50 protein-coding genes, 4 tRNA genes and 1 rRNA gene (1 of these 55 only partly in view) are annotated in these 54,911 nt (G+C 73.5%); 25 read left to right on the forward strand and 30 right to left on the reverse strand.

The window, feature by feature from the left end; all coding sequences use genetic code 11:
* Positions 1-632 carry the 3' portion of an inositol monophosphatase family protein gene (locus tag MF605_RS04750; protein ID WP_044659015.1) on the forward strand. It extends 274 nt beyond the left edge of the window, so the window shows 632 of its 906 coding nt (coding positions 275-906); the start codon falls outside the window, past its left edge; it ends in the stop codon at positions 630-632.
* Between the two features lie 67 nt (positions 633-699).
* On the forward strand, positions 700-1,224 hold the full coding sequence (locus MF605_RS04755) for a pyridoxamine 5'-phosphate oxidase family protein (RefSeq protein WP_020621599.1): 525 nt from the start codon (positions 700-702) through the stop codon (positions 1,222-1,224).
* A 55-nt stretch (positions 1,225-1,279) separates the two neighbouring features.
* Here the strand turns inward: MF605_RS04755 and MF605_RS04760 are convergent, their stop codons facing one another.
* The 4 genes from MF605_RS04760 to MF605_RS04775 all read right to left on the reverse strand — a co-directional run bounded on the left by MF605_RS04760 (position 1,280) and on the right by MF605_RS04775 (position 5,961).
* Positions 1,280-2,314 (reverse strand): dioxygenase family protein, encoded by a 1,035-nt coding sequence (locus MF605_RS04760; protein WP_044659026.1) that lies wholly within the window; start codon positions 2,312-2,314, stop codon positions 1,280-1,282.
* A gap of 275 nt (positions 2,315-2,589) precedes the next feature.
* Positions 2,590-4,305, reverse strand: coding sequence for a thiamine pyrophosphate-binding protein (locus MF605_RS04765; protein ID WP_044659016.1), 1,716 nt, complete (start codon positions 4,303-4,305; stop codon positions 2,590-2,592).
* A complete protein-coding gene (gene speB / locus MF605_RS04770) occupies positions 4,302-5,318 on the reverse strand; it encodes an agmatinase (protein ID WP_044659017.1) in 1,017 nt (338 codons plus the stop codon). The genes MF605_RS04765 and speB overlap by 4 nt, the downstream gene beginning before the upstream one ends.
* A 73-nt stretch (positions 5,319-5,391) precedes the next feature.
* Positions 5,392-5,961 (reverse strand): type II toxin-antitoxin system RelB family anti-toxin, encoded by a 570-nt coding sequence (locus MF605_RS04775; protein ID WP_044659018.1) that lies wholly within the window; start codon positions 5,959-5,961, stop codon positions 5,392-5,394.
* A gap of 185 nt (positions 5,962-6,146) precedes the next feature.
* Here MF605_RS04775 and MF605_RS04780 point away from each other — a divergent pair, with 185 nt between their 5' ends.
* Positions 6,147-7,655, forward strand: coding sequence for a sodium:solute symporter family protein (locus MF605_RS04780; protein ID WP_063190202.1), 1,509 nt, complete (start codon positions 6,147-6,149; stop codon positions 7,653-7,655).
* Positions 7,656-7,861: 206 nt separating this feature from the next.
* Positions 7,862-9,055, forward strand: a complete 1,194-nt coding sequence (locus MF605_RS04785) for an alcohol dehydrogenase catalytic domain-containing protein (RefSeq protein ID WP_063190201.1) — start codon at positions 7,862-7,864, stop codon at positions 9,053-9,055.
* A gap of 75 nt (positions 9,056-9,130) precedes the next feature.
* Here MF605_RS04785 and MF605_RS04790 read toward each other — a convergent pair whose 3' ends face one another.
* Together MF605_RS04790 and MF605_RS04795 are read right to left on the reverse strand one after the other, a co-directional pair.
* Positions 9,131-9,454 (reverse strand): DUF202 domain-containing protein, encoded by a 324-nt coding sequence (locus MF605_RS04790; protein ID WP_063190200.1) that lies wholly within the window; start codon positions 9,452-9,454, stop codon positions 9,131-9,133.
* Positions 9,455-9,458: 4 nt separating this feature from the next.
* A complete protein-coding gene (locus MF605_RS04795; protein ID WP_049147149.1) occupies positions 9,459-9,878 on the reverse strand; it encodes a YidH family protein in 420 nt (139 codons plus the stop codon).
* A gap of 105 nt (positions 9,879-9,983) precedes the next feature.
* Between MF605_RS04795 and MF605_RS04800 the strand changes: the two genes are divergently transcribed.
* A complete protein-coding gene (locus tag MF605_RS04800; RefSeq protein ID WP_063190199.1) occupies positions 9,984-11,114 on the forward strand; it encodes a VIT1/CCC1 transporter family protein in 1,131 nt (376 codons plus the stop codon).
* Between the two features lie 179 nt (positions 11,115-11,293).
* Here the strand turns inward: MF605_RS04800 and MF605_RS04805 are convergent, their stop codons facing one another.
* Complete coding sequence (locus MF605_RS04805; RefSeq protein ID WP_060973830.1) at positions 11,294-12,001, reverse strand: ABC transporter permease; 708 nt, start codon at positions 11,999-12,001, stop codon at positions 11,294-11,296.
* A gap of 46 nt (positions 12,002-12,047) precedes the next feature.
* Entirely contained in the window at positions 12,048-12,968 is a 921-nt protein-coding gene (locus tag MF605_RS04810) for an ABC transporter ATP-binding protein (protein WP_063190198.1), read from the reverse strand.
* 211 nt (positions 12,969-13,179) lie between these two features.
* Here MF605_RS04810 and MF605_RS04815 point away from each other — a divergent pair, with 211 nt between their 5' ends.
* Genes MF605_RS04815 through MF605_RS04825 form a run of 3 tightly spaced genes read left to right on the forward strand, consistent with a single transcriptional unit; the run spans position 13,180 to position 15,183 of the window.
* Entirely contained in the window at positions 13,180-13,428 is a 249-nt protein-coding gene (locus MF605_RS04815; protein WP_060973828.1) for a hypothetical protein, read from the forward strand.
* A 40-nt stretch (positions 13,429-13,468) separates the two neighbouring features.
* Entirely contained in the window at positions 13,469-14,578 is a 1,110-nt protein-coding gene (locus MF605_RS04820; protein ID WP_060973827.1) for a sensor histidine kinase, read from the forward strand.
* Positions 14,548-15,183 (forward strand): response regulator transcription factor, encoded by a 636-nt coding sequence (locus tag MF605_RS04825; protein WP_060973826.1) that lies wholly within the window; start codon positions 14,548-14,550, stop codon positions 15,181-15,183. The genes MF605_RS04820 and MF605_RS04825 overlap by 31 nt, the downstream gene beginning before the upstream one ends.
* 118 nt (positions 15,184-15,301) lie before the next feature.
* On the opposite strand, the gene sucD is transcribed toward MF605_RS04825, so the two are convergent.
* The 3 genes from sucD to pcrA all read right to left on the reverse strand — a co-directional run bounded on the left by sucD (position 15,302) and on the right by pcrA (position 20,163).
* Complete coding sequence (gene sucD, locus MF605_RS04830) at positions 15,302-16,222, reverse strand: succinate--CoA ligase subunit alpha (RefSeq protein WP_063190197.1); 921 nt, start codon at positions 16,220-16,222, stop codon at positions 15,302-15,304.
* A gap of 27 nt (positions 16,223-16,249) precedes the next feature.
* Positions 16,250-17,419: an ADP-forming succinate--CoA ligase subunit beta gene (sucC, locus tag MF605_RS04835; RefSeq protein WP_063190196.1), complete on the reverse strand. Its 1,170-nt coding sequence runs from the start codon at positions 17,417-17,419 to the stop codon at positions 16,250-16,252.
* Positions 17,420-17,601: 182 nt separating this feature from the next.
* On the reverse strand, positions 17,602-20,163 hold the full coding sequence (gene pcrA, locus MF605_RS04840) for a DNA helicase PcrA (protein ID WP_134416266.1): 2,562 nt from the start codon (positions 20,161-20,163) through the stop codon (positions 17,602-17,604).
* Positions 20,164-20,424: 261 nt separating this feature from the next.
* On the opposite strand from pcrA, the gene MF605_RS04845 reads away from it, so the two are divergent.
* The 3 genes from MF605_RS04845 to MF605_RS04855 all read left to right on the forward strand — a co-directional run bounded on the left by MF605_RS04845 (position 20,425) and on the right by MF605_RS04855 (position 22,567).
* Positions 20,425-21,606 carry an acyltransferase family protein gene (locus tag MF605_RS04845; protein ID WP_095695352.1) on the forward strand — a complete coding sequence of 394 codons (1,182 nt, stop codon included), beginning with the start codon at positions 20,425-20,427 and terminating at the stop codon, positions 21,604-21,606.
* Between the two features lie 193 nt (positions 21,607-21,799).
* Entirely contained in the window at positions 21,800-22,450 is a 651-nt protein-coding gene (locus MF605_RS04850) for a hypothetical protein (RefSeq protein ID WP_095695351.1), read from the forward strand.
* A 43-nt stretch (positions 22,451-22,493) separates the two neighbouring features.
* Positions 22,494-22,567, forward strand: a tRNA-Arg gene (locus tag MF605_RS04855).
* Between the two features lie 26 nt (positions 22,568-22,593).
* Here the strand turns inward: MF605_RS04855 and MF605_RS04860 are convergent.
* The 3 genes from MF605_RS04860 to MF605_RS04870 form a co-directional block, all read right to left on the reverse strand.
* The gene (locus tag MF605_RS04860) at positions 22,594-24,462 is read right to left on the reverse strand and encodes an ABC transporter ATP-binding protein (RefSeq protein ID WP_208857713.1); all 1,869 of its coding nucleotides are present in this window, start codon (positions 24,460-24,462) and stop codon (positions 22,594-22,596) included.
* A 76-nt stretch (positions 24,463-24,538) separates the two neighbouring features.
* Positions 24,539-25,033 carry an HNH endonuclease gene (locus MF605_RS04865; protein ID WP_020628346.1) on the reverse strand — a complete coding sequence of 165 codons (495 nt, stop codon included), beginning with the start codon at positions 25,031-25,033 and terminating at the stop codon, positions 24,539-24,541.
* A gap of 159 nt (positions 25,034-25,192) precedes the next feature.
* Positions 25,193-25,915, reverse strand: coding sequence for a metal-dependent transcriptional regulator (locus MF605_RS04870; RefSeq protein ID WP_020628347.1), 723 nt, complete (start codon positions 25,913-25,915; stop codon positions 25,193-25,195).
* Positions 25,916-26,043: 128 nt separating this feature from the next.
* Here MF605_RS04870 and serC point away from each other — a divergent pair, with 128 nt between their 5' ends.
* Positions 26,044-27,171, forward strand: coding sequence for a phosphoserine transaminase (serC, locus tag MF605_RS04875; protein ID WP_044659024.1), 1,128 nt, complete (start codon positions 26,044-26,046; stop codon positions 27,169-27,171).
* A gap of 91 nt (positions 27,172-27,262) precedes the next feature.
* On the opposite strand, the gene MF605_RS04880 is transcribed toward serC, so the two are convergent.
* Both MF605_RS04880 and MF605_RS04885 read right to left on the reverse strand, forming a co-directional pair.
* Positions 27,263-27,748: a DUF3027 domain-containing protein gene (locus MF605_RS04880; protein ID WP_041103071.1), complete on the reverse strand. Its 486-nt coding sequence runs from the start codon at positions 27,746-27,748 to the stop codon at positions 27,263-27,265.
* Positions 27,749-27,751: 3 nt separating this feature from the next.
* Positions 27,752-28,135, reverse strand: a complete 384-nt coding sequence (locus MF605_RS04885) for a cold-shock protein (protein WP_020628350.1) — start codon at positions 28,133-28,135, stop codon at positions 27,752-27,754.
* A gap of 211 nt (positions 28,136-28,346) precedes the next feature.
* On the opposite strand from MF605_RS04885, the gene MF605_RS04890 reads away from it, so the two are divergent.
* From MF605_RS04890 to MF605_RS04910, 5 genes are all read left to right on the forward strand, one after another.
* On the forward strand, positions 28,347-28,610 hold the full coding sequence (locus tag MF605_RS04890) for a hypothetical protein (RefSeq protein WP_041103073.1): 264 nt from the start codon (positions 28,347-28,349) through the stop codon (positions 28,608-28,610).
* 77 nt (positions 28,611-28,687) lie between these two features.
* Positions 28,688-29,395, forward strand: coding sequence for a response regulator transcription factor (locus tag MF605_RS04895; RefSeq protein WP_113913968.1), 708 nt, complete (start codon positions 28,688-28,690; stop codon positions 29,393-29,395).
* Position 29,396: 1 nt separating this feature from the next.
* Positions 29,397-31,202, forward strand: coding sequence for a sensor histidine kinase (locus tag MF605_RS04900; protein WP_078025816.1), 1,806 nt, complete (start codon positions 29,397-29,399; stop codon positions 31,200-31,202).
* A 55-nt stretch (positions 31,203-31,257) separates the two neighbouring features.
* The gene (locus MF605_RS04905; RefSeq protein ID WP_010079419.1) at positions 31,258-31,548 is read left to right on the forward strand and encodes a WXG100 family type VII secretion target; all 291 of its coding nucleotides are present in this window, start codon (positions 31,258-31,260) and stop codon (positions 31,546-31,548) included.
* A 67-nt stretch (positions 31,549-31,615) separates the two neighbouring features.
* On the forward strand, positions 31,616-32,548 hold the full coding sequence (locus MF605_RS04910; protein WP_119217529.1) for a DUF4031 domain-containing protein: 933 nt from the start codon (positions 31,616-31,618) through the stop codon (positions 32,546-32,548).
* 110 nt (positions 32,549-32,658) lie between these two features.
* On the opposite strand, the gene groL is transcribed toward MF605_RS04910, so the two are convergent.
* The 3 genes from groL to MF605_RS04925 form a co-directional block, all read right to left on the reverse strand.
* Positions 32,659-34,290, reverse strand: a complete 1,632-nt coding sequence (groL, locus tag MF605_RS04915; protein WP_078025818.1) for a chaperonin GroEL — start codon at positions 34,288-34,290, stop codon at positions 32,659-32,661.
* 318 nt (positions 34,291-34,608) lie between these two features.
* The gene (locus tag MF605_RS04920) at positions 34,609-35,631 is read right to left on the reverse strand and encodes a LytR C-terminal domain-containing protein (protein WP_078025819.1); all 1,023 of its coding nucleotides are present in this window, start codon (positions 35,629-35,631) and stop codon (positions 34,609-34,611) included.
* Positions 35,632-35,634: 3 nt separating this feature from the next.
* On the reverse strand, positions 35,635-35,979 hold the full coding sequence (locus MF605_RS04925; protein WP_205805498.1) for a DUF3263 domain-containing protein: 345 nt from the start codon (positions 35,977-35,979) through the stop codon (positions 35,635-35,637).
* Positions 35,980-36,015: 36 nt separating this feature from the next.
* Here MF605_RS04925 and MF605_RS04930 point away from each other — a divergent pair, with 36 nt between their 5' ends.
* Positions 36,016-36,693 carry a uracil-DNA glycosylase gene (locus MF605_RS04930; protein WP_078025820.1) on the forward strand — a complete coding sequence of 226 codons (678 nt, stop codon included), beginning with the start codon at positions 36,016-36,018 and terminating at the stop codon, positions 36,691-36,693.
* Positions 36,694-36,706: 13 nt separating this feature from the next.
* On the opposite strand, the gene MF605_RS04935 is transcribed toward MF605_RS04930, so the two are convergent.
* The 5 genes from MF605_RS04935 to MF605_RS04955 form a co-directional block, all read right to left on the reverse strand.
* Complete coding sequence (locus MF605_RS04935) at positions 36,707-38,629, reverse strand: threonine/serine exporter family protein (protein ID WP_078025821.1); 1,923 nt, start codon at positions 38,627-38,629, stop codon at positions 36,707-36,709.
* A gap of 166 nt (positions 38,630-38,795) precedes the next feature.
* Positions 38,796-38,869 (reverse strand) — tRNA-Val (locus tag MF605_RS04940).
* Between the two features lie 199 nt (positions 38,870-39,068).
* Positions 39,069-40,520: a S8 family peptidase gene (locus MF605_RS12075; RefSeq protein WP_242821243.1), complete on the reverse strand. Its 1,452-nt coding sequence runs from the start codon at positions 40,518-40,520 to the stop codon at positions 39,069-39,071.
* Between the two features lie 275 nt (positions 40,521-40,795).
* Positions 40,796-40,872: transfer RNA gene (locus MF605_RS04950), tRNA-Thr, on the reverse strand.
* Positions 40,873-40,982: 110 nt separating this feature from the next.
* Positions 40,983-41,855, reverse strand: coding sequence for a DsbA family protein (locus MF605_RS04955; protein WP_134416262.1), 873 nt, complete (start codon positions 41,853-41,855; stop codon positions 40,983-40,985).
* A gap of 107 nt (positions 41,856-41,962) precedes the next feature.
* Between MF605_RS04955 and MF605_RS04960 the strand changes: the two genes are divergently transcribed.
* Positions 41,963-43,264, forward strand: a complete 1,302-nt coding sequence (locus MF605_RS04960) for a DUF4032 domain-containing protein (RefSeq protein WP_095695341.1) — start codon at positions 41,963-41,965, stop codon at positions 43,262-43,264.
* Between the two features lie 13 nt (positions 43,265-43,277).
* On the opposite strand, the gene treZ is transcribed toward MF605_RS04960, so the two are convergent.
* The 4 genes from treZ to MF605_RS04980 all read right to left on the reverse strand — a co-directional run bounded on the left by treZ (position 43,278) and on the right by MF605_RS04980 (position 49,374).
* Positions 43,278-45,269 (reverse strand): malto-oligosyltrehalose trehalohydrolase, encoded by a 1,992-nt coding sequence (treZ, locus tag MF605_RS04965; RefSeq protein WP_134416260.1) that lies wholly within the window; start codon positions 45,267-45,269, stop codon positions 43,278-43,280.
* Positions 45,266-47,746 carry a malto-oligosyltrehalose synthase gene (gene treY, locus MF605_RS04970; RefSeq protein ID WP_095695339.1) on the reverse strand — a complete coding sequence of 827 codons (2,481 nt, stop codon included), beginning with the start codon at positions 47,744-47,746 and terminating at the stop codon, positions 45,266-45,268. The genes treZ and treY overlap by 4 nt, the downstream gene beginning before the upstream one ends.
* Positions 47,747-47,808: 62 nt before the next feature.
* Positions 47,809-48,294, reverse strand: a complete 486-nt coding sequence (locus MF605_RS04975; protein WP_063190217.1) for a hypothetical protein — start codon at positions 48,292-48,294, stop codon at positions 47,809-47,811.
* A 36-nt stretch (positions 48,295-48,330) separates the two neighbouring features.
* Positions 48,331-49,374, reverse strand: coding sequence for an aldo/keto reductase (locus MF605_RS04980; protein WP_134416258.1), 1,044 nt, complete (start codon positions 49,372-49,374; stop codon positions 48,331-48,333).
* A 65-nt stretch (positions 49,375-49,439) separates the two neighbouring features.
* Between MF605_RS04980 and MF605_RS04985 the strand changes: the two genes are divergently transcribed.
* From MF605_RS04985 to MF605_RS05005, 5 genes are all read left to right on the forward strand, one after another.
* The gene (locus MF605_RS04985) at positions 49,440-50,342 is read left to right on the forward strand and encodes a fumarylacetoacetate hydrolase family protein (protein ID WP_002855103.1); all 903 of its coding nucleotides are present in this window, start codon (positions 49,440-49,442) and stop codon (positions 50,340-50,342) included.
* Positions 50,329-51,069, forward strand: a complete 741-nt coding sequence (locus MF605_RS04990; protein ID WP_134416256.1) for an NAD(P)-binding domain-containing protein — start codon at positions 50,329-50,331, stop codon at positions 51,067-51,069. Before MF605_RS04985 ends, MF605_RS04990 begins: the two co-directional genes overlap by 14 nt.
* A gap of 62 nt (positions 51,070-51,131) precedes the next feature.
* Positions 51,132-52,682, forward strand: coding sequence for a DUF5129 domain-containing protein (locus MF605_RS04995; RefSeq protein WP_095695337.1), 1,551 nt, complete (start codon positions 51,132-51,134; stop codon positions 52,680-52,682).
* Positions 52,683-52,775: 93 nt separating this feature from the next.
* Positions 52,776-53,273: a carboxymuconolactone decarboxylase family protein gene (locus MF605_RS05000; protein WP_126860880.1), complete on the forward strand. Its 498-nt coding sequence runs from the start codon at positions 52,776-52,778 to the stop codon at positions 53,271-53,273.
* Positions 53,274-53,331: 58 nt separating this feature from the next.
* Positions 53,332-53,694: a GNAT family N-acetyltransferase gene (locus MF605_RS05005; RefSeq protein WP_101965696.1), complete on the forward strand. Its 363-nt coding sequence runs from the start codon at positions 53,332-53,334 to the stop codon at positions 53,692-53,694.
* Positions 53,695-53,759: 65 nt separating this feature from the next.
* Here the strand turns inward: MF605_RS05005 and MF605_RS05010 are convergent.
* Positions 53,760-53,836: transfer RNA gene (locus MF605_RS05010), tRNA-Pro, on the reverse strand.
* A 131-nt stretch (positions 53,837-53,967) separates the two neighbouring features.
* On the opposite strand from MF605_RS05010, the gene MF605_RS05015 reads away from it, so the two are divergent.
* A complete protein-coding gene (locus MF605_RS05015) occupies positions 53,968-54,396 on the forward strand; it encodes a hypothetical protein (RefSeq protein WP_069941857.1) in 429 nt (142 codons plus the stop codon).
* Positions 54,397-54,524: 128 nt separating this feature from the next.
* On the opposite strand, the gene rrf is transcribed toward MF605_RS05015, so the two are convergent.
* Positions 54,525-54,641, reverse strand: a 5S ribosomal RNA gene (gene rrf, locus MF605_RS05020).
* Positions 54,642-54,911 lie beyond the last annotated feature (270 nt).

The raw sequence follows: 54,911 nt of genomic DNA on the forward strand, positions 1-54,911 counted from the left end.
TCGTCGACCCCATCGACGGCACCTCCAACTTCGCGCACGGCTTCGCGATGTTCTCGGTGTCCCTGGCCGCCGAGGTCGACGGCGAGGTGGTGGCCGGCGTCGTGCTGGACCCCGTGGGCCGGCTGGCGTTCTCCGCCGACGCGGACGGCGCCTACCTCACCCGCGGCGACGGGCCGGAGCGCCCGCTGGCCGAGGTCGGCCGGCCGGCGCCGGCCGGCGGCGAGCGCGCCCAGAACCTCGTGACCTCCTATCCGGCGGGCGAGGCGCTCGCGCGCGAGGGCGAGGACGCGCTGCGCCGCTTCGGACGTCTCGTGACCGCCCACGCGACCGTGCGCCGCACCGTCTCCGGCGCCCTCGAGCTCGCCCACACGGCGGCGGGCTGGGCCGACGCCGCGCTGTACGTGGACACCAAGCCCTGGGACGTCGCGGCGGGGCAGCTGATCCTGCGCCGCGCCGGGGGCAGGTGGCTCACGCCGGACCCGGCCGCGCCGTCGTCGGGCCGGCTCGTCGACGACGGCCCGCGCGCCCACACGTGCCCGTTCGCGCTCGCCGTCGCCCCGGGCCGCGAGGCGCCGACGACGGCGGCGGTGCTGGGTGACATCGTCGCCTCGCGGGCGACCGACCATGTATAGAGTGGATGTGAGCCCGATCTCAGCGCCGCGCCCGACGGCGCCCGTCCCGGCATGCCAGGAGGCCCCGATGACCCAGCAGCACCATGACACCGACGACGCCCCGTCGATGCAGCGCCCCGATCCGGTCGCGGAGCCCGGGGACCACCTGATGTTCGAGCACCCGGACGGCGAGGCCGTCCTGGTGCTGGACGAGGACCAGGTCTGGCGACTGCTGGGCCGCGTGGGCCACGCGCGCCTCGGGCTGGCCGTGGACGGGCGGCCGGACATCGTGCCGGTGAACGTGCGGGCCCACGACGGCGCCATCTACTTCCGCACCGCGCCCGGCTCGAAGCTCGCCGAGCTCACGGTGAACCCGCGCGTCGTGGTGCAGGCCGACGGGATCCTGGCCGACCAGGCCTGGTCCGTGCTCGTGCACGGCACCGCGCGCCGCCTGGACACGGAGGCGGAGATCGCGGAGGCCGAGTCCCTCGGCATCGAACCGTGGGTGCCGACGCTCAAGGACTTCTACGTCCGCGTGGACGTCCAGCGCGTGTCCGGCCGCCACTTCGTGTTCGGCCCGCACCCCGAGCGCAACGAGTCCCAGACCGACTGAGCCGCCGGCAGGACGCGTGGGCTGAGCCGGACGGCTCAGCCCACGTCCGCCGGGCTCAGGGCTGCGCCGGGGGCTGTCCGCCCTCGCCGCCCGCCGGGGGCTGGCCACCGCCGGGCCCGCCCATCCCGCCCTGCTCCTGCTCAGTGGTGGTGTCGATCGGGACGTCGATGGTGATGGCGAAGCCCTTCTCCACGGAGCCCGTGATCTGCGGCAGCTGCGTCTCGTAGCCGTCCGAGAAGACGTTGTCCGTCTCGAGGCTGACGTCGGCGAAGTTCTCCGTGGACCCGTCGTAGGCCGAGGTGGCGTAGACCTGCGCGGACTGCTCCTCGGGCATGGCGATCTGGGAGGTGAGGACGTTGTTCGTCGCGTCCGTGATGGACGCCTTGTCCGGGAACACCTCGAAGTGCAGGTGGGGCCACCGGCCGTCGTAGCAGCCGGGCCACACCGTGGTGAAGGTGACCGTGCCGTCGTCGCCCACCACCTGGACGCCGCGCAGGTAGGTCTCCTCCGTGATGCCGTCCGAGTACATCGAGTAGCGGCCCTGCGCGTCGGCGTGCCAGAGGTACACGGCGGCGCCGGTCATGGCGGCGTCGCCGTTGGCCATGTCGATCACGTTCATCGTCACCCTCAGCGGGACGCCCTCGGCGGCGGTGCCCGTGTCGATGCTCGTGGTCAGGTCGGAACGTTCGATGCCGGACGCGTCGAGCACGTCCGGGCCGTTGGAGCCGCCGCCCGGGTACGGGCGTGCGTTCTCGGTGACCATCTCGGTCAGGGTGGCGGACGGCGAGGCGCTCGCCGCCGACGAGGAGGAGGCCGCGGGTGACGAGGAGCCGGCGCTCGCCGACGTCGAGCCGGAGGAGGACGAGGCGCCCTCCTGGACACCGCACGCGGCGAGGACGAGGGCTCCCGCCCCCGCGCCGAAGATGCCCAGCGCGTTGCGGCGGGAGACGAGCGTGCCGACGTCGAAGGCGGCGCCCTGGTCCTCGACGTCCTCGGCCGGGCGGTGGAAGGCCCGGCCCTCGAAGGTGGGCGTGACGGCGGGGGCCTCGCCTCCCTCGGAGACCTGGGGGAAGGGACGGCGGGAGCGGATCGAGAGCCAGGGGCCATGGAGTTCCTCTCGTGGGGCGCCCGCCGGGTGGCGGACCGCGTCGAGAGGCCAGCATGGCAACGGATGCCGGACGTTTTCGTGAGATCGGCGGGATGGTTCCAGGACATCTCCTGGGCGGTTTCTGACACGGGCGGGACCGCCGGCGCCTCGGTCGACGTCTCAACTACCTGCCGGTCCAGCTCCGTTGCTGAAACATGCACCTGGAAAGGTGGCGCACACTCTCAGGGTCGAGTCAGCGATTCCGGCGCCGGGCCGCGTCAGACCTCCGGGGCCTCCCCCAGGTGGCTCGGCGCCCACATCGCCAGGCGGGTCTGCACCACGACGACGTTCGGCCCGTCCGCCTGGAACGCGCGCTCGAGCGCGCCGCGCACGTCCTCCACTCCCACCGTCTCGGCGGGCACGCCGAAGGAGGCGGCGAGGGCCTGGAAGTCCGGCCGGTCGAGCTCGGTGGCCGTGGCCTTGCCGAACGCGCCCTCCATGTACTCGCGCAGGATGCCGTACCCGCCGTCGTCGATGATCAGCCACGTCACCGCCGCACCGTGCTGCCGGGCGGCCGCGAGCTCGGCGAGGGAGTACATCGCCGAGCCGTCGCCGGCGACGGCGAGCACGCGCCCGTCGATCCCGGTGCGGCCCTGGTGTGCCAGGCCCACCGCGCCGCCGAACGCGGCCGGGAACCCGTAGCCGAGCCCCCCGGCGCCCTGCGCCGAGTGGAACTCGCCGTCCTGCGCGTCCCAGCAGTTCCACGCCCAGTAGGCGGCGATGGTCATGTCCCAGTACGTCTGCATGGTCGACGGGACGGCGGCGCGGATGTCCGCCAGGAGCCGGCGCTCCACGCCGAGGTCCTGGGCGTCGAGCCGGGCGGTGATGCGCGCGTTGACGTCGGCGACCACCTCGGCCGGGGTGCGGCCGTGCCAGACGGCGGCGTCCTGCGCCACCGAGCCCGACTCGCGCAGCGCCGCGGCGAGGGCGTCGAGCGCCTGGCCGGCGTCGGCGCGCACACCCAGCGTGGGGTGGTTGGTCTCCAGCACGCGCGGCTCCGCGTCCACCTGGATGAGGCGGCCGCGCGGCTCGAGCGTGAAGTAGTTCGAGGTGACCTCGCCGAGCGAGGAGCCCACCACGAGCAGCACCTCCGCGTCCTCGAGCAGGTCCGTGACGAGGCGGTCCTCCACCCAGCCGCCGAGGCTGAGCGGGTGCTCCCACGGGAAGGCGGTGTTGCCGCCCGGCGAGCAGACCACGGGCGCCTGGAGCAGCTCCGCGACCTCCTGCAGGCTCTCCATCGCGGCCCGGCCGGAGCGGCGCACACCGCCGCCGGCCACGATCGCCACCCGCCCGGCCCCGCGCAGCCAGCGCACGGACTCGGCCACGAGCTCGGCGCGCGGCGGATGGTCGTAGGGCACGGCCAGGGCGTCCTCGACCGGGGGCACCATCACCTCGCCGAGCAGCACGTCCTGCGGGATCTCGACCCACACCGGCCCCTGCGGCACGGTGACGGCCTCGGCCCACGCGTCCTGGATCGCGGACGGGATGCCCGAGGCGTGGTGCACCGTGAACTGGGCCTTGGTGACGTTGCGGGCCGAGGCCTTCTGGTCGTCCAGCTGGTGCAGCATGCCCTTGCGCCGGGCGCCGAGCCCGGACAACGGGATCTGCGAGGCGATCACCAGCATCGGCACGCCCGTGGCGTAGGCCTCCTGCAGGCCGGCCAGCGAGGTGAGCGCGCCGGGGCCGGTGGAGAGGAACAGCACCCCGACCTCGCCGGTGGCCCGGGCGTACCCGTCGGCGGCGAAGGCGGCGTTGTTCTCCACGCGGTTCGAGACGAACTCCAGCGGGGAGCGGGACAGGGCGTCGAAGAGGCCCAGGGCGTGCTGGCCCGGGATGCCGAAGACCGTCCGCGCGCCCAGGGCGTGGAGCGTCTCCACGGCCAGGTCGCCGCCGTTGCGCCGCGGGGCCGCCGTCGTCGTCTGCTCGTCGGTCATCGGCCCGGCTCCTCACCGGCGGCCGCGCGGGTGGCGCGGCGGTCGGCCATCAGGGAGATGAGGTCATAGGCCACATGGGAGGCGGCGACGCCGGTCAGCTCGGCGTGGTCGTAGGCCGGGGCCACCTCCACCAGGTCTGCGCCCACGATGTCGAGCCCGCGCAGCCCACGCAGGATCTCGAGCAGCTCGCGGCTCGTGATGCCGCCGGCCTCGGGGGTGCCGGTGCCCGGCGCGTGCGCGGGGTCGAGGACGTCGATGTCCACCGAGATGTAGAGCGGCCGACCCCCGATGCGCTGGCGCAGCTGGTCCACGATCTCGTCCACGCCCTGACGGAACACGTCCGAGGAGGTGACGATGCCGAAGCCCATGCGGTGGTCGTCGTCGAGGTCCTTCTTGCCGTAGAGCGGACCGCGCGTGCCCACATGCGAGATGGCCTCGGTGTCCAGGATCCCCTCCTCCACGGCGCGGCGGAACGGCGTGCCGTGGGTGTACTCGGCCCCGAAGTAGGTGTCCCACGTGTCCAGGTGGGCGTCGAAGTGCAGCAGGGCCACGGGCTCACCCGCACGGGCGGAGGCGGCGCGCAGCAGCGGCAGCGCGATGGTGTGGTCGCCGCCGATGGTCATGAGCGAGGAGCCGTCCTCGGTGAGGTCCATCGCGTCCTGCTGGATCGCCTCGATGGCCTCGCCGATGTCGAACGGGTTCACCGCCATGTCCCCGGCGTCCACCACCTGGGCCTGCGCGAAGGGCGAGGTGTCCGTGGCGGGGTTGTACGGGCGCAGCAGCCGCGAGGACTGCCGCACGTGGCCGGACCCGAAGCGTGCACCGGGGCGGTAGGAGACGCCGGCGTCGAACGGCACGCCGACCACCTTGATCTCCGGGGCGATGCCGGCCGCGGCCGCCTCGTCCAGGCGCGGCAGCAGCGCATAGGTGGGGGCGCCTCCGTAGCGGGGCACGAGGGCGGAGTTCACGGGGCCGAGGCGGCCGTTGTCCTCGACGCGGGGGATCTCGAGCATCTGGATGTCCTCTCTGGGCGGTTCGGTTCGGTTTGGTCGGTCTGGTCTGCCCGGCGCGGGCGTGCCGCACGGTTCACGCGTGGCCCACGAGGGTCCACAGCACGACGGCGGGGCGGTCGTCCGGATTGGCCCACGAGTGAGGCTCGCGGCCGGGGAAGGTGACGGTGTCCCCCTCCTCCAACAGGTGCACGGCCTCGGTGGTCCGCAGCTCGAGGCGGCCGGTGACCACGTGCACCGCCTCCACGCGACAGTCCACGGTGTACAGCTCCGTCTCCCCGCGGCCGTGCGGCGCGATGTCAGCGCGCAGGATCTGCAGGTCGCGACTGCCGCGCGGGGTGATCAGGCGCTCGCGGATGCCCTCGCCGCCGAGGCTGACCGCGGGGGCGTCGGCGAGGCGCACGACCGTCACCTCGGGCGCGTCCAGGACGTCGCCCGGGCTCGCGCCGAGCACCTGGCACAGGGTCACGAGCGTGCTCACGGACGGGCTCGTCAGGTCCCGCTCGAGGCGGGAGAGGAAGCCCTTGCTGACGCCGGCCGCCTCGGCCAGCTGGGCCACGGTGAGCCGCCGCGCCTCGCGCAGCGCGCGCAGCCGACGGCCGATCAGCGCCTGGCCCGGCGCGGTCTCGAGCGGGAGGGCCTTCATCGCGCTCCTCCCGACGTCGGCCAGGCGACATCGCCGACGTCACCCTGGACGACATGTTGTCTGATAAGCAACATGTGTTTACCGTAGACCCGGATCGTGTGATCGGCAACACGCCGATCACTCCTGTCCCGCCCGCGGCGCACCGCATCCCGGCGCCTCGGATCCCTTCGCTCCAAGGACCGCCCGTGACCCTCAACCTGACCATCGTCGCCGTCTACCTGGTCGGCATGCTCGCCTTCGGCTGGTGGGGCAAGACCCGCGCCGCCAGCTCGGAGGACTACCTCGTGGCGGGCCGCCGCCTCGGGCCGGTGCTGTTCACCGGCACCATGGCCGCCGTCGTGCTCGGCGGCGCCGCCACCGTGGGCGGCGTCGGCCTGGGCTACGAGTTCGGGCTGTCCGGCGCGTGGCTCGTGGCCGCCATCGGCGTCGGCGTGCTCATCCTGTCGGTGGCGTTCGCCCCGATCCTGGCCCGTCTGAAGATCTACACCGTCTCGCAGATGCTCCGCCTGCGGTACGGCCGTGGCGGGGCCTCCCACGCCTCCTCCTTCGTGATGCTCGCCTACACGCTCATGCTTGCCGCCACCTCCACGGGCGCCTACGCGTCGATCTTCGTGGTGCTCTTCGGCTGGGACCGCTGGCTGTCCGTCCTGGTGGGCGGCGGCATCGTGCTGGCCTACTCCGTGCTCGGCGGCATGTGGTCCATCACCCTTGCGGACATGGCCCAGTTCCTCATCATGACCATCGGCCTGTTCGCCCTCATGCTCCCCCTCTCCCTGGCCAACGCCGGCGGCTGGAGCGCCATGCAGGAGCGCCTGGGCGCCGAGTTCTTCAGCTGGGACGGGATCGGCGTGCAGTCGATCGTCACCTACTTCGTGATCTACACCCTCGGCCTGCTGATCGGCCAGGACGTCTGGCAGCGCGTGTTCACGGCCCGCTCCCCGCGCGTGGCCCAGATCGGCGGCGCCACCGCGGGGCTGTACTGCATCGGGTACGGCGTCGCCGGCGCCGTGATCGGCATGGCCGCGCGCACCGTGACCGCGGACATCGCCGCCACGGACGACGTGTTCGCGTGGGTCGCCCAGAACCTGCTGCCCGTCGGCGTCGGCGGCGTGGCCCTGGCGGCCGCCGTTGCGGCCATGATGTCCACCGCCTCGGGGGCGATCATCGCGGCCTCAACCGTGATGCGCACCGACATCCTCCCGATCCTCCGCGGCGAGGCCGCCGCGTCCGAGGACGGCGCCACCGCCGAGGACCAGGCTCCGGAGACCGCGGCGGAGCTCGCCTCGAACCGCGGCTGGGTGCTGCTGCTCGGCGCCGTCGTGCTGGGGCTGGCGATCGTCGTCCCGGACGTGGTGGCGGCCCTGACCATCGCGTACGACATCCTCGTGGGCGGCCTGTTCGTCGCGATCGTCGGCGGCCTCGTGTGGAAGCGCGGCACCGGCACGGCGGCCCTGTGGTCCATGGTGGCCGGGACGGTGGGCACCCTCGGCACCATGGGCTGGCTCGAGCTGAACGCGGCCGAGCCCTTCGAGGGTGTTTTCGCGAACGAGCCGATCTACGTCGGTCTGGCCGCCTCCGCCGTCGTGTACGTCCTCCTCAGCCTGATGACCCGGCCCACCGACCCCGCGGTCCTCGAGGCCTGGCGGGTGCGCTCCCGCCACGGCGTCGACCCCGCGGTCCGAGCGCAGGTCTGACCCACGCTCCCGGGGCCTGTGATCCTCCGACGCCCACACGATGGCCGAGGCCACGTGGTGCGGCGGGCGGCGGCGGGCGACCCTTCCCGCGGGCTCCCCCCGGCCCCTAGTGTCTCCGTACAGCCTGAGACCGGGACTCCCCCTCGGGTTCGCCCCGTCTCTCGCCCCACCTGGGGCCTCGCTGGAGACAGAAAGGCAACAGTTTCATGACCACCAAGAACCGCGCCGTGGCATTCCACGGCATCAAGGACGTGCGCGTCGACGAGCTGGACTTCCCCAAGCTGGAGATGCCCGACGGCTCCGCCGCCCCGCACGGTGTCATCCTCAAGATCATCGCGACCAACATCTGCGGCAGCGACCTGCACATCTACCGCGGGTCCTTCCCTGCCCCCGAGGGCATGGTGCTGGGTCACGAGATGACCGGCCAGGTGCTGGAGGTCGGCAGCGACGTCCAGTTCCTGCAGGAGGGCGACCTCGTCTCCGTGCCGTTCAACGTGGCCTGCGGCCGTTGCCGCAACTGCCGCGCCGGCCGGACCGAGATCTGCGAGACCGCCAACCCGGACCAGGCCTGCGCCGCCTACGGCTTCAATCTGGGCGGCTTCCAGGGCGGGCAGGCCGAGTACCTGTTCGTGCCGTACGCCGACTTCCAGCTGCTGCGCTTCCCGGACCAGGAGCAGGCGATGGAGAAGATCCTGGATCTCGCCGTGCTCTCGGACATCCTGCCCACGGCGTTCCACGGTCTCATGTCGGCCGGCGCCAAGCCCGGCTCCACCGTCTACATCGCCGGCGCCGGCCCTGTGGGCCGGTGCGCCGCGGCCGCCGCTCGGCTGCTGGGCGCCTCGTGCATCATCGTGGGCGACCAGGACGCCTCGCGGCTGGAACTGGTGCGCAAGCACGGCTGCGAGACCATCGACCTCTCCGCCACGGAGAACCTGCAGGACGCCGTGAACGACATCCTCGGCGAGCCGATGGTGGACTGCGCGGTGGACTGCGTCGGCTCCGAGGCCCACGGCCTGGGCTCCGCGTCCGATGAGATGCAGCCGATCGCCGCCGTGAACCAGGTCCTGGACATCACCCGTCCGGGCGGCGCCACGGGCATCATCGGCATCTACGGGCCGAACCCGATCGCGGAGACGAAGGCCGAGCAGGAGGGCACCTTCCCGGTGGACTTCGGCAAGGCCTGGATCAAGTCGCCCCACATCATCGGCGGCCAGGCGCCCATCATGCGCTACAACCGTCAGCTGATGATGTCGATCCTGTGGGACCGGATGCCGTACCTGACGGAGATGGTCAACCCGCGCGTGATCACCCTGGACGAGGCACCGCAGGCCTATGCGGAGTTCGACCAGGGGTCCCTGGAGAAGTTCGTCATCGACCCCCACGGCATGATCGCCCGCTGAGCGGTCCGCCCCCGGAGGCACGACGGCGCCCCTCACCTGCCCGCGCAGGTGAGGGGCGCCGTCGTCGTCCGCGGATCATGCCGCGTGCAGCAGCGTGGCGGTGATCCCGAGGCCCGCCAAGCCCACCACCAGCGCGACCATGCAGGCCACCGACGCCAGGGCCGGCCGGGCATGCTCCCGCGCGATTCCGTCCGCCTGCGCCACGTAGCGCCGGCGCTGCGTGGCCAGCACCGCCGCCCCGCCGACGGCCGCCACCACCGCGGGCCCGAACGCCCACGCGCCGACGGCCGGCCACCACCTCAGGAACGTGAGGCTGAGGACGCCCAGCGCCAGGACCGTGCGGCCCCAGCTCATCACGGTGCGCTCGGGCTGCAGCCCCGGGTCGTGATGCAGACGCATCGCCTCAGCCCCGCGGCAGGACGACGGCGGCCAGCAGCACCACGACCGCCAGTACGACGCCCCCCGCCAGGACCGGGACGATCAGCGGCAGCGGCAGCGGACGGCCGCGGCGCATCGCCCGCTCCACCCGGAGCCAGCGCACACCCGCGCCCAGGGCGAGCAGCGCCGCCAGGACGAGCAGCACCGTGCTCAGCACCACCCGGACCGGCGGCGCGAAGAGGGCGCCGGTGAACGCCTCCACCGCGACCCCGCCGGCCAGCAGCGCCAGCGCCGTCCGGACCCAGGCCAGGAACGTGCGCTCATTGGCAAGCGTGAACCGGGGGTCCGGCTCCACCCCGCCCGCCAGGAGGCGGTGCTGCCAGGCCGGCCGGCCGCCGTCGTGGGCGGCGGCCTCGGGGCCGTCGGGGGTCTCTGCTGCGTCCATGCGGCCATGGTAGCGACGGCGTAGACTGGCGGGTCGGGCGCGCGCCCGGCCGCCGTGGTCCGCGGCGGCGGCGCCCGTCTCCGCCTGCCCATCCGATGGAGCCCCATGAGCCCCGCCCACACCGCCACTCCTGCGGCACGCCCCGAGCCGACCCGCGAACAGGTCCGACGCTGGCGCCGCTACCTCGCCGACGAGATCGCCGAGGGTCAGATCTACCGCGACATCGCCGCCCGCAAGGACGGCGTGGAGCGCGACATCCTGCTCGGCCTCGCCGAGGCCGAGCGCCGCCACGAACAGCACTGGCGGGCCCTCCTGGGTGGGCACGCCGAGAACCCGCCGCGCCCCTCCCTGCACCGCATCCTGCTGCGCTGGCTCGCGCGGATCTTCGGCTCCGTGTTCGTGCTGGCCCTGGCCCAGCGCGCCGAGTCGGACACTCCCTACGCGGAGGACCAGGACGCCCCCGAGGGCATGGTGGCGGACGAGGCCATCCACGAGGAGGTCGTGCGCGGCCTCGCCGCCCGGGGTCGCGAGCAGCTGGCCGGCAACTTCCGTGCCGCCGTCTTCGGCATGAACGACGGGCTGGTCTCCAACCTGGCGCTCGTGATGGGCATCGGCGCGACGGGCGTGGCGCCGTCCGTCGTGCTGTTCACGGGCGTGGCCGGCCTGCTGGCGGGCGCGCTGTCCATGGCGGCCGGCGAGTACGTCTCGGTGCGGTCCCAGCGGGAGCTGCTCGAGGCATCCTCCCCCACCCAGATCACCCTCGAGGCGGCCCAGCACCTCGACCTGGACCACAACGAGCTCAAGCTCGTCTACCTGGCCCGCGGCATGACGCCCGAGGACGCCGAGCACCGCGCGCTCGAGCGCCTCGGTTATCTCACGTGCGACTGCAACCCGCGGTTCTCCGCCCGTCCCGACGGCTCCCAGGGACCCGTGGACCACTCGGACTCCTTCGCGGAGATCGGCTCGGCGTGGAGCGCCTCCCTGTCCAGCTTCGCGTTCTTCGCCTCCGGCGCGCTCATCCCGATCCTGCCGTACATCTTCGGCATGTCCGGGCCGTGGGCCCTGGGCCTGGCTGCGGCGATGGTGGGCGCGGCCCTGCTCTTCACCGGCGGTGTGGTCGGGCTGCTGTCCGGCTCCTCACCGCTGGCCCGGGGCCTGCGCCAGCTCGCGATCGGCTACGGCGCCGCCGCCGTGACGTACGTGCTCGGCCTGCTCTTCGGCGCGAACGTGGGCTGACGCGGGGAGGGCGGTCTGGCGCCCCGGCCAGGAGAAGAGGGTCCGGTCCTCTCCGTCCTCTCGGCGGCTCAGTTCCTCCAGAGCCCCGATGAGTGCACCGACAGCGGTGGGCCGGCCCGCTGTCGCAGTGTCGCTCTGCTCTGTGTCATGAGGAGCGGAAGGTGGTGACCATGCGGGCCTCAGGTGCGCGGTTCCCACCGGAAGGTGCTCTTTGCCATGGCGAACGCCGCCACGACGAAGGCGAGGCTCGGCAGCAGCAGGCTGACGGCCTCGTGGAGGGCCATGCCGCTCCATCCCTCGATGATCAGCTCGGTCACCGCACCGCCGGGGAGCAGGCGTTTGACTCCGGCAAGCTCCTCCGTGCCGGTCAGACCGACCCACATGGAGGCGCCGAGGGCGACGACGAACAGGGGCAGCGTGGTCACCTGCGCGTGGTCCGGGGAGTTGGTGAGACCCGCCGTCGCGATGGCCGCGCCCACGAACATCAACTCCAGGACGACGACGGCGGCCACGACGGCCACGACCCCCACCGGAGGGGTGCCGACGACCGACAGGATCGCGACGATGACCCCGGCCTGCACCAGGTTCACCAGCGCAATCGGCAGCACGAGACCGCTCAAGATGGAGGCGTCCTTCGCCGACGTGGAGCGCAGCCGCTTGAGGAACAGGTTCTGGCGGCGGGAGGCCAGGGTGGTCGTCGCCGTGATGTAGGTGCCCATGGCGGTCACGGTGACCAGGATCAGAGCGGCCGTCACCGGGGTGCCCCCGAAGTTCTCGCGGTTGAAGATCAGGACCGCGCTGAAGGCGAGGGGGATGAACAACGACGAGGCTGCGACGAGGCGGTTGCGGACGAGCTGTGTCATCTCGCTGCGGGCGATGGCGAACATTGCGGGCTCCTCTTGTGGTGGTCGAGTCGGTCGTGAGGACGTGTGATCAGGCGTTAAGGGCGCGGAAGAGGGATTCGAGCCCCTCGGCTCCGACGTTCAGGCCCTCGAGCTCCACATCGCGGGAGCGGGACCACACCAGGAGGCGGTACAGGTCCTCCTGGAGGTTCGTGGTGGGGATGGTGACCGCGCCGCCGGGTGCGATCGTCGCGTCCTCGAACGGGACGGTGGGCTCACCACTCAGCCGGAAGCTGATGGTCGAGGGGAAGGCCGAGGTGAGCTCGGCGACTGTCCCCTGCCGATGGATGCGGCCGCTGTGCATGAGCGCGATGCGGTCGGCCCGCTCCTGGGCCTCCTCGAGGTAGTGCGTGGTGAGCAGGATCGTCGCGCCCTCGTCACGCAGCCGGTCCACGACGTGCCAGAGTGCGTCGCGTGCCTCGATGTCCAACCCCGTGGTGGGCTCGTCAAGGAAGATCAGCTCCGGTGAGCCGAAGATCGCCGTGGCGAAGTCGAGGCGGCGCTTCTCGCCGCCAGAGAGCTGCCCGGTCCGGGTGTCCCGACGCCGGCGGAGGTCCACGAGGTCCAGGACACGGTCGACGTCGTCGTCCCGCCGCGTCAGACGACCGATCAGCGCGAGGGTCTCGCGTACGGTCAGGTCCGGGGCGAACCCGCTCTCCTGGAGCATGATCCCCACCCGACGACGCAGGGTGCGGTCGCTCGGGTCCTGCCCGAGGACCCGCACGGAGCCGGCGGTCGGGGCCCGGTGACCCTCCATGACCTCGATGGTGGTGGTCTTCCCGGCACCGTTGGTGCCGAGCAGGCCGAAGAACTCCCCACGTCGGATCTCGAGATCGATCCCGTCGACGGCAGTGAAGTCCCCGTAGTCGACCCTGAGGTCGTGGATCTCGACGATCGTCTGCGTGCAGGAGTCGACGGCGATGGGGGCCGGGAGAAGCGTCGTGTTCTGCATGTCCCCCACACAACCAACCGGGATCCGCCCCCGACAGTGAGGTCACGTCACTGCGCGGCATGACAGACTTGGTGCGCAAGCATGACGCTATGTCACTGGTGCGGGGCGGGCCGGTGACGGAAGGGTGGATGTCGTTCCGATCCCGCGGCACCCGCGGCGGATCGGGACCACCGAAGAGAACCAACCATCGACCTGGACACGGGAGGCTCCCATGAAGACCATCCGGACCATCGCATTCATCCTGTTTCTCTGTGCCACCGCGTTCGGCGTCATGTTGACGCTGCACTACCTGCCCATCCCCGAGATCCTGCCCTCTGAGATCACCTCCTGGGTCCCCGCACGGGACACCGCCGACGCCACCTGGCTGATCGTCGGCATGGTGGTCGCCGTCGTCGCGACCGCTGTGGGGTTCTCGGCCAGCCACAAGGCCGTCGAGCGAGAGACGCAGGTGACCTCCTGAGGGGCACCCGATCCACGCGCTGACTGAACATGGAGTGCCCATGACCTCCGAGCACACGTCGGAGACGCGAAGGCTGCGCAGCAGGACGAGCTTCGTCCTGCTCGCAGTCTTCGGTGTTGCCGCCATCGTCGCCCTCCTGACGTCCGCTGTGGAGCCGTGGCCCCCTCTCGTCCTGGCACCCGGCCTCATCGCCGGCCTCTGGCTGCTGTCCCAGTGGCACCGGGAGGTGGCTGCTCCGACGCGTTGGGCAGTGCTCGCCCTGGGCACTCTCACCTGGGCGCTCAGCGCCCTCTGGGATCTGACTCCCCTGGGCGCCCTGGCCTTCGCCCTCGCCGGTGCGCTCGAGGTCATGTGGAGCCGACACGCCAGGGCCGTCGTGACCCTGCTGGTGCTCACTGTCGGGTCGGCGGCCGGCGCTCTCGTGTTCGTCACCGATCCCCAGGCCTTGTGGGTCTATGTCGGCATGGGCGCCCTGCTGACGGGCGTCGCGTGCGTGACCATCCCCGTTTCCCGAATCTCCTTCGACCTCATGCGCCTGCAGGACCAGCGTGCGGAGCAGGAGCGGGCAGCCTCTCTCGATGCCGAGCGGCTGCGCTTCTCCCAGGACCTCCATGACATCCAAGGCCATGCGCTGCACGTGGTGAAGCTCAAGATCGCCGTCGCCCAGCGGATGCTTTCCACGGACACCGACGCGGCCCAGCGGGAACTCGATGAGGCTCAGCAGACCCTGCGCCAGACCATGGCCGAGACCAAGGCGCTGGCACAGGACGGGCACACCTTGACCCTGCGCGGTGAGCTCGCGAACTCCGTCGCGCTGCTCGAGGCCACAGGCATCACCGTCACCACCGACGACGACGGCGGCCCGCGAGGCGAAGAGTTCGAGCATGTGGCCGGCGTCGTGATCAGGGAGGGGACCACCAACATCCTGCGTCACTCCGACGCCCGCAGGGTCGAGATCAGCCTTGCCCCCGGGCACGTGGTGATCTCCAATGACGGTGCGGCCGGTGTCTCCGCCGAGGACCACACGGGAGGGCTGGACAACCTCCGGTCCCGCCTCGCGGGGGTCGGAGGCCGCCTGGACGTCTCCTGTGTCGACGGACGGTTCACCCTCGGGGCACGATGGGAAGCGGACGAGGAGGAGTCGGTGTGAATGACATCAGGATCGTCCTGGCGGACGACGAGAAGCTCCTGCGCACAGCACTGGCCACTCTGCTGGAGATAGAGGGCGGCATCCGCGTCGAGGAGGTGGCCGCCGACGGCCATGAGGCGGTCGAGGCAGTGCGCCGCATCGATCCCGACATGCTGGTGACGGACATGGAGATGCCCGGTCTGGACGGCGTCGCAGCCGTCGCGACGCTCCGCGAGACCCACCCCGACCTCCCGGTGGTGATGCTCACCCGCCACGCCCGTCCCGGGGTGCTCCGACGGGCGCTGAAGGCTGGCGTCACCGGGTTCGTCACCAAGTCTGCGGAGCCGGGGGAAATCGCCGATGTGATCCGCAGGGTGAACAGCGGGCAACGATGGATCGATCCGGACACCACGGCCCGGGCGATCTCGGACGACTGTCCCCTCACCGACCGGGAGCTCGACGCCCTGCGTGCCACGGGCGAGGGGTACTCCGTGGCCAGGATCGCGCAGCAGCTGCACCTTGCGGAGGGCACGGTCCGCAACTACCTCTCCAGCGCCATGCAGAAGACCCAGACGTCCACGCGCCATGACGCGGCGCGGTTCGCCCGCCGCCACGAGTGGCTCTGACTACGCGTCTCCCGTCACCTCACAGGACCTCACCACGACGACGGCCCCTCACCCTGGCGGGTGAGGGGCCGTTCGCTGTGGTCGCCGTGCCGTCAGGCCCGGCGGCCGAGGGTCGGGATCAGGCCTGGGCCTGCAGGATCTCCCGCATGAGCTGGGCGGTCTCGGACGGCGTCTTGCCGACCTTCACGCCCGCGGCCTCGAGGGCCTCCTTCTTGGCCTGCGCGGTGCCGGCGGAGCCGGAGACGATGGCGCCGGCGTGGCCCATGGTCTTGCCCTCCGGGGCGGTGAAGCCGGCCACGTAGCCGACGACCGGCTTGGTGACGTTGGCCTTGATGAACTCGGCCGCACGCTCCTCGGCGTCGCCGCCGATCTCACCGATCATCACGATGGCCTGGGTGTCCGGGTCGGCCTCGAAGGCCTCGAGGGCGTCGATGTGGGTGGTGCCGATGACCGGGTCGCCGCCGATGCCGATGGCGGTGGAGAAGCCGAAGTCACGCAGCTCGTACATCATCTGGTAGGTCAGCGTGCCGGACTTGGACACGAGGCCGATGGGGCCGGAGCCGGTGATGGTGGCCGGGGTGATGCCGGCCAGGGCCTCGCCCGGGGTGATGATGCCGGGGCAGTTCGGGCCGATGATGCGGGTCTTCGGCTTGCCGTCCTCGCCGGTCTTCGACTGCGACAGGGCGAAGAACTCCGCGGAGTCCTGCACCGGGATGCCCTCGGTGATGACCACGAGCAGCGGGATCTCGGCCTCGATGGCCTCGATGGCGGCGTCCTTGGCGAAGGCCGGCGGCACGAAGGCGACGGACACGTCCGCGCCGGTCTTCTCCATGGCCTCCGTGACGGTGCCGAAGACGGGCAGCTCGACGGCGTTGCCGTCCTTGTCCTCGTGGGACACGGTGGTGCCGGCCTTGCGGGCGTTCACGCCGCCCACGATGTTCGTGCCGGCCTTGAGCATGAGGCGGGTGTGCTTGGTGCCCTCACCGCCGGTGATGCCCTGGACGATGACCTTGGAGTCCTTGTTCAGGTAGATCGACATAGCTGTTTCCTCAGTCTTTCCGAACGGTCAGTTCGCGGAGTGGGCGAGCTCGGCGGCCTTGTCGGCGCCCTCGTCCATGGTGGCGGCCAGGGTGACGAGCGGGTGGTTCGCCTCCTGCAGGATGCGGCGGCCCTCCTCCACGGCGTTGCCGTCCAGGCGCACGACCAGCGGCTTGGTGGCGGTGTCGCCCAGGATCTCGAGGGCCTTGACGATGCCGTTCGCGACGGCGTCGCACGCGGTGATGCCGCCGAAGACGTTCACGAACACGGACTTGACCTGCTCGTCGCCCAGGATGACGTCGAGACCGTTGGCCATGACCTCGGCGTTGGCGCCGCCGCCGATGTCCAGGAAGTTGGCCGGCTTCACGCCGCCGTGCTGCTCGCCGGCGTACGCGACGACGTCGAGGGTGGACATCACGAGGCCGGCGCCGTTGCCGATCACGCCGACCTGGCCGTCCAGCTTCACGTAGTTGAGGCCGTTGGCCTTGGCCTTGGCCTCCAGCGGGTCCTCGGTGCGCTCGTCGACGAGGGCGGCGTGGCCCTCGTGGCGGAACGCCGCGTTGTCGTCGAGGGAGACCTTGCCGTCCAGGGCGAGGATCGTGCCGTCGCCGGTCTTCACCAGCGGGTTCACCTCGACGAGGGTGGCGTCCTCCTTCTCGAAGACCTCCCAGAGCTTCTGGATGACCTCGGCGACGTCGGCGCGCAGCTCCTCGGGGAAGCCCGCCTCGGTGACGATCTTCTGGGCGGTCTCGGCGTCGATGCCGGTCAGCGGGGAGACGGGCACCTTGGCGAGGGCCTCGGGGCGCTCCTCGGCGAGCTGCTCGATCTCCATGCCGCCCTCGACCGAGCACATGGCCAGGTAGGTGCGGTTGGCGCGGTCCAGCAGCACGGAGAAGTAGTACTCCTCGGCGATGTCGGCGCCCTGGGCGATCATGACCTGGTGCACGGTGTGGCCCTTGATGTCCATCCCCAGGATGGCCTTGGCGTGCTCGTAGGCCTCGTCGGCCGTCTTGGCGACCTTCACGCCGCCGGCCTTGCCACGGCCGCCGACCTTCACCTGCGCCTTGACGACGGTGACGCCGCCGATCTTCTCCGCGGCCGCCTTGGCCTCGTCCGGGGTCTGCGCAACGATGCCGGCCAGCACGGGGACGCCGTGCGCCTCGAACAGATCGCGCGCCTGGTACTCATACAGGTCCACGGTGGTATGTCCTTCTTGGTCGAAGACAGGGTCTGCCGGCCTCGCCCGCGGGCGCGGCCGACGTCGACGCCCCCTCCGTGGCCGGGCCGGGCACGGAGGCACGGCAGGGCGCCGGACGGCGGCGTTCCACGGCTCACTCTAGTCCACCCCCGGGGAGACCGGGGGCCTGCGGGCCGGTCCCGTCAGCCCTCGACCTTCGTCAGCGGGGCGTAGCGCAGCAGCAGCCGCTTCTGCGCCCCGGTGGCGTCGAAGGTGACGGTCGCGACGGTCTTGTCCCCCGCGCCCGCGACGGCGTCCACACGCCCCTCGCCGAAGGTCGCGTGGGAGACGCGGTCACCCGGGCTGAGCGCCACGATCTCCTTCTGCGGCTGCACCCGGCTCGGCGCCTTCCCGCGCACCACGGCGGAGGGCACCGTCAGGTCCGCCGGCTCGTCCCCGCGGGTGAGGCGCTGGGGCCGCGCGCCGTCGTCGTCCCGGGACCGCCAGGCCGGTCGCCCGCCGCCGAACCGCCCCGCGTAGCGCGAGGTGCCGGCGCCGGTCAGGCTCAACGAGCCGGCCGAGCGCGTGGTGCCCTCCCGCTCCCAGTCGATGAGCGCCTCCGGGATCTCCCCGAGGAACTGGCTGGGCGGGTTGAACTGGTGCTGGCCCCACAGCGAGCGTGCCTCGGCGCGCGTCAGGAACAGGCGACGGCGGGCGCGCGTCAGGCCCACGTAGGCCAGGCGACGCTCCTCCGCGAGCTCCTTCTCGTCCGTCATCGAGCGGGCGTGCGGGAACACCCCGTGCTCCATGCCCGTCAGGAACACCACGGGGAACTCGAGGCCCTTGGCGGTGTGCAGCGTCATGAGCGTGACCTGGCCCTGCTGCTCCGCGAGCGCCTCGCCCTCCACGTCCGGGGCCGTGGGCAGCTGGTCCGCGTCCGCCACGAGCGCGACCTGCTCGAGGAAGTCGGACAGGGTGCCGTCCGGGTGCGTCGTCTCGAAGGAGCGGACGACGGCGACGAGCTCACCGAGGTTGTCCGCGCGGGACTCGTCCTGCAGGTCCTCGGACTCGCGGAGGGCGGCCAGCATGCCGGACTGCTCGAGGACGGCCTCCAGGACGGTGGCCGGGCCGGCGGACTCGGCGACCTGGCCGAGGTCGTCCATCATCTGCACGAAGCCGCGGACGGCCTTGAGCGAGCGGGCGGCCATGCCGGGGGCGTTCTCGGCGTCGCGCAGGGCCGCGGAGAACGTGGAGCGGTTGCGCTCGGCCCACGCGGCGATGGCGCCCTCGGCCCGGTCCCCGATGCCCCGCTTGGGCTCGTTGAGGATGCGGCGCACGTTGACGTCGTCGTCGGGGTTGACGATCACCCGCAGGTAGGCGAGCGCGTCCTTGATCTCCTTGCGGTCGTAGAAGCGCGTGCCGCCGATGACGCGGTACGGGATGCCGCGCGTCACCAGCCGCTCCTCGAGTGCACGGGACTGCGCGTTGGTCCGGTAGAACACGGCGACGTCGGCCGGGCGGATCCCGTCCTCGTCCTGCAGCCGGTCGATGGCGGTGGCGATCCACTCCGCCTCGGCGGACTCGTTCTCCGCGGCGTAGCCGACGATCGCCGGGCCCTCCCCCTCGGCCGTCCACAGGCGCTTGGGACGGCGGCCCGGGTTGCGCTCGATCACCGCGTTGGCGGCGTCCAAGATGGTCTGCGTGGAGCGGTAGTTCTGCTCGAGCTTGATCGTGACGGCGTCCGTGAAGTCCTGCTCGAACTCGACGATGTTGCGGATGTCCGCGCCGCGGAACGCGTAGATGGACTGGTCCGAGTCGCCGACGACGGTCAGCTCGCCGCCGGGGGTCTCCACGCCCTCGGGGTCGCCCGCCGGGCCGGCGAGGAGCCGGATCAGGCGGTACTGGGCGTGGTTGGTGTCCTGGTACTCGTCCACGAGGACGTGGCGGAACCGGCGGCGGTAGTTGTCCAGCACGCGCGGGAACGCCTCGAACATGTGGACCGTCATGCCGATCAGGTCGTCGAAGTCCAGGGCGTTGGCCTGGCGCAGGCGGGCCGTGTAGTCCCGGTAGACGGCGGCGACGGCGCGGCCCCACGGGTCCCCCTCGGCCACGGTGGCGGCGTAGTCGTCCGCCTCCACGAGCTCGTTCTTCAGGGAGCTGATGCGGTTCAGCAGGGCCTTGGGCGCGAAGCGCTTCGGGTCCAGCTCGTGCTGCTTGGCGACGGTGGTGACCAGGCGCAGGCTGTCCGCCGAGTCGTAGATGGTGAACGTGGACTTCAGCCCGATGTTGGCGGCCTCGTTGCGCAGCAGCCGCACGGCGGAGGAATGGAACGTGGAGATCCACATCCGCTGGGCGGTGGGACCGATCAGCCCGGCCACGCGCTCGCGCATCTCCGCGGCGGCCTTGTTCGTGAAGGTGATGGCGAGGATCTCGTGCGGCCGCGCCCGGCCGGTGGCGAGCAGCCACGCGATGCGGTGGGTCAGCACCCGGGTCTTGCCCGAGCCGGCGCCCGCCACGATCAGCAGCGGCGCCCCCGTGTGGGTCACCGCGGCGGCCTGCTGCGGGTTGAGCCCCGCCACGAGCGACTCGGGAGTGTGCGCCGGAGCGGCCGGGCGGGCGTCCTCGCCCCAGGCCTCGGGGTCCGCGGCCGCGCGCGTGACGGCCGGGGGCACGAGCCCGGGCAGGGCGGTCTCCGGGTCCGCGGGGCGGCGGGTCCGGTCGAGGTTCAGGGGCGTGCGTCCGAGCGCGGAGAAGAGGTCAGCCATGGCGGACCCAGTCTAGGCGCGGCCCCGGACGCGACAGGGGGCGCCGTCGTCGCCATCCCCCACCGCGCCGCCCCGCCCCACCCCACCCGCACTTTCGAACGTGATGTGGGGCCTATCTCGCGTTCGAAAGTCCCCAAGACCCCGATTCCACGTTCGAAAACCGGCGGGAATCGAACGGCCCGCTATGGTCTTCTGGGCGTTCCGCGCGATGTGGCGGCGGAGCCTCCTTCCCCTGCCCCGCCACGTCACCCCGGAGCCGCCATGTCCACCACGCCGACCCCGCCCATGTCCCACGGGTCCACCCCCAGCCGGATGACCTGGATGGACGCGATGCGCGGATTCGCCGTGCTGCTGGTGATGTTCACCCACACCTACACGATGCCGCAGGGCCTCGACGCGACCTTCAGCTCCGTGGCGTTCGCGAACGTGGTGCAGGTGTTCCAGTCGTGGCGGATGCCGATGCTCGTGTTCCTGTCCGGCGTCCTGCTGCCCCGCTCCGTGTCCAAGCCGCTGGGCACGTACTACCGCGGCAAGGCGGAGCGGATCCTGTGGCCGTTCCTCGTCTGGATGGTCGTCCTGGCGCTGGCCACGGGCAGGCCCGGATCCCTGCTGTCCGTCGAGTTCTGGCGCGGCGGCGCGTGGCACCTGTGGTTCCTGTGGGTGCTCATGCTCTGCTACCTCATCGGCCCGGTGATCCGTCGCGTCCCGGCGCTGGTGGTCGCCGTCGTCCTGTTCGTCCTGCTCCTCGAGTTCGTCAGCGGCCCCCGCCACTGGGTGCGCCCGCTGTACTGGGGCGTGTACTTCTTCCTCGGTGCCGCCTCCGCGCGACTGCTCCCCCGGATCCGCACGGCGCCCGCCGCCCTGGGCGTGATCGCGGTGATCCTCATGGTGCTCACCGTGACGGCCACGCGCACCGGCGCGCTCGTGGTGGCGGAGCGCCAGCCCTGGTCCGTGTTCGCCGCGCTGCCGGGGATCCTCGTGGTGCTGTGGCTCGGCCCGCGCCTGCCCCGTCTGCCGTTCCTCGAGTTCTGCGGCCGCCGCTCGATGGTCCTCTACGTCGCCCACATGCCGGTGCTGATCCTGGCGGTGGCGGCCTTCCGCGACCTCGCCGCGGTCCGCCCGGTCGACTTCTACGTGGCCATCGCATCGTTCACGTTCCTCGTCCCCCTCGCCCTCGCGCTCGGCTACCGACGGGTGCGCTGGCTCTTCGAGTTCCCGACGGCGGGACGCGTCCGGGCGCGGCCACGCACCCGGGTCTCGGCCCGGGAGGCGGCGGACGCCGTGCCGGCACAGACCGCCGAGCCCGCCTCGACGACGGCGCCCCTGTCGGTCGTCGAGCCGGAGTCCGAGACGCAGCCCACCGCGGGGCCGGCCCCGGCCACCGAGCCGGCGGCCGACGCACCCGTCCGGGTCCCCCGCCCGCGGCCCCGCCACGCGGACTGAGCCGCCCCCGACTCGACCCCACCCCCCACCACACCCCACCCCACCCGCGCTTTCGAACGTGATGTGGGGCCTATCTCGCGTTCGAAAGTCCCCATGACGCCGATTTCACGTTCGAAAGTGGGTTGGACGGGCTGGACGGCGCGGGGCCGGGCCGGCTCGGCCGGTCTGGGAGGATGGACCGCGGAGGTGCCCCGTGTCCCAGAAGTCCCGCAAGTCCCGTCCGCGTCCGTCGCGGCCCGCCGCGCGCCCGGTCGCCGAGTCCCCGCGCTCCCGCCCCACGCTGCGGGACGTCAACGTCCGGGAGGACCTCGCCACGGCCGCTGAGCGCGAGGGCAGCCCCGCGATCCCGGTCAGCGCGCTGATCGTGACCACCCTGCTCGTGGGCGCGTACCTCCATCTGCTGGTGCTGCAGCAGATGACCCAGCTCAGCGGCGGCCTGGCGATGCCGGACTCCCTGCTGTTCTACGGGCAGGACCACATCCGCGCGCTCTCCGCGGTCATGGACGAGGACGCACGCGGCCAGCTGAACTGGGTGCACAAGACGGCCGGCGTGATCTTCCCGATCGCCGTGGCGCTGACGGTCACCGCGGTCGGCGCGTGGCGCCTGCGTCCCGCCGGGGCCAAGTGGGTCGTCTTCGGGCTGGGCGTGCTGTTCGCGGTCGTGGACATCTGCGAGAACATCGCGATCGAGCAGGCCATCGCCGCCGGCGGCCCGGGCACCGGCCTGGCCGCCGCCCTGACGCTGACCCGCTGGGTCCTGCTCGCGCTGCTCGCGCTGGCGGTGGCCGTGATGCTGTGGGCCGGGCGGCGCCGTCGTCGTGGTCCCGCCGCGCGGGAGGCCTGAAGGGCTCGGCTAGACTCGCTCACCGGACCGACGCACGGTCCGCGCCCCAGTAGCTCAGTTGGATAGAGCGACCCTCTCCTAAAGGGTAGGCCGTCGGTTCGATTCCGGCCTGGGGCACCTGGGCGGCCGGTCCGGTCGCCGCCTCATTCCGCGTCGGCGAACTGCGTGGTGTAGAGCTCCGCATACCGCCCGCCCGCCGCGAGCAGCGCGGCGTGCGTGCCGCGCTCCACGATCCGCCCGGCCTCGACCACGAGGATCTCGTCCGCGCTGCGCACGGTGGAGAGCCGGTGCGCGATCACGATCGCGGTCCGCCCGGCCAGCGCCTCCCCCAGCGCCTCCTGGATGGCGCGTTCGTTGGTGGAGTCCAGCGCCGCCGTCGCCTCGTCCAGCACCACGACGCGCGGAGCCGCCAGCAGCAGCCGCGCGATCGTCATGCGCTGCCGCTCGCCGCCGGAGAGGCGGTAGCCGCGCTCGCCGACCACGGTGTCCAGCCCGTCCGGCAGCGCCTCGACCACGGGGCGCAGGCGGGCCCGCTCGACGGCGTCCCACAGCTGCTCGTCCGTCGCGTCGGGGCGGGCCAGCGTCAGGTTTGCGCGCACGGTCTCGTGGAAGAGGTGGCCGTCCTGGGTCACCATGCCCACGGCCCGCTGCAGGTCCGCGAACGCGAGGTCCCGCACGTCCACGTCGCCGATCTCGACGGCGCCGGAGGTGACGTCGTGCAGGCGCGTGACGAGCGAGGCGATGGTGGACTTGCCCGCACCCGAAGAGCCCACGAGGGCCACGGTGGCCCCGGCGGGCACGGCCACGTCGATCCCGTGCAGCACCTCCTCGCCGCCGCGCGTGTCCAGCACGGCGACCTCCTCGAGGGAGGCCAGGGACACCTGCTCCGCGGTGGGGTAGGCGAAGCGCACGTCCCGCAGCCGCACGGACAGGGGCCCCTCCGGCAGGGCCGCGGGCCGCGCGGGCTCCGTGATGAGCGGCTCCAGGTCCAGGACCTCGAACACGCGCTCGAAGCTCACGAGCGCGCTCATGATCTCCACGCGGGCGTTCGCCAGCGCGGTCAGGGGGGCGTACAGGCGGGTCAGCAGCAGGGCGAGGGTGACGACGTCGCCGGCGTCGAGGGTGCCCGCGATCGCCTGGAGCCCGCCCACGCCGTACACGGCCGCGAGCGCGAGCGCGGAGACCAGGGTGAGCAGCGTGGTGAAGACGGCCTGGCGCACGGAGATGTCCACGCCGGTGGCGCGCACGCGGTCCGCGCGGCGGGCGAACTCGGCGGACTCGGCGGCGGGGCGGCCGAAGAGCTTGATGAGTGTGGCGCCGGGAGCGGAGAACCGCTCGGTCATCTGGTCGCCCATGGCCGCGTTGTGCCCGGCCCGTTCGCGGGACAGGTCCGCCAGCTTCGAGCCGACCGCCCGGGCCGGCACCAGGAACAGCGGCAGCATCACGAGGGACAGGACGGTGACCTGCCAGCTGGTGGCCACCATGACGCCCAGGGTCAGCGCCACGGACACCACGTTCGCGACGACGCCGGAGAGGGTCCGCGAGATCGCCGACTGCGCCCCGATCACGTCGTTGTTCAGGCGTGAGACGAGCGCGCCGGTGCGGGTGCGCTGGAAGAACGCCACCGGCATGCGCTGCACGTGGTCGAACACGGCGGTGCGCAGGTCGTAGATGACGCGTTCCCCCAGCCCGGCGGAGAGCCATTTGGTGAACACGGACAGCGCCGCGTCGAGCACGGCCACGAGGGCGATCAGCAGGGCCAGCCGCACCACGAGCCCGCGGTCCGCGCCGCCGGTGATCGCGTTGACGACGTCGCCGGCCAGCACGGGCGAGGCCACGCCGAGCACCGCGCCCACGATGGACGCCGCGACGAACACGATCAGGCGGGTGCGGTACCGGCCCGCGAACGCGATGGTCCGGCGCACCGTGCCGCGGGCGAGGCTCTGCTGGGCGTCGGACTGCCCGCGGGTCATCCGCATCATGGACATCCGTGCCGCCGACTCCATGCTCATGGGCCCCTCCGCTCTCTCGACCGTTGGAGAGTCTAGGAACCGCCGGGCACGGGCGGGCGCGATTCCGCTTCCGGCGTCAGGCCGCCAGGCGCAGGTAGTCCCGCCACGCTTCGGCGGGCCGCTCCAGCTCGCGGATCCGCCACTGGGCCCCGCGCGGGCGCACCGGCTCCACCCGCAGCCGCCAGCCCAGGGCCTCGAGCGAGCGGTCCGCCTTCGCCCCGTTGCAGCGCAGGCAGCAGGCCACGAGGTTCTCCCACGAGTTCTCGCCGCCCCGCGAGCGCGGCCGCACGTGGTCCACGGTGGTGGCGTGGGCGCCGCAGTAGGCGCAGCGGTGTCCGTCCCGGCGCAGCACGCCCTTGCGGGAGACCGGGGCCGCGTCCGTGTGGGGCACCCGGATGTACTGGTGCAGCAGGATCACGAGGGGCCGGCCCCACGCGCGGGTGGGGCTGCGCATCGGGTCACCGGCGTCCTCGAGCACGCTCGCCTTGCCGGTGGCCACGAGCAGCAGCGCCCGGCGGTCGGAGACGACCGAGAGGGGTTCGTAGCCGGCGTTGAGGACGAGTGTGCGCATCGGGGGCCTCGGAAGCGTGGGGACACAGGAGCGTCGTGTCCCCACGCTAGACGCGGGTGCATCGGCGCGCCGCGTGTCGCCTGCGGCGGCGGAAGAGGTTCACCGGCCCGTCACCGGGCCATCACGCCCCCGTCACGCACGACGACGGCGCGCCGCGCCTCAGCCGTCGAGACGCTCGACCCACACGTGCGCGGCCGTGGCCTCGGCCAGCTCGAGGGCCCCGCCGTCCGCGGCCGCGCCGTCCTCCGCCTCGCCCTCGACCCGGATGTACCCGGCGTCGCGGGCGGCCTCGGCACGCACCACACGGCCGGGGGTCACGCCGGCGCCGGCCAGCTGGGCCAGCAGCTCGGGGTCGGTCTGCACGCCCTCGGCCAGCCCGCGGACGCGGAACCGGCCGGCGGTGGCGGCCTCCTCGGAGAGCCGGGCGCCCGCCAGGCCCATGTCGCGGCTCCAGTCCTCGGCGGAGGCCTGCTCGGGCCGGGGCGGGATCGGGGTGCCGTAGGGGGTCTCGGTGGGGTTCTCCAGGAGCGTGAGCAGGCGGCGCTCCACCTGGTCGCTCATCACGTGCTCCCAGCGGCAGGCCTCCTCGTGGACGAGCTCCCACTCGAGGCCGATCACGTCCGCGAGCAGGCGCTCGGCCAGGCGGTGCTTGCGCAGCACGGACACGGCCCGCTCGCGGCCCGCCACGGTCAGCTCCAGCCGACGGTCCGCGCCCACGTGCACCAGCCCGTCCCGCTCCATGCGGGCCACGGTCTGGGAGACGGTGGGGCCGGAGTGCTCCAGACGCTCGACGATGCGGGCGCGCAGCGGGGGGATGCCCTCCTCCTCGAGCTCGAGGATCGTGCGCAGGTACATCTCGGTGGTGTCGATCAGATCCGTCATGGCACGTCCTCTTCCCTCGGGCTCTTCGTCCCGGACATCCTAGCGAGGCGTGAGTCACGTGGACGGCCGGTGGTCCCGGGCGCGGGAGAATGGGCGCGACCCGCGACCCCGAAGCGTCAGGAGCACGCATGACCTCCCCCGCCGAGATCACCATCCCCCAGGACCTGCTGCCGGCCGACGGCCGCTTCGGCGCCGGCCCCTCCAAGGTCCGCCCCGAGCAGCTGAGCGCGCTCCAGGACGCAGCCGGGCTGCTCGGCACGTCGCACCGTCAGAAGCCGGTCAAGGACCTGGTGGCGAGCGTCCGGTCGGGCGTCGCCGAGCTGTTCTCGGCGCCGGAGGGCTACGAGGTGATCCTCGGCGTCGGCGGCTCCACCGCGTTCTGGGACGCGGCCGCCTTCAGCCTGGTCCGCGAGCGCGCCCAGCATCTGAGCTTCGGCGAGTTCGGCTCGAAGTTCGCCAAGGCCACCGACCAGGCGCCGTTCCTGGCGCCGTCGGACATCCGCACCTCCGAGCCGGGCACCCGCCCCGAGCCGGAGGCCGTGGCCGGGGTCGACGTGTACGCGTGGCCGCACAACGAGACCTCCACCGGCGTGATGGCGCCCGTCGTCCGCCCCGCGGGCATCGACGAGGACGCGCTGGTCGTCGTCGACGCCACCTCGGCCGCGGGCGGCCTGCCGGTGGACGTGTCCGAGGCGGACGTGTACTACTTCGCGCCGCAGAAGAACTTCGCGTCCGACGGCGGTCTGTGGCTCGCGCTGTTCTCCCCGCGGGCCCTGGCGCGGGTCGCGGAGATCAAGGAGTCCGGCCGCTGGATCCCGGCGTTCCTGGACCTGGCCACGGCCGTGGAGAACTCCCTCAAGGACCAGACCTACAACACGCCCGCGCTGGCCACGCTCGTCATGCTGGACGCGCAGCTGCGCTGGATGAACGGTCAGGGCGGGCTGGACGCGATGACCGCCCGCACCGCCGACTCCTCCTCGCGCGTGTACGCGTGGGCCGAGGCGTCGTCCTTCGCCACGCCCTTTGTGGCCCGGTCCGAGGACCGCTCCGCCGTGGTCTGCACCGTCGACTTCTCCGACGACGTCGACGCGGCGGCGGTCGCCCAGGCCCTGCGCGCGAACGGCGTGGTGGACGTGGAGCCCTATCGCAAGCTCGGCCGGAACCAGCTGCGGATCGCGACCTTCGCCGCGATCGAGCCCGAGGACGTCGCGGCACTGCTGCGCTGCATCGACCACGTGGTCGAGCGCCTGGCCTGAGCCGTCCCCGGACGGGGACACGGGCCCGCGGGGGACTCCACCGCGGGCCCGTTGCGTGTCCGCCCCGGCGGGTCAGCCGGGGCGCGCCGTCTCAGCCGCGGTCGTCCGGCGCGGTCTCAGGCGCCGGGGCGCCGGGCACACGGCCCTCGGCCACGGCCTTGAGCCGCTCGCGCTCCTCCTCGTTCACGCGCTCGGCGTACGGCACCCACGGGGGCGCCACGAGCGCACCCTCCCCCGCCATGAGGCCGGTCTCGCACACGGTGACCTGCTTGGCGCGTGGGGCCCGGGCGATCGTCACGTACCAGAGCCAGCCCGCGTAGCCGGGCATGCGGCACGCGAAGCGGTGCGTCAGGAGCCGGTCGTCGTCCACGAGCACGTCCACGTGCTCCCCCACCTCGTCCGGGGCGGCCAGCCCGGCCAGCCCCGCGCGGGCGGCGTCCACGGCGGCGGCGAGCAGCTCGTCGCGGCGCGGGGCCCGGCGACGCGCGGGCGGCACGGCCGCCCTCTCCTCCGCGGGCGCGGGCTCGGCGTCGGGGCTCCGGTGGTCGACGCGCGGGGCGTCGTCGTGGGTGGTCATGGCTCAGGCCTCCAGATCGTCGGCGACACGGCGCAGCACCTGCGCCATCTTCTGCGCCTGGGCGCGCTGGGGGTAGCGGCCGCGGCGCAGGCCGTTGGAGGTCTGGTCCAGCCACGTGATGAGGTCCTCCATGAGGACGGCCATCTCGGTGGCGCCGGGTCGGTGGTTGCGGACCACCGAGGGTGCGGCGTCGAGCACGCGCAGCGAGAGCGCCTGCTTGCCGCGGCGGCCCTCGGCCACGCCGAACTCCACGCGGGTGCCTCCGCGCAGCTCGGTCACCCCGGCCGGCAGGGCCGAGGCGGGCACGTGGACCTCCTCGCCCTCGTCCGTCTGGGCGAACCCGAAGCCCTTGGTCGAGTCGTAGAACTTGATGCGCCCGGTGGGCATGTGCGTCACCTGCTCCTCGTCATGTGGGTCCACCGCGTCGGGCCGGCGCCGCAGGGGCGGCCGTGCTCTCGTCTCGGGTCGGCGGGGTCCGGCACCGGCGTGGCGGTGCGCCGCGGCATCGGTGGGACCAGCCTGGCCGTGCGCCCGGAGGGGACGGCGGAGGACGTGGTCGTCAATGACCTCCCAGGATAGCCCGACTAGAGTGGCGGGCATGCCTCGGACCTCCACCCTCCCCGCCTCCGCGCCCGCCGCCGACCCCGCCGATCACCGGGGCGGTCGTGGCGTCGTCCTGGTGCTGGGCGTGGCCGTGACGGCGGTGTCCGCTCTGGCCCTGGTGGCCCTGCTGGTCGCGTACTTCCTGGCGTGGCCGGCGTCCCCGGCGCTGTTCGCGCTCGCGCTGTTCGGCCTGCCCGTCGGCTTCGGCCTGATGCTGCTGCACGTGGTGCTGGGCGCCGTCCGGCGCTCGCGCCCCTGAGCCGTCGGGCCAACGACGCCCCGTGACATCCAGCGCGCCTTCAGGATGCTCCCAGGTCGGGGCGGTTGACTGGCCCCATGCAGCCTCAGAACCCCGAAGCACGCCTCCTGGTGGTGGACGACGAGCCCAACATCCGCGAGCTGCTCTCCACATCCCTGCGCTACGCCGGCTTCGAGGTCACGGCCGCGGCCAACGGCCGGGAGGCCCTGGACGCCGCCGAGGAGTTCCAGCCGGACCTGGCCGTGCTGGACGTGATGCTCCCGGACATGGACGGCTTCACCGTGACCCGCCGCCTGCGCTCCGCCGGCCGTCACTTCCCCGTCGTGTTCCTCACCGCGCGGGACGGCACCGAGGACAAGATCACCGGCCTGACGGTCGGCGGCGACGACTACGTGACCAAGCCGTTCTCCCTCGACGAGGTGGTCGCCCGCATCCGCGCCGTGCTGCGCCGCACCGCCTCCCTCGACGACGACGCGGCGGTGCTGCGCGTGGACGATCTCGAGCTCGACGACGACGCGCACGAGGTCCGCCGCGGCGGCGAGGTCGTGGAGCTCTCCCCCACCGAGTTCAAGCTGCTGCGCTACCTCATGATGAACCCGAACCGGGTGCTCTCGAAGGCCCAGATCCTGGACCACGTGTGGGAGTACGACTTCAACGGGGACGCCTCGATCGTCGAGTCCTACATCTCCTACCTGCGCCGCAAGATCGACGTCGGCGGCCGCGAGAAGATGATCCACACCAAGCGCGGCGTCGGCTACATGCTCCGCACCGCGGACAAGCGCTGACGTGCGTGCGCGGCTCGACGCCGCGGCGGCCCGCGTCCGCCATCCGCGCGCCTGGCTGAGGGGCGCGTGGCAGGGGCAGTCCCTGCGCACCAAGCTGGTCGTGATGATCGCGGCGCTCATGCTGGCCCTGGTCGCCGTGACCGCCGTGGCGACCGCGGTGCTGTTCCGCCAGGAGGCGGTGCGCCAGCTGGACGAGGACATGGCCGCCAACCGGGACACCGTCTCGATGTACCTGGCCAACGTCGCCCAGACCGGCGAGTACTACATGCCGCAGCTGCCCATCCTGCGCTTCTACGGCGTCGTGTGGGACAACGAGGGCGCGCGGGTCGTCCAGACCCCGGTGATGCCGGGTGCGGACGAGCCGGCCCTCCCGGACATCACCCCGGCCGAGGCCCTGGAGCGCGGCTCCGCCTCCTTCGAGGTGCCCGGCACACAGCCGGACTCGAGCGGCTGGCGCGTGCAGCTGTACGGGCTCAGCAGCGGCGACGGCACCATGGCCGTGGCCCTTCCCCTGCAGAGCGTGACCTCCTCCGTCGAGCGCGTCACCTCGATCGTCGTGACCATCGGCCTGCTCGCGACGGCGGGCACCGTGATCGTGGCCAACCTGGCGGTCCAGCGCGCGTTCCGCACCCTGAACCGCGTGGAGCGCACCGCCGCCAAGATCGCCGCCGGCGACCTGAGCCAGCGCGTGGAGAGCGCGGCGCCCGACACCGAGGTGGGCCGGCTCTCCCGCTCCCTCAATGCCATGCTCGCGCACATCGAGTCCGCGTTCCGGGACAAGGAGATCTCCGAGGACAAGATGCGCCGCTTCGTGCAGGACGCCTCCCACGAGCTGCGCACCCCCCTGGTCACCATCCGCGGATTCTCCGAGCTGTACCGGCACGGCGGGCTGCGCGAGGAGGAGGACGTCGCCGCCGCCATGCAGCGCATCGAGTCCGAGGCCACCCGCATGACCCGCCTCGTGGAGGACCTGCTCACCCTGGCCCGCCTCGACGAGCAGCGCCCCCTCGAGCACGCCCCGGTGGACCTGCTCATCCTCGCGATGGACTCCATGATGGACGCCTCCGTGAACGCCCCGGACCGCAAGGTCACCCTCGTGGGCCCCGACGGCGACCGGGCGGCCCCGGCGCCCATCCTCGGCGACGAGAACCGGATGCGCCAGGTGGTGGTGAACCTCATGGCCAACGCCCTGCGCTACACCCCCGCCGGCACCCCCATCGAGATCGCGGTCGGCACCGTCGACCACCTCGGCGGCCAGGCCGGGGCGGACGGCGCGGGCCGCAGCTCCGTGATCGAGATCCGTGACCACGGGCCGGGCGTGTCCGAGGAGGACCGCGCCCGCATCTTCGAGCGGTTCTACCGCGCGGACACCTCCCGGCACCGCGAGACGGGCGGCACGGGGCTCGGCCTGGCCATCGTCGCGGCGATCGTGGCCCAGCACGGCGGCTCCGTCCGGCTGCTGGAGACCGAGGGCGGCGGCGCCACCTTCTCCGTCCACCTGCCGTGGGCACCGTTCGAGGACGAGGCGGACGAGGACGTCGAGGACGAGCGCCTGCCCGCACGGGACACCGACGACGACGCGGCCGGTCCGCCCACCGGCCCCCTCGCCCTGGCCGCGCCGTCGGGCGCCGGCGCCAGCGCCGCGGACGCCGCCCGGAGCAGCCGCCTGCTGCGTGCGGCGGAGCGGTTCCGTCGCGCCTCGGCCGAGCGCCGCCGTCGGGCGTCTGCTCCTGCACAGGCGCCTCAGGCCGACCCCCCGTCCCCAGGCGAGGACGACCCGGCGGCGGAGCGGGACGCCCGTCCCTAGCGTGGTGCCCGGCGGCACCCGCCGCCCATCAGCACTCGTCAGAGGGGACAGTCACATGAGCATCGTGCAGATCGACGTCGAGGACCTGCGGGCCAAGAGCGGGGCGGTGGAGGGCTCCATCGGACGCCTCCAGGCGGAGGTGAGCACCATGGAGGCCAACCTGCGCCAGCTGCAGGACACCTGGCGCGGCCAGGCGGCCGCGAACTTCCAGGGCGTGCTCACCGAGTGGCGCGCCACCCAGCAGCGCGTGGAGGAGTCCCTGGCGGGCATCCGCCGCGCGATGGACGCCGCCGCCACCCAGTACCAGGACGCGGAGACCGCCAACGCCGCGATGTTCCGGTTCTGAGCGCCCGGAACGGACCGGGGCGCGGCCGGCCGGCCGCGCCCCGGTCCGTGCTTCCTAGAGTGGAGGCATGACCGTCCTGATCGACCCGCCCGCGTGGCCCGCCCACGGCACCGTGTTCTCCCACCTCGTCTCCGACGCCTCCCTCGAGGAGCTCCACGCGTTCGCGCGGGCAGCAGGGCTCTCGGAGCGGGTCTTCGACCGGGACCACTACGACGTGCCCGCGCACCGACGTGCCGAGCTCGTGGCCCGCGGGGCGGTGCCCGTCACCGGACGGGAGCTGGTGCGTCGGCTCGCCGCCTCGGGGCTGCGCGTGCCCGCCCGGAGCCGCGCCGAGAAGCGGGACGTCGTCCTCGCCCGGCGCTGGGCGCGGCTGTTCGAGGGCACGGCGGCGAGCCCGGATGCGGTGACGACGGCGGGACGCGACCTGCTGGCCCGCTGGGCGGAGCCGCATCGGCACTACCACGACCCGGCCCACCTGCTCGCGGTGCTCGAGTCCGTGGACCTGCTCGAGCGGGCGGGGGCGGAGACCGGGCCGGATCCGCGTGCGGTCCGCCTGGCCGCGTGGTTCCACGACGCCGTCTACGCCGGGGACCCCACCGCGCCCGCCGGCCAGGACGAGGCGGACTCGGCCGCCCTGGCCCGGGACGTGCTCACCGACCCGCGGCTGGCGGTGCCGGCCGACGTCGTCGACGAGGTGGCGCGCCTCGTGTTGCTCACCGCCGCCCACGACCCCGCCCCGCACGACGCGGCCGGGGCGGTGCTCTCGGACGCGGACCTCGAGGTCCTCGGCCGCTCCCCCGAGGCCTACGCCCGCTACGTGGCCGCGGTCCGGCAGGACTACGCGCACGTGTCCGACGCGGACTGGGCCCGCGGTCGCGGCGCGGTGCTGGACGCCCTGCTGGACGCCGAGCGGCTGTATCGGACCGCGCCCGGCCGAACGCGCTGGGAGGCCGCCGCCCGCCGCAACCTGGCGGCGGAACGAGCCGCGCTGTCGGCCTGAGCGGGGCGCCCCGGTGCCGGCCCCGGACGCGGCGAGGCCCGCCTCCCCGGACGGGGAGACGGGCCTCGCAGGCTGGGCGCCCGAACGGGCCGGGCCGGCTCAGCGGCTGATCACATCATGCCGCCCATGCCGCCCATCGGGTCCATGCCCTCGGCGCCGGCGGCGGCCTTCTCGGGCTTGTCCGCGACGACGGCCTCGGTGGTCAGGAACAGGCCCGCGATGGACGCGGCGTTCTGCAGGGCCGAGCGGGTCACCTTCACCGGGTCGTTGATGCCGGCGGCCAGCAGGTCCTCGTACTCGCCGGTGGCGGCGTTCAGGCCGTGACCGTCGTCGAGGGTCTTGACCTTGTCCGCCACGACGCCGGGCTCCAGGCCCGCGTTGAAGGCGATCTGCTTCAGCGGGGCCTCGATGGCGACCTTCACGATGTTCGCGCCGGTGGCCTCGTCGCCCTCGAGCTGCAGGCCGCCGAACGCCTTGGCGCCGGCCTGGATCAGGGCCACGCCGCCGCCGGCGACGATGCCCTCCTCCACCGCGGCCTTGGCGTTGCGCACGGCGTCCTCGATGCGGTGCTTACGCTCCTTGAGCTCCACCTCGGTGGCCGCGCCGGCCTTGATGACGGCCACGCCGCCGGCCAGCTTGGCGAGGCGCTCCTGCAGCTTCTCGCGATCGTAGTCCGAGTCGGTGTTCTCGATCTCGGAGCGGATCTGGGCCACGCGGCCGGCGATCTGCTCGGCGTCGCCGCCACCCTCCACGATGGTGGTCTCGTCCTTGGTGATGACCACCTTGCGGGCGGAGCCCAGCAGGTCGAGGGTGGCGTTCTCCAGGGACAGGCCCACCTCGGAGGAGATGACCTGGCCGCCGGTGAGGATGGCGATGTCGGCGAGCATGGCCTTGCGGCGGTCACCGAAGCCCGGGGCCTTCACGGCCACGGACTTGAAGGTGCCGCGGATCTTGTTGACCACGAGGGTGGCCAGGGCCTCGCCCTCGACGTCCTCGGCGATGATCAGCAGCGGCTTGCCCGACTGCATGACCTTCTCGAGGATCGCCACCATGTCCTTCACGGAGGAGATCTTCGAGTTGACGATGAGGATGTAGGGATCCTCGAGGACGGCCTCCTGGCGGTCCGCGTCGGTCACGAAGTAACCGGAGATGTAGCCCTTGTCGAAGCGCATGCCCTCGGTGAGCTCGAGCTCGAGGCCGAAGGTGTTGGACTCCTCGACGGTGATGACGCCCTCCTTGCCGACCTTGTCCAGGGCCTCGGCGATGAGGGAGCCGATCTGCTTGTCCGCGGCGGAGATCGAGGCGGTGGCCGCGATCTGGTCCTTGGTCTCGATCTCGCGGGAGGCGGAGAGCAGCTCAGAGGTGACGGCCTCCACGGCCTTCTCGATGCCGCGCTTCAGGGACAGCGGGTCGGCGCCCGCGGCCACGTTGCGCAGGCCCTCGCGGACCAGCGCCTGGGCCAGCACGGTGGCGGTGGTGGTGCCGTCGCCGGCGACGTCGTCGGTCTTCTTGGCGACCTCCTTGACGAGCTCCGCGCCGATCTTCTCGTACGGGTCCTCGAGCTCGATCTCCTTGGCGATGGAGACGCCGTCGTTGGTGATGGTGGGGGCGCCCCACTTCTTCTCCAGCACCACGTTGCGGCCGCGGGGGCCGAGGGTCACCTTCACGGCGTCGGCCAGGGTGTTCAGGCCCTTCTCCAGGCCGCGGCGGGCCTCTTCGTCGAATGCGATGGTCTTGGCCATGTGCAGGTCCTTTCTGGACGTCGGCTTCCTACTTCTGGTGGCTGACCCGCGCCGATGCCCGCGACGGACGGCCCCTGGGGGCCTCACCGGTGGACAGGTCCTCCTCCACGGCGCCGGACCGACCGGGGTACGGCTGGCAGTCGCGCCTTCGGAGTGCTAACCCCATTATGAGCACTCGCACCGGGAGAGTGCAAAGGGTCCGCAGTGCGGGGCCCGCCCTTCCGCGGACGGCGGACGGCCCCCGGCAGAACGCCTCGGAAGGCGCCCCGCCGGGGGCCGGAAAGGGTGCGCGGCCGGCACGGCCGCACGACGGGCGGATCAGCTGGTGACGACCACCGCGATACCGTTCACCTGCAGGTTCGGGGTCTGCATGACCGGGAAGCCGAGCTCCTTGCCGACCGCCTCGGCGGCGGCCTTGTTGGCCGAGCCGTTGTACAGGACGGTGGAGGACTGGATGCCGTAGCCGCTCCAGTTCTTCGCGTCCACCGAGGTGTAGCCGGCGCCCGTGAGCCGCTGCGCGTAGGAGGCGGCGAGGCCCTGGGTGCGGGTCGCGTTGTACACGGTGACGTGGGTGCCGCGCACGGCCGCGGACTGCGCGGCTGCACGAGAGCTCGACGCGGCCGCAGACTGCGCGGCCGCACGAGAGCTCGACGCGGCCGCGGACTGCGAGCGCGAGGCCTCCGCCGCGGCGGCCGAACGGGACGCGGCGGCGCGCGAGGACTCCGCCGCCTGGACGGCCGCCGCCGACCGGGACGCCTCTGCGGACTGCGCGGCGGCCTCGGAACGCGAGGCCTCCGCCGCCTGTGCCTCGGCGGCGGCACGGGACGCCTCGGCGGACTGCGCGGCGGCTTCGGAACGCGAGGCCTCCGCCGCCTGTGCCTCCGCGGCGGCCCGGGACGACGCGGCAGCCTGGGACGACTCGGCGGCCTCGGCGGCAGCCGCCTCCTGCGCCGCCCGCGAGGACTCGGCCGCGGCCGCGGAACGGGACGCCTCCACCGCGTCCTCGGACGGGGTGGCGGACTCGGTCGCGGACGCAGTCGACGCCGACGCGGAGGACGCCGAGGAGGACACGGACGACGCCGACGTCGACGGCGCGGCAGCCGGGGCCGTCGTCGAGCTCTCGGCGGCGACGGGCTCGGAGCGGTCGCCGGTGAGCCACGGCAGGACGACGCCCACGAACAGGCCGGCGAGCAGGACGAGGCCGGCCACCCAGAGCAGCGGGCTCAGGCGGCGACCCCCGCCCGTGGCGGTCGCGCCGGCGACGGCGAAGGACTCGCGGTGCGCGCCGCGCTGGTCCGTGTACTCGGGGACCTCGTCGAAGCGGTCGGGCTGGTAGGCCATGGGTCAGTTCTCCTGGCGGGAAGCGGGCGTGGACGGCGCCGGATCCGCGGGCCCCCTCCGGGCCCGGCTGCGGGTGCCGCGCTTGCGCAGCAGCCGCGTGACCAGCAGGGGTCGGTAGGCCAGGGCGGCCTCACGGTCCAGCAATCCGTTCAACACCTGATAATAGGCGGTCGGAGACAGCCCCAGACGCTCACGGACGGCGTGGTCCTTGGCCCCGCCGTACCGCCAGGTGGCGGCCTCCAGGTCCAGGACCGCACGCTCCAGGTCCGTCAGCTCGTCCCGCCGCGCCCGCGCGCGGGCACCCTCGTCCGGGGCCGGATCGGGCGAGACGGGCGTGGGGTGGGACATGGCGGCCACTGTACCCACCCGGTCTACCCTCGGGGCATGGAGTTCATCGCGCCCCTGGATCCGGGCTGGGAGGCGGCCCTCGCCCCGCAGGCCGCCGCGTTCGAGCAGGTCGGCGAGCGGCTGCGGGCCCGCCGGGCGGGCGGAGAGCAGGTGCTGCCCGCACCGGAGCACATCCTGCGGGCGTTCCGCCAGTCGTTCGCGGACGTCCGCGTCCTCGTGCTGGGCCAGGACCCCTACCCGACGCCGGGCCATCCGATCGGCCTGAGCTTCGCGGTGGACCGCCACGTGAGGCCGCTGCCCCGCTCCCTGGCCAACATCCACCGGGAGCTGCACGACGACCTCGGCATCACCCCGCCCGCCCACGGCGACCTCTCCGCGTGGACGGACCAGGGCGTGCTGCTGCTGAACCGCGCCCTCAGCGTGCGGGCCGGCGCACCCGGCAGCCACCGCGGCCTCGGCTGGGAGCAGATCACGGAGGCCGCGGTGCGAGCTCTCTGCGCGCGCGGCACCCCGCTCGTGGGGCTGCTGTGGGGAGCCGACGCGCGGCGCATGGCGCCGCTGCTGACGGCGGCGGGGGCCGGCGTCGTGGAGTCCCCGCATCCCTCTCCCCTGAGCGCCCACCGCGGGTTCTTCGGCTCCCGGCCCTTCAGCCGGGTGAACCGGCTCCTCGAGGCGGCCGGCGCGGCCCCGGTGGACTGGCGCCTGCCCGACTGAGCCGGGCCGCCGGTCAGCCGCGCTGGTGCATCACGAGTTCGGTGGGCAGCAGCGTGCCCATCCGGTCGGTGATCGGCTTGGCCAGGGTGTTGCCGAAGGCGACGCCGGCCGCGATCGCCACGACGATGACCGCGGCGTTGAACAGTCCCTCGACGCCCAGCAGCGTGGCCCCGGTCTCCACGGTGAACCCGTAGACGGACCGGAACATGGTGAGGCCGGGAAGCAGGAACAGCATGGACGGCAGGACGATCACGAGCGCCGGGGCCGCGAGCCGCTGGGCCACCAGGCGGCCGAGGAACCCGACCGCCGCCGCGGCGACCGCGGGCACCAGCCGGTCGCTGACCCCGACCTGCTGCGCGGCCAGGTACGCGCCGAAGCCGGCCCCGGACACGAGACCGCAGGCCAGGATCTGCGGCCACCGCGACTGCTCCACCACCGCGTCCGCCATGCCCGCGGCCACCACGAGGCCCAGCAGCAGCAGCGGCGGATAGCTCAGCGTCCCCGCCTCGGCCAGGTCCAGCTGTTCGAATCCCACGAGATCCCCGATGCCCACGGCGATCATGATCCCGGCCATCACGCCGGCGAACACGAGCAGCGCGGAGAGGAAGCGGCCCGCCGCGGTCACCGGGAAGCCGTGGATGGCGTCCTGCACCGCGGTGACGAACCTCGCCGTGGGCAGGAGCATCATGATGCCGCCGGCGATCACCAGCGCCGGGTTGACCGGCAGGTCGAGGGCGTGGGCCATCAGCGCGATCACCGTGGCCGTGATCGCCCCGAACATGGTGGAGAAGATCTCCGGGAAGCGCGCCTTGTCCGCCTGGATCTTGAGCCAGAAGACCAGCCAGGTGGAGACCATGCCCAGGGCCGCACCCGTCCAGGTCCCCCCGATGAACGGCACGAAGCAGGCCACGAACACGCCGGAGAAGAGGACCTCGAAGACGGCGGGGAACGGCTTGGGCTGATGCCGGATCTCCACGAGCCGGCGCTGGGCCTCGGCCCGGTCCACCTCGCCCGCGGCGATCTCCTCGACCAGCCGGTGGACGGCCACGAGCCCCTCGAAGTTCACCGAGGACGAGCGGACCACCCGCTGGAGGGTGAACGGTGCCTCGCCGCGTGAGGAGTCGGGCGCGTAGTTCAGGGAGATGGACTGGTTGGTCAGGTCCACCTCGGTCTCGAGGATCCCGTAGGCCTGTGTGGCCACGATGATCGAGGTCTCCACGTCCAGCGAGGCCGCGCCGAAGCTGAACATGGTCTCACCCAGCTTGAGGGCGAAGTCCAGGGTGGTGCGGGCCTCGAGGGCCTGCGCCTCCGCGCGGCGCTGCTGCAGCGTGGAGCGCATGCGGCGCCCGTACGGCGAGGAGTGCAGGCGGTCGGCCAGCACGAGCGCCTGCGTCGGCAGGTTCTCGACGAAGACCTCGCGGGAGCGCCGGCCGCGCCGACGCCCGCGCTTCTCGGGCGGGCCCACGGGGACCACCGGGTCCGGGACGGTGATGTCCGGCGCGGGGATCACGTCCGGGGCGGGCAGGGCGCCGTCGGCCTCCGCGGGGGCCAGGACGGAGGTGGGCACCTGCTCGGACAGCGGCGGCTCGGTCAGGGGCGCGTCCGCGGCCGGCTCCGGCAGCGTCTCCGCGTCCGGCTCGGCCGATTCCTCCGGCTCCGGCTCCGGCGCCGGCGCCGGGGCCGGATCGGCGGCGGCGGGGCGGACCACGGGCGGCAGCGGCTCCGTCGGCTCGACGGCGACCGCGGCCGGGTGGGCCGACTCCGCCGGGTCGAGGTCGAGCAGGCCGGGGTCCTCCGGGTCGAGCGCGAGGTCGCCGACAGCGGCGGCGTCCTCGGCACCGGCCGGGCGCAGCACGGGGATGAGCGTGGGGACGGCCGGGGGCTCCGCGATGAGGGGGTCGAACCGCGCCGGCTCCTGGGTGCCCTCCTGCTCCATGCGGCTCACCCTCTCCTTCCGTGTGCGGGCGCTGGACGCGCCACGGCGGTGGGCCGAGCCCCGCCGACGCGTCCATCCAACCACGCCGGCACCTCCCCCGCCGGGGCCGTCGGCACCGCGGCCCGGGGACGCGAAAGGGCCCTCCCGGAGGAGGGCCCTGCTGCGGTGGATCTTACTGGACTCGAACCAGCGACCTCTCGCGTGTGAAGCGAACGCTCTAACCAACTGAGCTAAAGATCCAGGCGTCGCCCCATGGGGGTGACAACTCGAAAAACGATACCTCAGGCGGCGCCGCCTGTCCACCCGGGCGACGGCCACCCCGCGCACGGCGGAGCGGCCATCGAGAGCCGACGAGCACGTCAGGCGTCGGTCAGCGTGGCGCCGGGCTCGAAACCGCCCTGGGCGACCAACGAGGTCCCGGCGCCCGGGCGGGCTCCGGTCAGGAGCTGCCACCGAGGGAGGAGACCGCCCTGGCGGCGTCCGCCAGGCCGGCGCCGCAGCCCGCGGAGCAGGTCACCGGCATGGAGCGGGCCGTGGACCTGAGGGTGGACTCGACCTGGGCCGGGGTGAGGCTCGGCCGCTCGGCCAGCAGCAGGGCGGCCAGGCCCGCGACGTGCGGGGTGGCCATCGAGGTGCCGTTGTAGGCGGCGTGGCCGGCCGTCGTCGGGGTGGTGGCGCCGTTGTTCACGGTCGAGATGATGTTCGCGCCCGGGGCGGTCACGTCCACGGCGGAGCCGTAGTTCGAGAACGAGGCGCGGGCGCCCTGCGAGGTGGAGGCGGCCACCACGATGGTGTTCCGGCAGTTGGCCGGGCGCACGTTGGCGGCGGGCTGGTTCTCGTTGCCCGCCGCCACGACGACGGGCACGCCGCGGGAGACGGCCGCGTTGATCGCGTTCTGGTAGGTGGTGCCGCACGTGCCGGAGCCGCCGAGGGACATGTTGATGACGTCCGCCGGGTTCGGGTTGGCCGGCACGCCCGCCACGGTGCCGCCGGCGGCCCACACGACCGCGTCGGCGATGTCGGACAGCGAACCGCCGCACTTGCCGAGCACGCGGATGGGCTGGATCTTCGCGTTCGGGGCCACGCCGACGACACCCTGGGAGTCGGCCACGGCCGCGACGGTGCCCGCCACGTGGGTGCCGTGCCACGAGGAGTCGGAGGCACCGGCGGTGCCGCACTCGCCAGCGGCGTACCAGTCGCCCTCGTCGCGCGGGTTGGAGTCGCGGCCCCCGCCGTCGCGCGCCGCCCTGCCGTCGGAGATGAAGTCGTAGCCGGGCACGACGTTGCGGTCGAGGTCCGGGTGGGAGGTGATGCCGGTGTCGATGACGGCCACGGTCGCACCGGAGCCCGTCGTGCGGTCCCACGCACCGGGGACCCGCATGCCGTGGGTGCCGGTGAAGCCCCACTGCTGCGAGTAGAGGGCGTCCACGGGACTCAGGCCGGTGGCGGTGAGGATGGCGTCCGGCTCCACGGCCTCGACCGCCCCGGAGGCCTTCAGGTCGGCCATGAACTTCGCGGACTCGGCCTGGTCCAGCTTGCGGTCCGCCTTGATCACGCGGGAGCCGAGCGCGGTCTCACGCAGCTCCTTCACGGAGACGCCGGCCTCCTTCGCGGCCTTGCCCCAGGCGTTGGCTCGGCCCTTCGCGTGGGCGGTGGCGGCGGTCTCCTTGTAGGTGACGATGAAGGAGTCGTAGCCGTCGGCGTTCGGGTCCTCGACCTGCGCCGCCGCCAGGGGCGAGGCGGCGGTCGGGGTGGCTGCCGGTGCGGCGGGGGCGTCGCCGGAGGGGGCCGCGAGCGCGGGGGACGAGGTCAGGGTCCCGCCGGCGAGGACGGCGCCGGCCACGAGGGCGCCGATGCGGCGGCGGGTGCTGCGGGGTGGGGAGGACTGCACGGGATCTCCTCGGAGTTCTGGGCCACCGGATGCGGGTGCCCGAGGGGCTCGGGCCGGGGTGACTGGGATCACGGTAAGGTCACGATTCCGTCACGACGAGGCCGCGGGCCGAAGTCTGGCGGATGGTCGAGGCATCTCTGGCGGATCCGCCAGCCAAGCCGGGCGGATGGTCGGGGCGCGCACAGCGGCACCCCAGCGTCGGCCCGCGCCGGACACGACGACGGCGCCGCGCCCTCCCGGCGGAGGTGCGCGGCGCCGTCGGGCCCGCGGTGGGGTGGAGCCCCCTGCCGGATTCGAACCGGCGACCTGCTGTTTACAAGGCAGCTGCTCTGGCCAGCTGAGCTAAGGAGGCCTGCGGCCGGCGCCCGGGGGCGCCGCGGCCGACCCTCCCAGCGTACAAGGCCCGGGCGGACGACGCGGGGCGTCCCCGCGTGGGGACGCCCCGCGGACCTCGGCGCCGGGTCAGCCGGCGATCTTGGCGCCCGCCCATTCGATGAAGGTCTTGTCCTCGCCGTCGAGCGCCCAGTTCTTCCCGTCCACGAACACGGTGGGGGTGCCGGCCACGCCGGCGACGCGCGCCTGGCGGGTGGTGTGCTCGACCGCGGAGCGGAACGTGCCGTCCTCGACGCAGGAGGCGATGTCCGCGCCGTGCTCCTGCGCGAGCTGCGTGATCGCCGCGTTGTCCAGGCCCTTGCCCTGGTGCTCGTCGTAGGTGGCGAACAGGGCGGCCACGAAGCCGTTGTAGGCCTCGGGCTTCTGGTCCGCCACGCAGTACGCGGCGTTGGCGGCGCGGGCCGAGTAGTTCTGGTTGTTCGGGGCGCTCAGGTAGTCCACCATCCGGTACTCGACCGTGGCCTCGCCCTGTTCGAGCCACTGCTCGATCTGGTCCGCGTTGGAGGTCTCGAAGTCCGCGCAGTGCACGCAGTTGAAGTCCGCGTAGAGCACGATCCGCGTCGGCTCGCCGTCCACCCGGGCCTCGGTGTCCGGCAGGGTCTCGGGCTGGGAGCTCGCGGACTGCTTCGGCACCTCGATCCTCGAGGGGTCGACCTCGCGTTCTCCCGCGCCCTCCGCCAGGCCCGTGGCCGAGGTCAACTCGATGCCGCCCTGCTCGTTCGTCACGGCGGGGATGGGGCCGGCGGCCGCGGCGTCGTCGCCGTTGCGGTTGAGCACGAACGCGACGACGAGGCCGATCACGAGCACCGCCGCGAGGACCGAGCCCCAGATGACGCCGGTGCGGCGGCGGCGGTCCTTCCTGCGCTGCTCCTCCTGGATCTGGCGGGCACGCGCACGGGCGTCCTTCGCCGAGGTGTGCGAGCCTGACGTGTTCCGGGCCAAGGGTCCTCCTCGTGGGGCAGTCGGTCCGGGTCGAGCACCGGAGCCGGCGGGCAGCGGGCGCGCCGCGCCAGGCGAGCATAGCGGCCCTGTCTGGAAGGATCGTGACCATGGACACCGTCGAGACCCCCTCCCCCGTCGATCGACTGACCATCACGGGGGCCCCCTCGGGGGACGCCTCCGAGGACCCGGCGACGTCGCTGCTCGCCCTGCCCTGGGCGCTCCCCCTCGAGACGTGGCCGCGTGAGGTGCTGGCGGCTCTGCCGCGGGGCATCTCCCGTCACGTGGTGCGCTTCGCCCGCATGGGCGGGGGCATCGTGGCGGTGAAGGAGACCACGGAGGAGCTCGCGTTCCACGAGTACCGGCTGCTGCGCCGGCTCGAGCGGGGCCCCGCGCCGTCGGTGGTGCCGGTGGCCGTGGTCACCGGGCGCACCCACGACGACGGCACGCCGCTGCCCGCCGCCCTCGTCACCCGGCACCTGCGCTTCTCCCTGCCGTACCGCGCCGTGTTCTCGGAGCGCCTCGAGCGCCGCACCCTCGTGCGGCTCATGGACGCGCTGGCGACCCTGCTCGTGGAGCTGCACCTCGAGGGGTTCTTCTGGGGTGACGTCTCCCTGTCCAACGTCCTGTTCCGGCGCGACGCGGGCGGGTTCGCCGCCCACCTGGTGGACGCCGAGACCGGCGAGCTCCGGCAGCGCCTGTCCACCGGGCAGCGCGAGCACGACCTGGACGTGGCCGCCGTGAACGTGGGCGGCGAGCTGCTGGACCTGCAGGCCAGCGGGCTGCTGGACCCGGAGGTGGACCCCGTCACCACGCCGGACCTGCTCGTGGCCTCCTACCGCCGGCTGTGGGACGAGCTGACCGGGCCCCTGCTGTTCCCCCGCGCCGAGCCGTGGCGCCTGGACCGCCGCGTCCGCCGCCTGCAGGAGCTCGGCTTCGAGCTGGCCGAGTACTCGCTGCGCGCCGCCGACGCCCCCGGGATGATGATCGCCCGACCCATCGAGGTCCATGCGGGCTACCACCGCCGTCGGCTGACCCGCCTCACGGGACTCGAGGTCCAGGAGAACCAGGCCCGGCGGCTGCTCGTGGACATCGAGGCCGCCCGCCGGGAGTGGGACCCCTACATGGACATCGAGGGCGCGGCGCACCGCTGGGTGGTGGAGGTGTTCGACCCCGTGGTCCGCTCGGTGCCCCTCGAGCTGCGGGCCAAGCTCGAGCCCGCCGAGGTGATGCACCAGCTCCTCGAGCACCGCTGGTACCTCTCCGAGGCCCGCGGCCAGGCCGTGCCCCTGCAGGAGGTGGTGGACTCCTACGTGGACACGGTTCTGCGGGCCCGCCGCGACGAGGACGCGGTGGCGCTGCACCCCACGACCACCATGCTGCGCGCCGTCCCGCCCGCGGACGCGGACTGACGCCGGCCGCAGCTCAGCGGCGCAGGAGCAGGAAGCCGGGGGCCGGGACCGCCGCCGGCACCGTGCCGGGGCCGAGGGGGCCGTCGTCGCCGTGGCCGGTGAGCAGCTCGGCCCGCGTCAGGCCCGCGGGCACGGGCAGCGGGTCCGCGCCGAGGGCGACGAGCAGGATGACGTCGGCGTCCGCGCCGGCGCGGGTGAGGCGCACGTGGCGCCGGGCCGCGTCCACCTCGGCCCGGACGCGGTCGCGGCGGGGGTCGGTGAGCTGGGGCAGCGTGCGGCGCAGGCCGATCAGGGTGCGGTAGGCGGCGAGCACGCGCGCTCCCCGACCGTGGCCGTCCGCGCCGCCCGCGGCCTCCGCCCAGTCCAGCACCGCCGCGTCCCGCGTGGCGGAGTCCTGCGGGTCGGGGACGTCGGCCGGGTCCCAGCCGTGGGCGGCGAACTCGCGGCGACGTCCCTGCCGGACGGCGTCCCCGAGCTCGGGCTCGCGGAACGAGGTGAAGAACGGCCACGGCGTCGAGGCCGCGAACTCCTCCCCCATGAAGAGCATCGGCACGTGCGGGCCGGTCAGCAGCAGGGCGGCCTCGGCCGCGAGCGCGCCCTCGGACAGGGCGGCCGCGGTGCGGTCGCCGCCGGCGCGGTTGCCCACCTGGTCATGGTTCTGGATGCTGGCCACCCACGCATGGTTGGGGAGGGCGTCCGGCACGGGGCGCCCGTGGTCGCGGCCGCGGAAGGTGGATCGGGTGCCGTCGTGGAAGTAGGTGCGCTCCATGACCTTGGCCACCGCCTCCAGCGGGGCGAAGTCCGCGTAGTAGCCGTGGGTCTCCCCCGTCGCGGCCACGTGCAGGGCGTGGTGGACGTCGTCGTTCCAGGCCGCGGCGAGGCCGAGCCCGCCGGCCTCGCGGGGCAGCACCAGACGCGGGTCGTTGAGGTCGGACTCGGCCAGGAGGGGCACGGGTCGGCCGGCACGGGCCGCGATCCCGTCCGCGAGCGCGGCCATCTCCTCGAGCAGGTGCACGGCGCGGGTGTCCCGCAGGGCGTGCACCGCGTCGAGGCGCAGCCCGTCCACGCGCATCTCCTCGAGCCAGAAGCGGACGTTGTCCAGGACGAGCCGGCGCACCTCGTCCGAGTCGGCGCCGTCCAGGTTCAGGCCGTCGCCCCAGCCGGTGCCGCCCTGACCCAGATACGGCCCGAACACCTGCAGGTAGTTGCCGGAGGGGCCCAGGTGGTTGTGCACGACGTCCTGGACCACGCCGAGGCCGGCGGCGTGGGCGGCGGCCACGAAGCGGCGGTAGGCGGCGGGGCCGCCGTAGGACTCGTCGACGGCGAACCACGCCACCCCGTCGTAGCCCCAGTTCCGAGGGCCGGAGAAGGAGTTCACGGGCAGCAGCTCGACGTGGGTGACCCCGAGGTCCCTCAGGTGCGGCAGGCGGGCGATGGCGGCGTCGAGGGTCCCCTCCGCCGTGAAGGTCCCCACGTGCAGCTCGTAGAGGACGGCGCCGCGCAGGCCGCCGCCCTGGGGCGCGGCCGGATCGGACTCCACCCCGGGCGGCCCGGCCCAGCCCTCGTCCGGCCACGCGAAGACGCGGCCGGCGACGTCGCGGCGGGAGGGCCCGTGGACCGTGTCGGGCTGGCGGCGGGAGCGGGGGTCCGGCACGGGGTCCGCCCCGTCCACGCGGTAGCCGTAGCCGGGGTCGGCCGGCGGCTGGGCGGCGTCGAGGCCGAGGGCGGCCAGCGGGTCCTCCGTGGGCGTCCACCAGCCTCCGGCAGCGGGGGCCATGGCCACGACGGCGGCGACGGGCCAGCGGTCCTCGGCGTCGTGCAGGGCGCCGGGCTCGGTGTCGACGAGGACGAGGTCGACGCTCTCGGCGTGCGGCGCCCACACGGCGTAGGGGACGGCGCGCGCGGCGTCGACGGCGGCCCGCTCGGCCGCGGCGGGGTCCACGGGGTCGGAGCCGATCGGGTGCAGGCCCGGGGCGGGGGCGTCGGCCGGGCGGGGCTCGGTCACGGGGCAGTCCTCTCTCGGCGGTCGGACGGGGCGTGCGCCGGGACGAGCAGCGCGACGGGCAGGGTGCTGAGCAGTTCGTCGAGGCGCACGGCGCCGCGCGCGTCCGGGTGGACGGGGTGGCCGGTGACGGCGTCCTCCCACCGCCCGGCCGGCACGGTCACGACGGTCTCGCCCCAGCCACCGGCGGCCGCGAGGCGGACGGGCCAGCGGGTGGCCACGGCGAGCGCCCCGCCCCGGTCGAACGCGATCGCGTGCTCGGCGGCGGGCCCGGAGACGTCGAGCGGGCGGTGGCCGGTGAACAGCTCGGGCCGGTCGCGGCGGGTGCGCAGCACCGCCGCGACGACGGCCAGCTTGGCGGCGGCGGGGTCGTCGAGGCCGGGCGTGTGGCCGGCGTCGAGGCGGTCCAGCAGGTCGGCCCGGGCCGCGAAGTCCACGGGGCGGCGGTTGTCCGGGTCCACGAGGGTGGGGAAGGGCACCTCCGTGCCCTGGTAGACGTCGGGGACGCCGGGGGCGGCGAGCTGGACGAGCTTGTGGCCGAGCTGGACCACCAGGCCGGGCTCGGCGATGCGGTCCGCGACGGCCTGCAGCACGCCCCGGGCAGGCCCCTCGGGGGAGGTGACGGCGGCGGCGAGCGCGGCGAGCCGGGCCTCGAACTCGGGGTCCTGGTCCGTCCAGGTGGTGGCCAGGGCCGCCTCGCGGGAGGCCTTCTGCAGGAAGCCGAGGATCCGCTCCTCCTCCGGTGCGGTGCCGTCCGTGGGCCAGACGCCCACGATGGACTCCCAGAGCAGCCGCTCGGCGTCGGGGTGGCCGAGCGGGTGGAGGCGCCTCAGCTCGGCGAGCTCGGCGGCCCAGCGGTCGGGCTCCTCGGCGAGCACGGCGATGCGGGCGCGCACGTCCTCGCCGCGCTTGGTGTCGTGGGTGCTCAGGGTGGTCATGGCCGTCGGCCAGGCGGCCTGGCGCGCCTGCTGGGCGGCATGGAAGTCGGCCAGGGACAGGGCGACGTGGGAGGGGTCTCCGCCGACCTCGTTCAGATTGGCCCACCGCGTGTACCGGTAGAAGGACCGGTCCTCGACGCCCTTGGCCATCACCATGCCGGAGGTCTGCTGGAACCGGCGGGCCACGGGCGAGTCCGGGTCGGTCAGCTCGGGCCGCAGGTCACCGAGCACGTCGGCGAGGCCCGGCTCCGCCGCGGCCGCGTCCGCCAGCGCACCCTCGAGCACGGCCAGGCCCACGGGCAGGTAGGTGCGGTACACGGGCAGGCGGGCGAGCACGGCGGCGAACGCGGCGGCCACGTCCTCGTCCGGGTGGGCGCCGAGGGCGTGCACGGTGCGGACCTCCCGGGCCAGCCGGGCGGTCTCGGCCGCGAGGGAGCCGGTGGCCACGTCGTGCTTGGCCCGCACCACGGCCTCGCCCCACTCCCGACGACGGCGCGCGTCCTCGGCCGCATCGCCCGCGGCCTCGGGATGCATGAAGACGCGTTCGACCTCGCCGAGCGCGTCGTAGCCGGTGGTCCCGTCCACGGGCCAGTCCGCGGGCAGCGCCTCACCGGGCTCGAGGATCTTCTCCACCACGAGGTAGCCCTCCGGCAGGACGTGGGAGCGCAGGCGCCGCGCGTAGCCGGCCGGGTCCGCCAGGCCGTCCGGGTGGTCCACGCGCAGCCCGTCCACGAGCCCTTCGCGGACCCAGCGGGCGGGTTCGGCATGGACGACGTCGAAGACCTCGGGCTCCTCCACCCGGACGCCCGCGAGCGTGGTGACGGTGAAGAAGCGGCGGTAGTTCAGCTCGGCGTCGCCGCGGCGCCAGCCGACCAGCCGGTAGTGCTGGCGGTCGTGCACGGCGCGGGCCAGGCGGGCCTGCACCGCGGTCGGCTCCTTCGCCGGGTCCGCCGCCGCGAAGACCTCCGCGGCGCGCAGCCCGGTCTCCGCCTCGGCGGCCTCGAGCGATCCGGGGGCGAGGGGGTAGACGTTGTCCCAGTAGCGCAGACGGCCGCCCTCGGCGTCGACGACGAGACGATCCAGTTCCGCGTCCGCGTCCCCGTCAGGGCCGTCCCCCAACACGGGGATGAGCAGGGAGCCGCCGCCGGCCGCCCAGTCCACGTCGAACCACGCCGCATGCGCCGCCTCGGGACCGTGGGTGAGCACGTCCCACCACGCCGGATTGGCCGGGGGCGTGGCCACGCCCACGTGGTTCGGCACGATGTCCACGAGCACGCCCATGCCCGCCTCGTGCGCGGCGCGCGCGACCATGTCCAGTCCCTCGGCCCCGCCGCGGGCGGCGTCCAGCCGCGTGGGGTCCACGACGTCGTATCCGTGGTCGGAGCCGGGCTCGGCCTCGAGCAGCGGCGAGAGGTAGAGCCAGTCCACGCCCAGGCGCCGCAGATAGGGCACGAGCCCGGCCACGGACTCCAGCGGCAGATCCGGGCTGACCTGGAGCCGGTAGGTGGACGCGGGGGCGGAACGGACGGTCGAGGTGCTCACGCGGCGACGCTAACAGAGGCCCCCGACGCGGCATCAGGCCCGACGGACGGCGGCGGACGCGGTCACGGGGCCGGACGCAGCGGCAGGTCCTCGTACTTCTCCGGCGGGTTGTGGAAGATGTCCTCGCCGACGAAGGGCTCGCCCGAGGGGTCGACCAGGACCATCTCGTCCCGCAGGACGGTCCCGTCCGGCTGGGTGAGGTCGATGATGAACCCCGTGCCGGACTGGCGGATGCGCTCGATCGAGGTGTAGCCGTACTTGGCCGTCAGGTTCTGACGCAGCGTGTCCAGCCCCGCCAGGTGCGTCCCCACACCCACGCTGGCCAGCACGGCCGCGACCGCCAGCATCACGGCCCCCACCCGGCGCTGCAGCCGGGTGTTGTCCAGGACGTCCACCTCGGTGTTGCGTCCGTGCTCGTCAGCGTGCCGCCGGTGCCGGCGCTCGCGCCAGATCCCGGCGGCCAGCAGGATGCCGCCGACGACGAGCGCGAGGGCGGCCGCCCAGTAGGCGAGCCAGGGGGTGAAGAGGTTGACGGGCGCGAAGGTCATGCCCCCAGTGTGACATCCCTCACGTCCGCGGGCCGCTCAGGGCAGGCCGGCACCGCGCACCGCGGTCCACAGGCGGTGCCACTGCGCGGAGTCCATCGCCTCGGCCGCGGCGGCCGCCTCGGCGCACGCGGCGACGCGCTCCGGGTCCTGGGTGCCGATCACGGGCCGCACGCCCCACGGCAGGCGCAGCAGCCACGCGAGCACCACGGCCTCCCGACTGACGCCCAGCTCCGCTGCGACCTCGCCGACGACGCCGGCCGCGCCGTCGTCGCCGGAGCTGAACCGGCCCTGGCCCAGCGGCCCCCAGGCCTGCAGCTCGATCCCCTCGGCGGCGCACACCGGGCCGAGGCGCCCGGCGTCGGCGTCCGCGGGGGCGTCCGGGTGGTTGGCGAGCACGACCGCCTCCACGAGGGTGCGGTGGTGCAGGCCGAGCTCGACCTGGACGCACGCCAGCCCGGTCCCGTCCGCCGCCTGGCTCTCGAGCTCGCGCTGGAACTCGAGGACGCGGCCCACGCCGAGGTTGGAGACGCCCAGCTTGCCGACCAGGCCCGCCTCTCGCGCGTCGAGGAAGGCGCGCACGGTGTCGGCCACGGGCGTGAGGACGTCGGGCCGGTGGATGATCAGGGTGTCTACGCGCTGCTCGCCGAGGCGGGCCAGCGAGCCCTCCAGCGAGGCGCGCACGTGCTCGGGCGAGGAGTCGTAGCGGGTCAGGCGCCGCCCGGCCGGGTCCGTCTCGTGCAGGACGATCCCGCACTTGGTCTGCACCTTCAGGGCGGAGCGCTCCTCATAGGGCAGCTCGTGCAGCAGCCGGCCGACGGTCTCCTCGGAGCGGCCGGCCCCGTAGATGTCCGCGGTGTCCAGCAGATCGACGCCGGCCTCGATCCCGGCGCGCAGGGCGCGGCGGGCACGCTCCACGGCCGCCTCGGCCTGCGCTTCGCCCGCGGGCCCCTCCGGCCCCGCCCCCGGATCGGCGCCCGGGGGCGGCGGGGGAACGGACCCCCAGGCCATGGTCCCGAGGACGATCGGGGTGGCCGGGGTCGGGTCGGGGTCGAGCGGCGGATGCGTGGGGGCTGTGCTCATGGCCTCACCGTCTCACGTCCGCCCGCCCCGGGTCCGGACCCGCCGCCCTGTGATGGGATGGGTCCATGAAGCTCGCCACGTTCCGCCAGCCCGACTCCGACGCCGCCTACCCCGGCGCCACGTTCGCCGCGGTCATCACCTCCGTGCACCCCGAGGACCCCGAGGTCGCCGTGCGCGCCGTCGCCCTGCCGGACTGTCGCGACGTGGGCGAGTACCTCACCGCCACGCCGGAGGAGCAGCGGGAGATGGTGGAGGGCGCCCTCCGCGCGGCGCAGGCCGACCGGTCCCTCCTGCTGGACACCTCCGGCCTCGTCTACGACACGCTCGTGCCCTTCCCCACCAAGGTGTTCTGCGTGGGCCTGAACTACACGAACCACATCGACGAGACGGGCCTGGAGCGCCCTGAGCATCCGACGCTGTTCGCGAAGTTCCCGCAGTCCCTCACGGGTGCACTGGACCCGATCGAGGTCCCCGAGGAGGACCACCGGGTCGACTACGAGGGCGAGCTGTGCATCGTGGTCGGGGAGCCGGGCCGACGCATCGCCGTCGAGGACGCCCCGGAGCACATCGCGGGCTACGCGGTGGCCAACGACATCTCCATGCGCGGCTTCCAGGGCCGCACCTCCGAGTGGCTGCAGGGCAAGGTGTGGGAGGCCTCGACGCCCGTGGGTCCGTGGCTGGTCACCCCGGACGAGTTCCCGGCGGACGCGCGCGTCCTCACGCACGTCAACGGCGAGCTGCGTCAGGAGGACCGGGTCGCCGACGTCGTCTTCTCCCCCGCCGAGCTGGTCTCCTACGCCTCGCAGCTGATCACCCTGAACCCGGGCGACCTGATCCTGACCGGCACGCCCGCGGGGGTCGCCCTGGCCCGCCGTGACGCCGAGGGCCGCCGCCCGTGGCTGCGTCCGGACGACGTCGTCGAGGTGGAGATCACCGGGCTGGGACGCCAGCGCAATGAACTCGTCTGAGGCGGCGCCGGCGGACGCCCTGCCCCGCGTCGTCGGCATCCTCGGTGCGGGGCGGGCGGGCACCGCGCTGGCACGGGCGATCGCGCGCATCCCCCGCCTCTCCCCGGGCACGGCCGCCCCGCGGGTGATGGTCGCGGGCACGCGGCGCCCCGCGGCGGTCCAGCGCCACCTGACGATCTACGCGCCCGAGGCCGTCGCCGTGTCGGCCGAGGACCTGGCGGCGGAGGCGGAGCTCGTCGTCGTGGCCGTGCCGCGCGAGGCGCTCGACGACGTCGACCCGCTCGCCCTCGCCGGGCCGGCCACGCGCGCCGTGGTGGACCTGACGAACACGTGGGGGGACGAGCCGGTCCCGGCGTGGCTCGACGACGACGGGTCGCCGGGCACAGCCCGGATCGCCGCGCGCTGGGCCGCCGCGGGGCTGCGCGTGCCCATCGTGCGCGCGTTCTCGGAGATCTCGCACCACGACCTGGAGGACGCCGGGCGCGCCACGGCCCCGCGTCGCGCCCTCGCGGTGGGCACCGAGCGGACTGACGCGGCGCCCGAGCCGGCCGCGGTCGCCGCCGCGCGCGACACGGTGGTCGCCCTCGTCACCGCGATGGGCTTCGACGCGGTCCCCTACACGGGCCTCGACCGGGCCGGGGTCCTCGAGCCGGGGGCGGCGGGATTCGGCACCGCGCACGACGCCGGCCGGCTCGCCGCGCTGCTCGCCGACGCGCCCACCGGCTGAGGCGCGCCACCGGCCGCGGTGCCTACGCTGGGCGGGACCGCCGACCCTCCCAGGAGGCCCCCGTGACCCGTCCGACGCACCGCACCGCCCGCCGCACGCTCACCGCGGTCGCCCTGTCCGCCGCCGCCCTCACCGGACCGGCGGCGTCCGCCACCGTCGTCGCCCTGCCGGTCACGGCGGGGGTCACGGGCGCCGCCGCGCCGCAGGCCCACGCCGTGGCCTGGGACCAGGTGGAGCTCGTGGATGACGCGGGCGTGATCGACCTCGCCCAGCTGCGCCGTGACCTGGCGGGGATCGAGTTCCGGGAGCCGACCCGCGTCGCCGTGGTCACCGAGCGCGGCCCGGACCTGTCCGCACTGGACGACGACCGCGCGTCTCAGGCGTTCAACGGGCGGGTGCTCGAGCGGGCTCGCGCGGAGCACCCGGACTGGCTCAGCGCGGACGGCCAGAAATGGGCCGACGGCCTCGTGATCGTGGCGCTCGACCCGGACAACCGGTTGATCGGGGTGTACGTGGGCGAGGACCGGATGCTCAGCACGGACCGGCTGCGGGAGGTGCGCGAGGCCGGACACGAGGCGGCCCGTGCGGCCCGGTGGACGGACACGGTCGTGGAGGTGACGGACGCCGCCGCAGAGCTGATCGGGCGCCCCTGGTGGCAGGCTCCCGAGCTGTGGTTCGGCGCGGGGATCGTCGGTGTGGCGGGCGGTGGCGCCGCGGCCGCGGCACTCGCGAGCCGACGGCGTCGCCGCCGCCGGACGGCCGACCTGCTGGCCGAGGCCCGCACCCACCTGACCCCCGTCACCCTGGAGATGGACACCACCGAGGTGAACGCGTCCACGGTGCCCGAGGACTCGCCCCACGCGGCCGCGCTGATGGAGCGCTTCCGCAACTTCCGGCGCCAGGCGCTCGATGCGTCGGCGGAACTGGACCGCCTCGAGGCCCTGCCGGAGCGCAGCCTGCATCGCACAGAGCACGCCCGGGCCGCGGAGGACGTCCGGGACCGCGCCCGTGAGCTCGACCGCCTCGACGACGCCGTGGCCGCGGCGAACACCTTCCTCAACCGCCACGCGGGGTGGCCGTCGGCGTGGGACCAGCAGACCGCCCCGCTGCGGGCCGACCTGGACGCCGTCGGCACGCTGGCCTCCTCCGTCGGCTCCGCCGGAGCCGTCCGGTCCGCCGTCGCGGCGCTGGAGTCCTTCCGCGCCGAGGCCCAGGACCGGCTCGAGGCGCTGGGTGCGGACCTGCAGGACGACCGCCTGACCCCGGCCGCGGCGTTGGACGAGCTGGACGCGCTGCGGCGTCGCCTGACCGGGCTCGTCTCCGCCCTCGCCGACGCCGAGGTGGCGGCGTTCGGCAAGGACGAGGCCGAGCGTGAGCTGCTGCGCGACGAGCTGCGCTCGCACCGTGGCCCGGCCCGGTCCGCGCGCGGCTCGATCCTGGACTCCGCACTGCCGGCGGATGCCTACTGGACGGTGGTGGCCTTCACCACGGGCCACCAGGCCGGCGAGCGGTCCGTCCAGGACCATCGCCAGGCGCAGTCCAGCTCCTCCGGGACCGGCTACGGATCCTCGGGCGGCTCGTTCTCCGGGGCGGGCTCGTCCGGCCGATTCTGAGGCGATCGGGGCCGGATCTGAGCCGGAAGCTCGTCCGAGGCCCGGCACCCGGCCCCTGGCCCACCGCACCGTTCTGCGAGACATTGAAGGACCATGACCGCCGCTGACACCCCCGCACCCCGCCAGGACCCCCTCGCGTTCTTCCTCGACAAGGCCGTGCCCGAGGCGTGGCACGCGGTCGGGCCGCTGGCCTCGGCCGCTCGCGGCGCCGCCGAGCAGGCCGGGCTGGACCGGCAGCTCGTGGAGCTCGTGAACCTCCGGGTCTCCCAGCTCAACGGCTGCGGGTTCTGCCTGGACCGGCACACCCGCCAGGGCGCCGACGCCGGTCTGAGCGTGCAGCGCCTGGGGCTGCTGTCGGCATGGCGTGAGGCTGGGGCTGTGTACTCGGAGCAGGAACGCGCCGCGCTCGAGCTCGCCGAGGCGGTCACGGACCTCCCCGAGCAGGAGCAGCTGAACTACGTGCAGGCCTCCACGGCCGCCGTGCTCACGGACGCCCAGTACGCGGCCGTGCAGTGGGTCGCGATCGTGATGAACCTGACGAACCGCATCTCGATCCTGTCCCATCACCCCGTGCGGCGCCGGGACGACTGACCCCCTTCCCCGTCGCCGGCCCGGCGGCGGGGTCCACCCAGGAACGAGAGGACCGACCATGACCGAGCAGACCCCCAGCCTGGAGCACCCGCAGGTCCGCAAGAACGCGGAGAGGTACGAGATCGTCGTCGACGACGCGGGCACGGTGGCCGGCTTCACGGTGGCGATCGACGACGACACCGCCGACGGCCCGGCCCAGCGGATCTTCCCGCACACCAAGGTCGACCACCAGTACGAGGGCCGGGGCCTGGCCTCGACGCTCGTGCGCGAGGCGCTGAAGGACACCGTGGCCGCGGGCCGCCGGATCGTCCCCGTGTGCCCGTACGTGAAGGACTGGGTGGACGAACACGACGACGTGGCCGGCGAAGTGGACCCGGCGCGCCCCGAGCATATGCAGTTCCTGGAGTCCCGCCAGGACTGACGCCCCGCGCCCGGTGAGCACCCGGAGACGAGAAAAGCCCCCGCCGATCCGGCGGGGGCTCTTTCTGGTCGGGGTGACAGGATTTGAACCTGCGGCCTCGTCGTCCCGAACGACGCGCGCTACCAAGCTGCGCCACACCCCGTTGGAGGTCTCAGACCTGAATCCAACAGAGAGCGACTATACCAGCCACACCGGGTGCCGCCAAACCGAGATGCGGGGCAGAATCGCACGCGTGAGACCTCTGCGCACCCGACGAATCCGAGAGAGGCCGGCATGAGCTGGTGGCCGTTCCTGCGTTCCTCCGCGAGCCCCTCCCCCGACGACGACGGCGCCCCGGCCGCTGCCGAGCTCGAGGAGGCCGTGGCCGCCCTGCGACGGCTGTTGCGCGCGGAGCGGCACCGACTGCGCCCGGACAGCTGGGCCCTCGCGTGGGAGATGGTCGAGCACGCCGCCGAGTACGGGCCGGCCTGGACTCGCCTGCAGCGCACACGGCCCGTGGAGACGCAGGAGCTCGTGCTCGCCCTCACCGGGCGCTTGGAGCCGCTGCTGCGCGACTTCCTCGCTCTCCCCGACTCGGAGAAGCCCGCCCATGCCGACGCCGTGCACGCGCGCCTTCGGGAGCAGAGCACGGAGCACGGCCGGCTGCGCCGCCGACTCACCCGCGCGCTCACGGCACGGCTGCGTGCCGGCGAGGAGCTCTGAGCGCCGAGGGGGAGGCACCCGGGAACGCTGAAAGCCCCGTGCAGATCGCACGGGGCCGCCCGGTGAATCCTCCCGGGAATGCGGGAAGGGCCTCGCACCCAACGGTGCGAGGCCCTCCCTCAAAGAATGTCCGGCGGCGACCTACTCTCCCACAACCTCCCGGCTGCAGTACCATCGGCGCTGTGGGCCTTAGCTTCCGGGTTCGGAATGGAACCGGGCGTTTCCCCCACGCTATGACCGCCGTAACCCTAACCCCACACCACCACCCTCAACACGGGCAACAGCAGGGAAACCTACGGGTCACACAACAGTGACACTATTCAACTCAAAACACCCCAACCACCCACCAACAAGCAGACAGCCGGTTGCAATCAGACAACCGCACAGCGGACGCGAACACCAACCCATCACCTTGAAGCAAGCAATAGGATAAGAGTGTGTGTAAGTCATCGGCCTATTAGTACTGGTCAGCTTCACGAGTCTTCAGTCCTCGCTTCCACATCCAGCCTATCAAC

This window comes from Micrococcus luteus (genome assembly GCF_022664405.1).
GTDB classification, from domain to species: domain Bacteria; phylum Actinomycetota; class Actinomycetes; order Actinomycetales; family Micrococcaceae; genus Micrococcus; species Micrococcus luteus.

Coding starts and splice junctions, on each gene's coding strand:
- MF605_RS05005 (WP_101965696.1), top strand. CDS start 53,332: ATGACCGAGCAGACCCCCAGCCTGGAGCACCCGCAGGTCCGCAAGAAC.
- MF605_RS04905 (WP_010079419.1), top strand. CDS start 31,258: ATGAGCATCGTGCAGATCGACGTCGAGGACCTGCGGGCCAAGAGCGGG.
- MF605_RS04990 (WP_134416256.1), top strand. CDS start 50,329: ATGAACTCGTCTGAGGCGGCGCCGGCGGACGCCCTGCCCCGCGTCGTC.
- MF605_RS04815 (WP_060973828.1), top strand. CDS start 13,180: ATGAAGACCATCCGGACCATCGCATTCATCCTGTTTCTCTGTGCCACC.
- MF605_RS04930 (WP_078025820.1), top strand. CDS start 36,016: ATGGAGTTCATCGCGCCCCTGGATCCGGGCTGGGAGGCGGCCCTCGCC.
- MF605_RS04800 (WP_063190199.1), top strand. CDS start 9,984: ATGAGCCCCGCCCACACCGCCACTCCTGCGGCACGCCCCGAGCCGACC.
- groL (WP_078025818.1), bottom strand. CDS start 34,290: ATGGCCAAGACCATCGCATTCGACGAAGAGGCCCGCCGCGGCCTGGAG.
- MF605_RS04885 (WP_020628350.1), bottom strand. CDS start 28,135: ATGCCCACCGGGCGCATCAAGTTCTACGACTCGACCAAGGGCTTCGGG.
- MF605_RS04895 (WP_113913968.1), top strand. CDS start 28,688: ATGCAGCCTCAGAACCCCGAAGCACGCCTCCTGGTGGTGGACGACGAG.
- speB (WP_044659017.1), bottom strand. CDS start 5,318: ATGCTCGAGATCCCCCGCGTCGAGGACAACGGCCGCCTCGGCCCCGTG.
- MF605_RS04865 (WP_020628346.1), bottom strand. CDS start 25,033: ATGCGCACACTCGTCCTCAACGCCGGCTACGAACCCCTCTCGGTCGTC.
- MF605_RS04910 (WP_119217529.1), top strand. CDS start 31,616: ATGACCGTCCTGATCGACCCGCCCGCGTGGCCCGCCCACGGCACCGTG.
- MF605_RS04925 (WP_205805498.1), bottom strand. CDS start 35,979: ATGTCCCACCCCACGCCCGTCTCGCCCGATCCGGCCCCGGACGAGGGT.
- MF605_RS04775 (WP_044659018.1), bottom strand. CDS start 5,961: ATGAAGGCCCTCCCGCTCGAGACCGCGCCGGGCCAGGCGCTGATCGGC.
- MF605_RS04870 (WP_020628347.1), bottom strand. CDS start 25,915: ATGACGGATCTGATCGACACCACCGAGATGTACCTGCGCACGATCCTC.
- MF605_RS04755 (WP_020621599.1), top strand. CDS start 700: ATGACCCAGCAGCACCATGACACCGACGACGCCCCGTCGATGCAGCGC.
- MF605_RS04960 (WP_095695341.1), top strand. CDS start 41,963: ATGGACACCGTCGAGACCCCCTCCCCCGTCGATCGACTGACCATCACG.
- serC (WP_044659024.1), top strand. CDS start 26,044: ATGACCTCCCCCGCCGAGATCACCATCCCCCAGGACCTGCTGCCGGCC.
- MF605_RS04860 (WP_208857713.1), bottom strand. CDS start 24,462: ATGAGCATGGAGTCGGCGGCACGGATGTCCATGATGCGGATGACCCGC.
- MF605_RS04890 (WP_041103073.1), top strand. CDS start 28,347: ATGCCTCGGACCTCCACCCTCCCCGCCTCCGCGCCCGCCGCCGACCCC.
- MF605_RS04975 (WP_063190217.1), bottom strand. CDS start 48,294: ATGACCTTCGCGCCCGTCAACCTCTTCACCCCCTGGCTCGCCTACTGG.
- MF605_RS04810 (WP_063190198.1), bottom strand. CDS start 12,968: ATGCAGAACACGACGCTTCTCCCGGCCCCCATCGCCGTCGACTCCTGC.
- MF605_RS04825 (WP_060973826.1), top strand. CDS start 14,548: ATGGGAAGCGGACGAGGAGGAGTCGGTGTGAATGACATCAGGATCGTC.
- MF605_RS04935 (WP_078025821.1), bottom strand. CDS start 38,629: ATGGAGCAGGAGGGCACCCAGGAGCCGGCGCGGTTCGACCCCCTCATC.
- MF605_RS04785 (WP_063190201.1), top strand. CDS start 7,862: ATGACCACCAAGAACCGCGCCGTGGCATTCCACGGCATCAAGGACGTG.
- MF605_RS04820 (WP_060973827.1), top strand. CDS start 13,469: ATGACCTCCGAGCACACGTCGGAGACGCGAAGGCTGCGCAGCAGGACG.
- MF605_RS04980 (WP_134416258.1), bottom strand. CDS start 49,374: ATGAGCACAGCCCCCACGCATCCGCCGCTCGACCCCGACCCGACCCCG.
- MF605_RS04805 (WP_060973830.1), bottom strand. CDS start 12,001: ATGTTCGCCATCGCCCGCAGCGAGATGACACAGCTCGTCCGCAACCGC.
- MF605_RS04845 (WP_095695352.1), top strand. CDS start 20,425: ATGTCCACCACGCCGACCCCGCCCATGTCCCACGGGTCCACCCCCAGC.
- MF605_RS04790 (WP_063190200.1), bottom strand. CDS start 9,454: ATGCGTCTGCATCACGACCCGGGGCTGCAGCCCGAGCGCACCGTGATG.
- pcrA (WP_134416266.1), bottom strand. CDS start 20,163: ATGGCTGACCTCTTCTCCGCGCTCGGACGCACGCCCCTGAACCTCGAC.
- MF605_RS04880 (WP_041103071.1), bottom strand. CDS start 27,748: ATGACCACCCACGACGACGCCCCGCGCGTCGACCACCGGAGCCCCGAC.
- MF605_RS04920 (WP_078025819.1), bottom strand. CDS start 35,631: ATGGCCTACCAGCCCGACCGCTTCGACGAGGTCCCCGAGTACACGGAC.
- MF605_RS04985 (WP_002855103.1), top strand. CDS start 49,440: ATGAAGCTCGCCACGTTCCGCCAGCCCGACTCCGACGCCGCCTACCCC.
- MF605_RS05000 (WP_126860880.1), top strand. CDS start 52,776: ATGACCGCCGCTGACACCCCCGCACCCCGCCAGGACCCCCTCGCGTTC.
- MF605_RS04765 (WP_044659016.1), bottom strand. CDS start 4,305: ATGACCGACGAGCAGACGACGACGGCGGCCCCGCGGCGCAACGGCGGC.
- sucD (WP_063190197.1), bottom strand. CDS start 16,222: ATGTCGATCTACCTGAACAAGGACTCCAAGGTCATCGTCCAGGGCATC.
- MF605_RS05015 (WP_069941857.1), top strand. CDS start 53,968: ATGAGCTGGTGGCCGTTCCTGCGTTCCTCCGCGAGCCCCTCCCCCGAC.
- MF605_RS04795 (WP_049147149.1), bottom strand. CDS start 9,878: ATGGACGCAGCAGAGACCCCCGACGGCCCCGAGGCCGCCGCCCACGAC.